Source organism: Halorubellus salinus (assembly GCF_020567525.1).
GTDB lineage: Archaea > Halobacteriota > Halobacteria > Halobacteriales > Natrialbaceae > Halorubellus > Halorubellus salinus.
The window spans coordinates 1-57671 of the sequence record NZ_JAJCVI010000005.1 but is presented as its reverse complement, the minus strand read 5'-3'; the positions used below and the strand labels follow the sequence as shown (position 1 = coordinate 57671).

The following is a 57671-nucleotide window of genomic DNA, read 5'->3' as shown; positions in this document are numbered from 1 at the left end:
CAGGGGAAGGCGAGCGCGGTGATCGACGACGAGCGCGGCATCGACGAGTGGGTCGTCGGCGGGCACTCGCTCGGTGGGGCGATGGCGTGCCGGTACGCGAACGCGAACCCGGGGCGCGTCGACGGCCTCCTGCTCGTCGGCGCGTACTGCGACCGCCCCGTCGAGCGCATCCCGGCACTGTCGGTGGTCGGGACGCGCGACGTGGTTCTGGACCGCGAGCGCTTCCAGGAGACCATGGGGAACCTCCCGGCGAACGCGAGCGTCGTCCGCATCGACGGCATGAATCACTCGCAGGCCGGCTGGTACTACGGGCAGGCGCGCGGTCAGCGCGCGACCGTCTCGTACCCGACCGCGCACGACCGGCTCGCCGTCGCGGTCGCGGACTGGCTCTGCGAGGCGTTCGACCGCTGTCCGACTCCCGCGAACGCGTCCTCGACTCGCCCGCACCCAACCCTTATTTCACGGTCCGGAGAACCCACAGGCATGACGGACCCGAGCATCGACGTGAACGCCGGCCCGCGCGCACCGAACCAGACGTACCACTACTTCCGCGACGACGACACCGAAGAACTCCTCGAGACGCGCTTTGCGTCCCAGCTCCCCGTCCCGGAGGTCGGCGAAGTCGTCGAGTTCGGGTCGCTCCCCATCGACCGGAGCGACGGCGACGCTCGCGCGGAAGGCGACCTCGACGTCGACGACCAGGCGTACGTCGTCCGCGAGCGCTCCTACCAGTACGTGCAGCCGGAGTTCCCCGCAGACGACCCCGCGAGCGACCAGGAGATAACCATCCTCGGCGTCAACCTCTACGTCGACCCCTACGACGACGACGCACACGCCGCCGACGATTGACATCCTCCCCGCCCTGAAGGGCGAGGATTCCCGCGTTGGGATATTGTGGTCTACGACGTGGCCTGTTCTCGCGGTGCGAAGCAGCCGCTCTCCGAATCGAACAGGTACGTCGATGGCTGTGCCAACCAGCCGTTACTCCTATCTCCCCCATCCCAGGCGAGACTCGGAGATACTTGCTGTCGGATGTTCTCAGCGCCGTTCACGTCCGCGTTCGCCACCGTCCCACAGTCGTCACACACGTACAACCCGCGTTCCACACGGTTCGCATCACGCTTGCGACCACACCACGAACACGTCTTGCTCGTGTCTCGCTCGGACACTTCCTCAACCGAGATACCCTCCATCTCGGCCTTGTACTCAAGCATCGAGGTGAAGCGGTCGAACGCCCACAAGTGCAGGTCGAGATTGCCGTGCGTGCCCCAGTTCGTCGACTCATCGCTCTCGGCGTCCTTGCGGATGCCCGAAAGGTCGCCCACCACAATCGTTCCAACCCCTTCTTCCACACACCGTTGGACAATGTGTTTCGAGAGCGTGTGGAAGTAGTGGGTGCGGCGAGCCGACTTCTTCTGGTTCAATCGGTTTGCTTGCTCGGAATCCGAGTTGTCGCACCTTGCGAGACGTTTGCTGAAGTAGTAGTCGTCCTGTTTTAGACAGTTCAAGGGGTACAGCTCGCTGTGGCCGTCCTCGTAGGCGAGTGCGGCGAAGTTGTTGATCCCGAGGTCAACACCCACCGTCTTCTCACCGGGAGAGTCAGCAACCTCGATCTCGACCTTGCACACGAAGTGCAGTTCCCACTCCTCACCAGTCCACACCGCCCGAACCTGTTGAACGCTCTCCACGGTCGAGAGATCAACGTCGGGGCGGGTTTGGTACTCGCACAGGATGAAGTCCGACCAGTAGTCTTTCGAGTTCGAGCCTTTGCTGAGTCGGACGCGGTTGTACTGGGTGTCGAGTTTGAAGCCGGCGGCTTTGAACGTGACCGTGCTTCGCGGGTGGTCGTCACCGTGTTTGCGGTACTTCGGCGGGTTCGCTCGTGTGTCTCCGTTGCGTCGTTTGCCGTACCAGCCGTTGAACGCCTCAGCGAGTTCTTGGAGGACTCGCTGACTTGACTGCGAATGCAGGTCATCGTAGCGTTCGTGGCTCTTGAGGTACGCGGTGAGTTCGTTGTGGCCGGGGATGTGGCCTATCTCTGACCAGACTCGGTCGCAGACCCATCGTCCGACGTTCCAGAGCTTCGAGGCTGCGAACCCGAGCGAGTCAAGGTCGTCAGACACCCGTGACTGGTTCCGTATGGACGCAGTGTAGGTGCGGGTGACGACCTGTTTCGCTATACGTAACCTATGTCGATATCGTTACTTGAACGTATGGGTTCGAGCGAGGAATATCCTGCCGAGCGTTGAACTGGTGGTCGGCGTCAACGTTGTCGGATTCATCCCCGCCCTGAAGAGCGGGGCTTTCTCCTTGACTTTCCGTAATAACTTGTCGACGCATCTATACGCCTCCAGGCTCCTACGACTCTAGTCAATGGTACCGTCCGGGTCGTTCGACGTCCTTCTCGACCACGCCCAGGACAAGATCGTCGTGGTCGACGAGCACGGCGACGTCACGTACGCCAACGAGGCGATCCGGCGCACCCTCGGGTACGACCCCGAGGACGTCCTCGGTACGAACGCGTTCGATTACATCCACCCCGAGGACGTCGACGCCATCAGGACCGCGTTCGAACGCCTCGTCCACGCGGACGGGTACGCCGAGGACACCGCCACGTACCGGTTCCGGCACGCGGACGGCTCGTGGGTGACGTTCGAATCCCGGCTGTCGAACTGCACGGACGACGACCTCGACGGGTACGTCGTCAGCTCGCGCGACATCACGGACCGCGTCACCGCGGAACGCGACCGACAGGAGACGACCTCGCGCCTCCAGGAGCTCGCCGCGACCACGGGCGACGTCCTCTGGATGTTCAGCGCCGACTGGACGGAACTCCTCTTCGTCAACCCCGCGTACGAGGACGTCTACGGCGGGGACGTCGAGGAACTCTACGCGGACCCGACGTCGTTCCTCGACACCGTCCACCCCGAGGACGTACCGCGCGTCGAGGAGGCGATGGCCGCGCTCGCCACTGGTGACTCCCAGAGCATCGAGTACCGCGCCGACTCGACGGACGGCTACGGGACGTGGGTGTGGGTGCAGGCCGAACCGATAATCGAGGACGGCGAGGTCGTCCGCATCACCGGGTTCACGCGCGACGTCACCGACCGTCGGCGTCGCGAACGCCAACTCTACGTCATCGATACGCTCCTCCGGCACAACCTCCGGAACGACCTCACGGTCGTCCTCGGCGAAGCCCGACGCATCGCGGACGCGTACCCGGACGCCGCCCCGCACACCGACGTCATCTGCGACACCGCCGAAGCGCTCCTCGAAAGCGCCGAGAAAGGCCGGGCGCTCATCGAACGCCTGGACGCCGACGCGTCCAGGCACCGCGTCGACGTCGCCGCCACCGTCGAAGAGTGCGTCGCACGCATCGACGACCGATACCCGAACAGCACCGTCGACGTGGCGTGTCCGGACGCCGCTCGTGCACGCTGTATCGACGGCCTCGACGCCGCCATCACCGAACTGCTCGAGAACGCCATCCACCACAACGACGACCCCGAGCCAGCCGTTCACGTCACCGTCACCGAGGGCACCGACGAGGTCACGGTCACGGTCACCGACAACGCAACTCCCATCCCCGGCATCGAAGCGAACGTCCTCACCGGCGACCACGACATGACCGACGTCTACCACTCTAGCGGCCTCGGCCTCTGGCTCGTCTACTGGCTCGTCGAACGCTCGAACGGCGAGATAACGGTCGAGTCGAGCGACGACGGGAACCGCATCCAGGTGACGTTCGACCGCGTCACCGACTGACGGACCGCGTCGCCGACAGACGGGGCGCGTCACCGACTGACGGACCGCGTCATCGATCGGACGATCGGGACAGCGTGGCTCACCACGCGTGACGCTCGCGCAGGCACTACGTCTCGCGCTGGCCCGAGGTCGTACGCTCCCGTCGCGCTTCCTCTCCCGTCGCGCTTCCGTGACCTGTGCAGCGGTTCGAAGTCGAGACGCTCGGCGACCTTCCCGGGGCGACCACGGACGCGAACGGCCCTCAGGCCGACACAGGTCGCCGCGGACGCGAAGGATTGCCTTGGTATGTGGCTCTTTACCATTGGGTGTCGAACTGGGTCGTATGAGAGGCTGGAACCGGACGATAGCTGTCCTCGCAGTGGCCCTCTTCGTGGTCTCGGCAGGGTGTTTGAGTGCGGCGCCAGCGATGGAGACCGAACCCAGTGGGACCGCCGACGATGCCCCAGACTCGACGATAGCATCGACCGACCCGGCCAGTGGCGGGCAGAACGGGTCGCTGGAGGTGCACTACATCAACGTCGGGCAGTCGGCGAGCGTGTTGATCGTCGGGCCGACGGGAGAGACGATGCTCTACGATACCGGGCACTATCGGGACGACGGCGAGCACGTCCTCGCGTACCTGCGGGCGCACGACGTCGACCGCATCGACCACCTGGTCGTGTCGCACAACGACGCCGACCACATCGGTGGGAACGCCGCGATCATCGAGTACTACGAGACGGACGCGGACGGCATCGGCGCGGTCTACGACCCGGGGGTCGCAGCGAGCACGCAGACGTACAGCCAGTACCTCGACGCGATAGAAGCACACGGCGTGACGCTGTACGAGACGCGAGCGGGCGATTCCATCCGGTTCGAGGGCGTCGACGTCGGCGTGTTCGGGCCGCCCGAGCCGTACCTGGAGAACGAAGCACGGAACGAGAACAGTATCGTCCTGAAGCTCTCCTTCGGGCGGACGAGCGTCCTCCTGACGGGAGACGCGGAGGACGACCAGGAGGCGTACCTGGTCGAGGAGTACGGCGAGCGACTGAACGCGACGGTCCTGAAAGCGGGGCATCACGGCTCGTCGTCGTCGACGAGCGGCGGGCTTCTGGATACCGTCAAGCCACAGTTCGTGGTCATCTCGAGCGCGTACGATTCGCAGTACGGCCATCCGACCGAGGCCGTGCTCGAGCGACTGAGTTCGCGGTTGATCCCGACGTACTGGACGGCAACCCACGGGAACGTCGTGCTCGTGAGTGACGGCGAGCGCGTGTCGGTGCGGACGCAAGCGGCTGCGCCCACGGCCCCCAGCAAGCTCAGGGAGGCCGACCCAGTGGCCCCTGGAGACGGTGGCGAGGTCGTCGAACGCAGCGTGCTCGACGGGCGGAGTCTGCAGACCGAGACGACAGAGACCGCCGCGACGGACGGCGGCACCACGAGGACTGCAGGTGACAGCGAACTCGCCCTCCAGCGCGTGCACGCAGACGCCGACGGCGACGACCGAGAGAACCTGAACGACGAGTACCTCGTCTTCGAGAACACCGGGAGCAGCACCCTCGACCTCTCCGGGTGGACGATCACCGACGAAGCGGGTCACACGTACACCGTCCCGGACGGAACCACGCTCGCCCCGGGCGACACCATCACGCTGCATACCGGCAGCGGCTCGGATACGGCAGCGGACCTGTACTGGGGGAGCGAGTCACCCATCTGGAACAACGCCGGCGACACCGTGACCGTGCGGAATAACCAAGGCGACGTCGTCCTAGAGGAGACGTACCAATGATCGACCTTGACGATGGCACCTACACGGCCGTGGTGGACTCGATCGAGGACGGCCTCGCCACCATCTTCTACGAACGAACGGGCGAGGACGTCGCGAGCGAACTCCGAGACGCGACCGACCTCCCGGAGACGGGACGGCACGCGGACGCACTCTTCACCGTCGACGTTAGTGACGGCGAGGTCGTCGAGTGGACGTACCAGCCAGCGGACACCGAAGAACGCCAGGAAGCCGCGCAAGACAGGTTCGACCAGCTCTCGAGTCGACCACCGAGCGACGACGACGCAGAGTAACTACCGGAAAACGGGTCGGATGGAGTGGGCTGGGCCAGATTTGAACTGGCGTCACAGGCTCCCAGGGCCCGAAGTATACCAGGCTAACCCACCAGCCCTCGTTCGTTCCTTCGGTGGGTTTGGTGGTAAGGGTTTCGTTCCGCGTATTCACGCGGGTGGTTGGAGGCCCCAGAGGAAGTAGATGCCGAGGGTGGTGACGACGGCGAAGATGGCTTGGAGTGGGGTGCCGACGCGGAGGTAGTCGGTGAACTTGTAGCCGCCGGGGCCGTACACGAAGAGGTTCGTCTGGTAGCCGACGGGCGTCATGAACGCGGTGCTGGCGGCGAACGTGACGGCGAGGATGAACGGGTACGCCCAGGCGTCGAGGGTGACGGCGGCTTCGGCGGCGACGGGTATCATGAGGACGACGCTGGCGTTGTTACTGATGACGTTCGTGAGGGCGGCGGTGAGGACGTAGAAGAGCCCGAGGATGACGATGGCGGGGAGGACGTTCGCGGCGTTGACGAGGGCGTCGGCGACGAGGGCGGCGGCGCCACTGGTCTCCATGGCGATGCCGAGGGGGATGACGCCGGCGAGGAGGACGATGACGTCCCATTGGACGGCGTCGTAGAGTTCACCGGGTTTGATGCAGCCGGTGAGGACCATCGCGAGCGCGCCGGCGAGTGCGCTGACGACGATGGGGAGGATGCCGGCGGCGGCGACGCCGACGACGGCGGCGACGATACCGAGTGCGACCGGGATCTTGCTTTCGCGCCAGTCGTGGCGTTCGATCTCCTGGGCGACGATGAAGTCACGGTTCGCGTCCATGCGTTCGATGCTGTCGGCGGTGCCCTGGACGAGGAGGGTGTCGCCGACGCGGAGCTGGACGTCGTCCATGCGCTTCCGGAAGAGTTCGTCGCCGCGGCGGAGCGCGAGGACGGTGGCGTCGTACCGCTGGCGGAACGCGCTCGTCCGGAGGCTCTGGGAGACGAGCGCGCTCCCGGGGGCGACGACGACTTCGACGAGGTTCTCGGCGCGTTCGGCGGCTTCGAGTTCGTCTTCGTCGACGGTGACGTCGGCGAGGAGGTCGAGGCCTTCGGCGTCCATGAGTTCGACGAGGGTGTCGCGGTCGGTGCGGACGGCGAAGACGTCGCCGACCTGGATGGTCTTCGGGCCGAGTGGTTCGAGGAACGTCTCGTCGCCGCGGATGAGTTGGACGAGGTCGACGTCGAAGTCCGTCTGGACGAGTGCGTCCCTGACGGTCTGGCCGACGATCGGGGAGTCTTCGCGGACTTCGACTTCGGTGAGGTAGTCCGCCATCTGGAACTCTTCGGTGAGGTCCGCGCGTGGTTTGATGCGTTCGGGGAGGAGGAGGCGGCCGACGCTGAAGAGGTAGACGAACCCGACGACGGTGACGATCGCGCCGAGTGCAGTGAACTCGAACATACTGAATCCGCCTTCGAGTCCGACGAAGCGCGCGTCCGTGGGGTCGTAGAGGCCGGCGGCGAGTTCGCTCGCGAGGATGTTCGTGCTGGTGCCGATGAGGGTGAGGGTGCCGCCGAACATCGACGCGTAGCTGAGGGGGATGAGGAGCTTGGAGGGGGAGGTCTTGCCGTCGTGGGCGAGGTCGGTGACCATCGGGAGGAGGATGGCGACGGCGGCGGTGTTGTTGATGAAGCCGCTGATGGGGGCGACCAGGCCCATGGTGGCGCCGAGCTGGCGGTTCTCGTCGTCTTTCGTGAACGACGCCATCTTCTGGCCGAGGATGCCGACGATGCCGGTTCGCTGGACGCCGTCGGAGAGGATGAACATCGCGAGGACGGTGATGGTGGCGGTGCTCGCGAACCCACTGATGCCTTCCTGTGGGGTGACGAGGACGACGCTGTCGGCGATGATGCCGACCGATTGGAGGTACTGGCTGCCTTCGGAGACGACGAGGAGGGTGACGACGACGCCGAGCGCGGTGACGTCGACGGGAACGACTTCGGTTGCGAACAGCGCGAGTGCGCCCGCGATGACGAGGAAGACGACGAGTATCTCGGGCGTGAGTGCGACCACGGCAGTGTCGACGGGAGTCGCTCCCTAAAACCTAGGGAAGTCGGCGGGGCTGGCGGCTGCTGTGCGCGCGACTCGTTGTCGGTGGTGGCCGTGCGCGACTCGCTGTCGGTGGTGGGTGGAGGTGGCTGGTCGTCGGTGGTGGCTGTAGCGTCTGCGACGGGTCAGTCGGGGAGGGCGTCTGCGATGTCGTCGTCGCTCGCTTCGCCCGTGGAGCCGTGCGTGCTGGACCCGCGGTCGTCGCCGATGGCGTTGGCGACGTCGTCGTCGCTCGCGCGGCCGGTGTTCGTCGGGATGAGCGCGTCGAGTTCGACCTCTTCGTGGACGGTCTCGTCGAACAGCTGTTCGAACGTGAGGCGCGTGCGTTCGGGGACGCGGTCGGGGTCGACGTGGACGTGCGTGGTGGCGCCGACGGTCTCGAGGCGGTTCGTGAGGACGTGGAAGAACTGGAAGACGGCTTCCGGTTCGTTCGCGTCGAGGAGGTCGCCGAGGCCGTCGAAACAGACGCCGATCTCGTGGCCGCGGTCGCGCCATTCTTGACAGAAGCGACTGATGGACTGGCCGAGCTCGCGGAGGTCGTCGGCGCTGGCGACGTGCGCTTCGGCGATGGGGTCGTCGTAGTCGGGTTCGTCGGCGCCCACGCCGACGACCTCGCCGACGACGACGATACCGCGCTTGTGGGGTTGTCGCCCCATGCCCACGGTCCCGAATCCGACGCGGTCGGTGGCGTCCGCTGGGAACGTGACGAACAGTTCGGCGCGGTCGCTGGCGTCGGCGACGTTCATGAGTTCGTCGCAGTGTTCGCCGTCCTCGTCGTCGAGGGTCTCGTCGACGAGGAGGACGGCTTTCTCGGGTTCGGTTCGGTCCGTCATGGGATGCCCCCGGTTGAGTGCCGGTTCGTACCGGTTCACGTGGACCGTAAGTAAATGGCTTCCGGCCCGAGAGCCCCGCTACGGTGATATCTGTTGGTTATCCGCCCGCGGTGACGTTGGGTACGCATGCCGGTGTCGTTCGCTCGTTCGAACGGACGCATTCCGAGTGCGCGAGCGAACGAGACCAGCGGTTCCCGAGCGTCGAAGCGACCGGGAGAATCAGGCGAGACACCGCGAGACGTGCTGGGGTGCTCAGAGGCGCTCTGCGAGCATCTGCTCGATGTCGTCGTCCGTCGCCTCCGTGACCTCGTCCGGTCGGTCGTGCGTCCCGCCGACGATCGAGTACGACGCGTCCTCGCTCCAGTCCTCGGCGAGCGCCGCGATGTCGTCGTCGCTCGCCTCCTCGTAGTCGACGTCCATCGTCGACGCCTCCGTCTCCTCGCCGACGACCTGGTCGAAGATGGACTGGAACGTCGCCACCGTCTCGTCCGCGTGCGCGTCCGGGTCCAGGTGGAAGTGCGCGGTCGCGTCCACGGACTCCAGTCGCTTCGTGAGGACGTGGGAGAACTGGAAGACGACCTCGGGCGACGTGTACTCGAGGAGCGCCGAGAGCGAGTCGAAGCAGACGTAGATGTCGTAGCCCTTGTCGTCCCAGCGCTGACAGAACTCGCTGATGGACGTCCCGAGCCGCTGGAGGTTCGTCGGGTCGGCGATGGCGTCCTGCGCGACCGCACCAGTGAAGTCCGGGCCGCTCCCGCTGGCCGCCGTCGCCGACCGCATCATGTCCCCGATGGAGATGAGGCCCTTCTTCGCGGGCTGCATCCGACCGTGGTCGCCGAACCCGCTCTGCTCCGCGGACTCGCTCGGGTACGTCACGGTCAACTCCGCCCGACGGTCCGGGTTCCCGTCGTCCAGGCACGCCGTGCAGGTCTCCACGTCGTCCGTCGTCACCAGCACGTTGTGCGCGCCATCGTCGATGTGTATCCCTTCCATGATGAACCCCAGCCTGCGTTGGTTAGAAAATTGAGAGGCTTTTACTTGATACTTCTGGCCTCTTTGGTTACCAGGAACGACTACTTCTAGGTCGAATCGCGAACTGATTTTCACTCCGCAGTGTCGAACCGTTCTGCGGCTAGAGGTCGGCGTCCTTGAGTTCGATATCGGCGACGATCTCGTACGGATGTGCGTCCTTCCGGATGCCGTCGAGTATCGTGAACGCGTCCCCTGGCGTGAGGAAGTGCGTGCAGACGACGCGCCCGATCGGCGTCGGCGCGAACCCGTCGATGAACTCGAACTCGAGCAGCTTCCCGAGCGCGTGCTTCGTCGGAATCTCGCCGAGCATCCGGTCGTTCAACCGCTTCGCGTCCGTGCCGCCGACGGCGACGTTCGCGAGCGTCTCCTCGACCGCGCCGTCCTCGTCGTACTTCGTGAGGACGTCCTCCATCTCGCCCTTGAGGAGCTTGAACGCGACCTCGTCCTCCGTCATCTCCATGGAGTTGTGGTACGCGCAATCCGGTTCGACGAGCACGTACACCTTCCCGCGGTCGTGGTAGTCCGGGCGACCGGCGCGCCCGAGCATCTGCTCGAACTCCTGTACCGAGAGCCACTCGATACCCATCGCGAGCGTGTCGAAGATGACCTGGTTCGCGGGGAAGTCGACGCCGGCGGCGAGCGCCGCGGTCGTGACGACGGCGGCGAGGTCCTGGTTCCCGAACTTCCGTTCGACGGTCTTCCGTCGCCCGTAGTCCAGCCCGGCGTGATACGGCGCCGAGGAGTACTCGAGCTTCCGGCTTATCTCGTGACAGCGCCGCCGCGAGTTCGTGAAGATGATCGTCTGCCCGCGATACCCCTTCGAGGACTCCCGGTCGAACTCGCGCTTCACCAGGCGGTTCTCTATCTGGGGTTTCTCCTTCCCGCTCGCGAACGTCACGTGACGCTCGATGGGGACCGGTCGCTCCTCGAACTCGACGAGGTTCGCCTCCAGACCCGCGGCGAGCTCGCGGGGGTTCCCGACGGTCGCCGAGAGGTACACCCACTGCGCGCCCCCGTAACTCGACCGCGCCGCAGCGCGGTTCTCGCAGTAGTACTTGAGTCGCGAGATGAGGCCGTCGAGGCGGTGCCCGCGCTCGGGTTCCTTGAGCGTGTGGACCTCGTCGATGACGACCGTCCCGACGTCGCCGAGGTCCTTCCCCGTCCGGAGCGCGTGGTCGATGCCCTCGTACGTGCCGACGATGACGTCGGCACCGGGGTCGAACTGGTTCCCGTCGTCGTTGATGCGGCTCGCGCCGACGCGGATGGTGACGTCGACCATGTCGCCGTAGCGGTCCTGGAAGTCCTCGTGCTTCTGGTTCGCGAGCGCGACCAGCGGAACGAGGAACAGCATCTTCCCTTGCCCGTTCAGCACGCGGTCCAGGCCCGTGAGCTCGCCGACGAGCGTCTTCCCGGTCGCGGTCGCACTCACCACGAGCTGGTCCTTCCCCTCGAAGAGACCGTTCTCGACGGCGAGACTCTGCACGGGCAGGAGCGTGTCGAACCGCCCTTCGAGGTGGTTCTGGATGCCCGGGTGGAGGTCGAGGGTGTCGACGCCGACGAGGTCGATGTCGTCGGTGGTCGCCGATATCTCGTCGAACTTCGTCAGGTCCGGGTCGAGCTGTCCCTCGAGGAGGTTCTTGATGCGGCCGAGGTCGCGGACGTCGACCATGAGCTCCTCGAGGCGGTCCTTGGCGTCCGCGGTGAACTCGCCGTGGAACGCGAGCTCCTGTTCGAGCTCCGCGCGAGCGCAGTCCGGACAGATCTCGTCCCGTCCGGCCTTGATGGCGGTGTCGCTCGTGATCGGGGAGTACCGGCCGTCGGTCGCGCAGTACCGGCACGTGCGGACGACCTTCGCGGACAGCTGGTAGCCGTCGAGGAGCTCGCGGAGCTCGTCGCGCGCCGGCTGGCTGGTCTGTTCGCTGATGCGGATGCGGTCGGCGCGACGCGCCAGGTCCACGAACTCGTCGGGCGACCGCGGCTCCTCGCTGGACCCGTCGACGACGCGGAACTTCCCGGGCCGGGGCCCTGCCGAGGTCTCCTTCGGTTCGAGCTTCCCGCGGAGCGCACGCTCCCCACCCGATTGGACGACGACGTCGTAGCGGTCGCCGCGCTCGTGGAGGAACAGCGTGTCGACGCGCTGGACCTGCTGTGACACGCGAGACTCTACTTGACCCGGGTATTTCAGGCTCTCGGAGTCACGGTACCGCGCGGCACGCTCCCGTGGCGCGCCCGGGTCCAGGCGAACACAAGACGTTTACCCGCCTGTCCGGACTGTCAGTCACGATACATGCCCTCCTCTCGACGCGCGTTCCTCCGCGCGACGTGCGCCCTCGGCGGCGTCGGCACGTCCGCCGTCGCGGGCTGCCTGAGCTTCGGCGGCTCCGGCAACTACGTCCTCCACACCAGCGACGTCGACGGGTCGCTCGCCAGCACGTTCCTCGTGGCCGACCCGACGGTGGTCCGCGCGGACACGCGCATCGACTACGACGCGGCGACGAAACGCGAGTGGGTGGACGCCCTGTTCGAGACCGGTCGCGTCACCGCGGTCCAGTGGCCGCTCGTCGAGCCCGACGAGTGGGGCGAGGCCGTCCGGCCGCGGCCGACGTTCCTCCAGCGCGAAGGCGAGTTCTACGCGGTGACGACCGAGCGGACGCGGCAGGTCGAACGCGACCGCTGGCTGTTCGCGACCACGCGCACCGACGACGAGCCGCCGAGCGACGCGACCGTCCGAAGCGAGCCCTTCGACTCGCTCTCCGACCGCGACCGCGAGGTACTCCAGGCGGCGCTCGACGCCGTCTACGCCGGCAACGACGGGTTCCTCGGCGAGCCAGCGGTCGACGGGCTCCGCCCGGTCCACTACCACCGGGACCTGTCCGTCGAGGAGAGCGCGCTCGTCCCCGACCCGCCGTTCGACTACGTCGACTACTACGACGAGACGTTCCGCGTCGTCGCCGAACGCCGGACGGTGACGGTCCCGGAGCGGACGTTCGCGGTCGAGCGCGTCGCGTCGACGCGGGCCGAACTCGAAACGTACGTCGAGGAGACCGTTCCCGACGCGCGGTTCGAGGCTCCGTCGGACGCCGTTCGCGAAGTTCTCGACGCGGCCGTCGACGAGGAACCCGGAGAGCGCTACGAGGAGGCCCCGCCGCTCTCGGACGCGCTCTCGACGGTCGTCGACGCACTCGGGATGGGCGACGACCTCCGTCCCGCCGACGAGTACGAGGACCGCGTCGACTTCCGGCACGCGGTCGCGTCCTACGACGGCGACTGGTACCTGTTCAACCTCTACATCGACGTCTGACGGCGGCGGTCGCTGGCGGTCGTCGGCGGGGGGCGTCGACGGCGGTCGTGGCCGTCAGTCTTCCTCGCCGCCGTCGGCGCGCACGCCGTCGTCGTCGACGACTTCGCCGTCTGCTCGATGCGCCTCCGGTGGACCGTTGCGGTCGCCGAACCCGAAGATGGCACCGAAGAGTGCGAGGCCGGTGCGTGCCCGGGTCGTGCGGGGTACGTCTCGTTCGCCCATGCGATTTAGGTCGGCCTAAAGAATCAAAAGTGTGCCGGTCGCGAACGTAGTCCGCGCCAGTCAGCCGCCAAGCGACCCTATTCGACGAGTTCGATGGTGTCGTCGCCGTTGGGAACCACGCAGATGAACGCGCCCGGCTCGTCGCTCTCGTTCCGGTACCAGTGCACGGTGCCCGCCGGGATGAGGAGCGAATCGCCCGCTTCGACCGCGTACTCCTCGTCGTCGATACCCACCACGTACTCGCCTTCGAGGACGTACTGCTCGTGCTCGACCGCGTTCGTATGCTCGGGGACCTCGGCCCCGGCCGCGAGCGTGAACCGTCGCATCGCGAAGTTCGGCGCGCCGTCGCTCTCGTCGACGAGCACGCCCTTCTCCAGTCCATCGGCCGCGTCCACGGCCTCGTACTCGACGGCCTCGGCGCGTCGAACCACCGGCGTCGCGTCTCCCGTCTCGGTCATGATCGACCGTTCGCCACGACCGTACTTCAAACCGCGTCGTCGAAGACAGTGCTCGTGTGCCAGCCGCGCCAGCGTGGCCGGCGATTTAAGCCCCTTCCACTGCTACGTACGAGTATGCGAAGCTACCGCATCGGGTCGCTGTTCGGCATCCCGATCAAGTTGGACGTGACCTTCCTCCTCGTCCTCCCGCTGTTCGCGTACCTCATCGCGGGCCAGGTCGCGAGCACCGTCGAGCTCGTCAACCAGCTCCCGCAGGTCGCCATCGACGCCGGCGCGCTGGAGGGCCAGAACGTCCGCTGGCTCGTCGGGAGCGCCGCAGCCATCGGCCTGTTCGCGAGCGTCGTCCTCCACGAACTCGGGCACTCGCTGACCGCGATGCGGTACGGGTACACCATCGACTCCATCACGCTCTGGATCTTCGGCGGTATCGCGTCGCTCTCGGAGATGCCAGAGGACTGGAAGCAAGAGCTCGCGGTCGCCATCGCCGGCCCAGCGGTCTCGGTCGCGCTCGGCGGCCTCGCGTACGCCGCCGTCGCGTTCCTCGTCCCGCAGAGCCTCGCCGCCATCGCGTTCGTCGTCGCGTACCTCGCCGTCATGAACGTCGCGCTCGCCGTGTTCAACATGCTACCGGGATTCCCGATGGACGGCGGGCGCGTCCTCCGCGCACTCCTCGCGCGGAACCGCCCGTACGCGAAAGCGACCCAGATCGCCGCGAGCGTCGGCAAAGGGTTCGCCGTCCTCCTGGGCCTGTTCGGACTGCTCAGCGGCCAACTCCTGATGATCGGGATCGCGTTCTTCATCTACATCGGCGCGAGCGGCGAGAGCCAGCAGGTCGTGATGAAGGCGGTGTTCAACGGCGTCACCGTCGGGGACGTGATGACCACGCGCGAACACCTCCACACCGTCACGCCGGAGACGAGCATCGCGGAACTCGTCGACCGCATGTTCCGCGAACGCCACACCGGTTACCCGGTGCTCGACGACGGCACGCTCGTCGGCGTCGTCACGCTCGCGGACGCGAAGGACGTCAAACCCGTCGAACGCGACGCGTACACCGTCGGCGACGTCATGACGACCGAACTGAAGACCATCGAACCGAACGCCGCGGCGATGGACGCCCTCCAGACGATCCAGGGCAGCAACGTCGGCCGACTCCTCGTCATCGAGGACGACGACCTCGTCGGCCTGGTCTCCCGTACCGACCTCGTCACCGCGTTCAACGTCATCCAGGAGAGCGGCCGGCTCACCGGGTCGACCGCCGAACCCGCGAACGACCCCGACAGTCGAGTGGCCTGAGTATCGGTTCGACGGACAGGTCGTCCGACTACCGGTTCGATAGCCAGGTCGTCCGACTACCGGTTCGACAGCCGAGTGGCCTGACTATCGGCTCGCTCTCACTCGCGGCACTCCGGTGGCGGGCCGTCGACGTGCCGACCCGTCGTTCGCCCGTAGTAGTGCGCAGCCGTCACCGCGACCGCCGCGAGCACCGCGAGCGCCCAGGCGACGACCCCCTCGACGACGCCGGCCGCTGCGAGCACGAGCACGCCGACCGCGCCCGCGCCCGCACCGACCACGTACGCCGTCCACGGGACCGCGTCGTCGCCGCCCGCGACCGCGTGGTACGCGTCCACGACGACGGGGTCGCGAAGCGATATCTCGTCCATGTCGGCGTCGTACGCGACGATCCCGGCCTCGTCGAGCTTCGGGAGATGGAACTGGTGCAGCGAGTTCCGGACGCTCTTTCGCTCCCGGTAGTCGAGGTCCGCCGCGTCGACGCCGTGCTCCCAGCCCGCGACGGCCTCCGAGAGCGTCGACAGCGACACGCACTCGTCGGGCCGTCGCCGCAGGTAGTGCAGGACGAACCGTCGACGCTGGTTCGCCAGTAACTCGAAGACCTCGTCGTCGCTCGGTTCCCCCGTAGCGTCAGTCGGTGGTTCGTCCACGATCGTCCCGTCGTCGTCGGACGACGTGGGCGTCTCAACTCCCCCAGTCTCTGTTGCTTTGCTCATCGAATGTCCCCCCGGACGGAAGTACAACGTACCCGGGCCGGCTTAGTTGTATGACTTTACCACACAAGTTCCGGCCCGATATGGTGGAATACTATCTAGATAGTGACGCTTGAAAACCGGTTTTCGACGATTATGGACGACTTACGTTCGAACGAGGGTCGACATGGCGTTCCACGTGCTCGCGAGAACCGGCGCGTCGAGGCGCGTTCAACCCGTCAACGACCGGGCGACCGGGGTCGTCACCGACGCGCACCGTCGACGCGCGCCGGTGGCTCGCGCGACGCCGAGGAGCGCCCGGGTACGGACCGCGATGACCGATTGCTCGACCGCAAGCACACCCGACGGGCTAGTTTGCACTGTCTAACAATGTGGTTCGATGTGTTTTGGTTACACATACCTACCGACTACGGACGCTGACGCGCCCTCCCGGTGAGAGAGGGCATCGACTCGACCACGGGGGTACACGTACGCATGAGTACAACCACGAAGGACACGACGACCGCATCGACACTCGGCCCACGCGGGGAGTCCACCGAGCCGACGCGCGACGAACTCTTCCACGTCCTCCGGAACCAGCGCCGTCGGTTCGCCATCCACTACCTCAAGCGCGCCGACGCGCCAGTGGACGTCGGCGACCTCGCCACGCAGATCGCGGCCTGGGAGAACGACGTGTCGACGAACGCGGTGACGTCCAAGCAACGCCGCCGCGTCTACAACGCGCTCCAGCAGACGCACGTCCCGGAGCTCGACGACGTCGGGCTCGTCGAGACCGAACGCAGGGACGTCTGGCTGACCGACCGCGCGGCGGACCTCGACGTCTACCTCGAACTCGTCGACGGCCGCGACGTCCCCTGGAGCGAGTACTACCTCGGCATCGGCGCGCTCGGCGCGGCCGTCACCGCGATCACGGCCCTGAACGTCGGCCCGTTCGCGAGCGTCCCGGACGTCGCGGCGGCCGTGTTCCTCTCCATCGTGGTTCTCGTGTCCGCGTGCGCGAACCACTACTATCAGGGCGCCAACCGCCTCGGCGAACGAGAGAAACCACCGGAAATCAGGGGTGAGTGACCGTGCGACGATGGATCCTCGCGCTCGTGGTCGCAGTCGGGGTGGTCGTGATGCTCGCACCGACTGGCTCGGTGAGCGTGGCGTCGATCGACCGGTCGATAGCGTTCGACGTCGCGACCAACGAGGACGCACACGTCAGCGTCTGGGACCCCGGTGGGGCCTCGCCGGAACCACCGAAGTACGCCGGCGAGAAACCGGTCGTGGGCGGACAGGACGCTGTTCGGCTGCTCGTCGTCCGGAACGGTTTCACGTCCGGGCCGGTCGACGTCAGCGTCGCTCACCGGGCGGGGAGCCGGGTGGCAGTCGACGGTGGTACCACCGGCGTCGCTCACGGTGACGTCGTACCGGTGCGGGCCGCCGTCGACTGCCGCGGTCGAACCGGCCGCGTGTCCGTTCCGGTCGTCCTTCAGGTGTCCGCCGTGCACGGCGACGTCGAGACCACCATCCGCATGGACGTCGACGTGGTCTGCGGGAGCGTAACGGACCATACCGACGGTGAACGCGATGCGGAGACCGCCTCGACGACGACCGGCGGGAACGACTCGACGACCGACGGGAACGACTCGACGACCGATACGGACGACTCGACGACCGATGCGGACGAATCGACGACCGCCGCGACCGGATTGACCGCACCCACCGTCGCCGTGTCGCGGCTCGAGACGAGGCCCCGACGTCAGCTCGGCCGTGGCGCCGAACCAGCGATAGATCACCCGAATACCGCGATTACGGTCGTGCAACGGCTGCCATAGCACCCACAATGCCCGCCTTTGTTCCCCACAGTCACCTCATGTAATTGTGGGTATGGAACCGAGTGGCAATTGCCCCACGAAGGGGGGACAACTATGGAACGACGCAAGTTCATCATCGGCGCAGGCGCACTGTTCGCAGGAGGAACGGCCGCGGTCGGCACGGGCGCGGTCACCACGATGGAAGGCGAGCGCGGACTCACCGGCCGGGTCGCCTCCGACAAGAACGCGTACGTCGCGATCAAGCCGAACGACGGTGGTGCCGGACATCACGCGCAGTTCGTCACCTACGACGACGGTGAAGTCGAGCTCGACTTCGGGAACATCGGCGACGGGAACGGCCTGAATCCCGACTCCGTGACGACGTTCCGGAGCGCGTTCACGATAGAGAACCAGAACAACTCGGGGAACAACCTTCAGGTCTACAAGATCTGGATCGAATCGCCGAGCAACCGGCTCAGCTTCTTCACGAACACGGGCAGCATCAACAACGAAGGAGAAGCAGTCCTCATCGACGGCGACAACCCGAACTACCCGTCGTCGGTGCCCGTCGGCGTGGAGGTCGACCTCCGCAACAGCAACCTCGGTCCCGGCGACGACCTGTCGTCGCTGTTCGACGAGGACGACGAGTTCATCGTCCACGTCAAGCGGACGGTCGTCTGACGGACCACCCCACCACCACTGCCGTCCACACTCCCAACACCACCTCTCTCGATGACGACCACTGTCACCGGTCGACTCCGTTCGACACTCTGGTTCGGGTCGCTCCTCCTGGTCGCGGTGGTCGTCCTCGGGAGTGCGTTCGGACAGCCGATAGGGCTCGCGTTCGTCGAGACCGGAAGCATGGAACCGACGCTCGAACCCGGTGACGGATTCGTCGCGGTTCCGGCGCCGGTCGCCGGCGACGTCGAACCTGGAGACGTCGTGACGTTCCGGGAGCCGAACGGACGGCTGACGACGCATCGGGTCGTGGACGAGACCGACGACGGGTTCGTGACTCGTGGAGACGCGAACGCGTTCACGGACCAACAGGGAGGTGCGCCGCTGGTCGCCCGCGACCGCGTGGTCGCCGTCGCGGCCGCGCCCGGAGGCTCGGTTCTGGTCGTCCCGGGATTCGGTGGTATCGTGGCCGCGATGCGCGGCGTCTTCGACGCGTTCGCGTCGCTGCTCGGGATGGACGACCCCGGGCAACTGGCCGCGATACTCGTCGTCGTCGCGGGAACCGTTCTCGTGCTCGACGAACTGCTCGCGGAGTCCAGCGGAACGCGATCGGAGAGGCGTTCGGATCGCCGCGACGACGGATACCGCGTGAGCGTGCTCGTCGCGGGCATCGTCTTCGTCGTCGTCGGCGTCGCCACGGCGACGATGCTGCTGTCCAGCGGAGCGACCGCCGTTCCCTACGACAGCGTTGCGCCCGACGAGCGCGTCCGCGGTGGAATCGAGGCCGGCGAGTCGCGGACAGTCTCGCTCTCGCTCTCGAACCCGGGTTTCGTCCCGAGCGTCGCCGTCCTCTCGGCGCCCGGTGGGGCGACGACGGTCGTGGACGGGACAGTCGTGCTCGGACCACGGTCGAACGCGACGGTGAACGCGACGGTGAACGCGCCCTCGACGACGGGCCGGTACGAGGCGCGCGTGGTCCAGCACCGGTACGTCGGCGTGCTACCCGCGTCGACGATACGGCGCCTCCACGCGGTCGACCCGTGGGTGGCCCGGGGCGCGGTCGACGCGGTACTCGGACTCGTGGCGTTCGTGCTCGCTCGCTCCGTGTTTGGTCGCGTCCGCGGTCGCCTGCGGCTGGCGCCCGCGCGGACGCTCCCCGTCGATCTGTCGCTCAAACGCCGACTGCGGCGGTTGTATCGATAATCAGGCACCACACATACCATGAAAAACGACAACGTACAACCATGATCGAGGGGGTTCGGACGCGCGCGGTGCTCGACGAGTACGCGACGGTGCTGCTCGTCGCAGCGCTCGCGGTCGCCGCCGTCGGCGGCGTCGTCGCGTACGACGCACACGCCTCGACGGACGAGCGGCAGGTCGAGCGGACCGTCGAAGAGTTCCGCGTCGACGGGTCGTTCGCGCACCGGGCGACCGTCCACGAGGGCGCGAACACGACGACGTTCGAGCCGGGAGCGACGGTCCACAACCGGAGCGTCTACTTCTCTCGCGTGATGCCGACCCTGCGGGGTCGTCTCTCGCTCCGGTACGCGGGCGCGGACGCACCGGCGACCGTGCACGTCTCGCGTCGACTCGTCGTCGAGAGCGTCTCGAGCGAGCGCGAGACCGAAGACCGGACGGTGTACTGGCGCGACGTCCGGTCGCTCGGGTCGAACGCGACGACGCTCGTACCCGGAGACCGAACGACCGTGCCGTTCGCCGTGAACGTCTCGCGGACCCTCGCGGAGGCACGCAACGAGAGCGCGCGCCTCGGCGCACCCGGGTCCGTCCAGACGCGGGTCGTGTTCGACGTCACCGTCGACCGCGAGAGCGCGAACGGGACCGAGACGCTGTCGTTCGTCCTCCCGGTGACGACCGAAGGGAGCGTCTACCGCGTCGACGACGACCCGCGGTCGGTCGCGTTCAACCACACGGCAACGACGACGGTCGCGGACCCGCCGAGCGCGGCACGCGCTGTCGGCGGCCCGCTCGCGCTCGTTCTTGGACTCTTCGGCGCGCTCACCGTCCACGTCCTCCGACGCAGCGGCGCTCTCGCGGTCGACGGTGCGGAACTCGAGTATCTCGCGTACCACGAGGACCGCGCGGACTACGCCGACTGGATAACGGACGGGCGACTGCCGGCAGCCGCGTTGGAGCGCCCCAGCGTCGTCGTCGATTCGCTCGCGGGGCTCGCGGACGTCGCCATCGACGCGGGCGAACGCGTCGTCCACGACCGCGACCGCGACGAGTACGCGGTCGTCCACGGCGACCTACTGTACGTCTACGAGCCACCAGTGGACCCCTACGGCGAGACGGACGACGCACTCGCGAGGACGAACCCGTCAGACGCGGCGGCGCCGACCGCCGAAGCGGCCGACGCCGAGGACCTCCCGTTCGGCGACGCCGACGCCCACGACCCCGACGCCGTCCTCGACCAGACCGACGACGGGCGTGACCTCCTCGACGACCCCGCGAGCTTCGACGACCCCGGTGACGACGCCGGAACCGTCGCCAACACGGTCGACGCACGACCCAGCGACGACGCGGACGCGTCCGAGGCGACCGGGTCACGGTCCGACGACGATCCGACACCGAACCTGGACGTGCAGGACTGACTCCCAGCGCTCCCGCAAGCGGGTGTGCACGCCGTTCAGTAACCCCTTTAGGCGACGGCGGGGAACCGGAGGGTATGTTCCTGACACTGCGGTCGGCGGTCGAGGAGGCGCTCGCGGACGCGCTCGCGACCCTCGACTATCCGACCGACGACCTCGGAATCGAGGAACCGCCGGAAGACGTCGACGCCGTTCTCGCCTCGAGCGTCGCGTTCCGACTGGCGAGCGAGGCCGGTGCACCGCCGCCGCAGGTCGCCGCGGAGGTCGCGGACGCGCTCGACGCCGACGACATCGAGTACGTCGCCGCCATCACGACCCAGGGCCCGTACGTGAACTTCCTGCCGAGCGACGCGTACTACGCCGGGACGCTCGACGCCGGCCAGGCCGACGATTACGGACGACTCGAGGACACCGGCGAGTCCGCCGTCGTCGAACACACGAGCGCGAACCCGACCGGCCCCGTTCACGTCGGGCGTGCCCGCAACCCCATCGTCGGGGACGCGGTCGCGAACGTCCTCGACTTCGCGGGGTACGACGTCGACCGCCACTACTACGTGAACGACGCCGGCCGCCAGATGGCCGTGTTCACGTGGGCGTACGAGCACTTCGACGAGGAGGACCTCGAGGGCGAGCCCGAGCGCGACCGCATCGAGTACGACCTCGTCCGGTACTACCGCAAGGGGAACGCGTTCCTCGAGGACGGCCCGGCCGACGAGGTCGAGGCAGCCGAAGCCGAGATTCAAGCGATCATGCAGGGCCTGGAGGCGGGCGACGAGGACGTCCACGACCGCGTCACCGAGGTCGTCGACCAGGTGCTGTCGGGGATGCGCGAGTGCCTCGCGCGCCTACCCGCGGAGTTCGACGAGTTCGTCAAGGAGTCGCGGTTCATGTTCGACGGCTCGACCGACGACCTCGTCGCCCGTCTGAAGGAACTCGACGAAGCGGTGTACGAGGAGGACGCCTGGCAGCTCGACCTCACCCCGCACGGCATCGAGAAGAACATGGTGTTCCTGCGGTCGGACGACACGAGCCTGTACACGACCCGGGACCTCGCGCACCACGAGTGGAAGTTCGAGAACTACGACCGCGCGGTCACCGTCCTCGGCGAGGACCACAAGCTCCAGGCCGAGCAACTGCAGACGACCCTCGACCTGCTGGGGAACGACACGAGCCAGCTGGAGAACGTCATCTTCTCGTGGGTGAACCTCCCCGGCGGCCTCGGGATGTCGACGCGCGAAGGCACCGGCGTCGACCTCGACGACCTGCTCGACGAAGCCGTCGACCGTGCGCGCCAGGAGGTCGAGGACCGCATGGAGGATCGCATCCGCGACGACGACCTCACCGACGAGGACGTCGACCACATCGCGCACCAGGTCGGTATCGGCGCGGTCCGCTACGACATCATCTCGAAGCAACTGACGAAGACGATCACGTTCGAGTGGGATCGCGCACTCGACTTCGAAGCCCAGAGCGCGCCGTACGTCCAGTACGTCCACGCCCGCACCTGTGGGATCCTCGACGAGGTCGACGAGGTTCCCGCGTTCGACGCGAGCGCGCTCGAACGCGAGGAAGCGCACGACCTCCTGCGGACGATCGCGCGATTCCCCGCGGTCGTCGAAGCCTCGGCGGACGCACTGGAACCGCACAACGTCGCGACGTACACGCGCGAGTTCGCGGAGACGTTCAACGCGTTCTACCGCGAGTGCCCCGTCCTCAGCGAGGACGACCCCGAGGTGCGCGCGGCACGGGTCGCGCTCGTCGCCGCCGCACGGAACACCATCGCGAACGCACTCGGGCTCCTCGGCGTCGCCGCACCCGACTCGATGTAACCAGCAGGCGACGCGACCACCTCACCTCTCTCCGGCTTCTTCTAGCTCTCCGTGCTTCGTTCGACTCCGGCAGTGCGAGCGTTCCCGAGCTAGCAGTGCGGGCGCTCCCGAGCTGGTAGCGCAGCCGCTCCCGAATGTCGACACGACGCACTCTCGACGCCCCACCTGCGCCTGCCGACGCCGGGTCGACGACGCGCAGCCGACCTCAGCCGAGTAGCGGGAGTGCGATGACGCCGCTGGCCATGATGCTACCGCCGACGAAGATGACGGCGCCGACGCCGACGCCGATAACGAGCACCAGGAAGAGCAGTATCCACGAGAGCGGAATCGAGTTGTCGTCAGCCATGTACGGTCGTTGGAACGTCGGACGGGAAAGCCGTTTCCGTTCGAGAGCGCCGCGGAACCACCCGGTCCGGTCGCCGGTCGGCCGCGTGCGGTCTGCCGTGCGGTCGGGCGCGACGGACGTCAGCGGTCGTGGTCGTGGCCACCGTCGGTCGCGGGTTCGCCCGTGCGCTCGGCGTCACCGTCGCTGTCGGCGAGCGCGCGCTCGACGTGCTCGTCGTCCGCGCTCCGCGTACCGTTGTCCGCGTCCGCGTCCGGGATGTCGACGCGGTCGCCGTCGCCGTCCTCCGCGTCCACCTCGCTGATCGCGCTCGACACGTCGTCCGCCGACGCCACGTCGCCGTCGTCGCCCGCGTCCTCGGCCGCGCCTTCGCGCGCCGGGGACTCGCTCGCGGCCGAGGCCTCCTCGTTCTCCGCGCCGAACCGCGGCCGGTCGTCGTCGTCGGCCTGCCCGAGCAGGCGCGCGGCGAGGTACCGGTACGCTTGCGCCGCCGGCGATTTCGGCTCGTGGACGACGAGGGGCGTGCCCGCGTGCACGCTCTCGCGGACCTTCGGGTCCTCGGGCACCGCAACCAGGAGGTCGGTCCCGACCTTCTCCGCGACGTCCTCGGGCGACACGGGCTCGTTCGGGCGCGTTCGCGTCACCACCATCCCGCCGACGGTCCCGCCGGCGCGCCCGACGAGGTCGACGGTCTTCGTCGCGTCCTGTATCGCCGCGGGCTCCGTCGTCGACACCAGCAGCGTCGCGTCCGCGAGCCCGAGCGGGAGCACCGTCTCGTGACTCACGCCCGCGCCGACGTCGAGGAGGACGAAGTCGAAGCGCTCGCGGAGGTCCGCGATGACGCCCGTCAGTTCCTCCGTCGCGACGTCCGCGTACCCGTCGAGGTCGACGCCGCTCGGGATCGCCCAGATGCCGTTCGCGAGCTCGTACGTCGCCTGGTCGACGGTCGCGGACCCGCCGAGGACGTCGTGCAGCGACGTCCCGCCTGTGTCGAGACTCACGAACCCGGCGAGGTTCGCCATGCCGAGGTCCACGTCGACGATGACGACGCGATTGCCGACGCCAGCCAGTGCCGTGCCCAGGTTCACCGTCGTCGTCGTCTTCCCGACGCCACCCTTCCCACTCGCGATGGCGTACACCGTCTCCTGCGTACTCATTACGATTCGATACAGTGCTGGTGGAGTAATAAATGGTGGTTCGCGCGACATCGTCTCGCACGGACGCCACCGGTCGACTCGCACGGTCGTCGTCGTTCACTCGCTTCAGGCGCGTTCACGACGCCCGGTTCCCGCGCCGTTCACGCCCGTTCACGCCGTTCAGGACGCCCGAAAACCGGTTCAGAGCGCCTGAAACGCTCGAACTGTCCCGAACGGCGTTCCCCCTTCAAGTGACTCCGAGCACTGGCTTCGAGTGCAACGAACCATGAAATCGACGCAACTCGTCGCGGCCGTCCTCGCCGTGCTCGTCGTGGGCGCGGGAGCGGTCGCGGCCACGCCGGCAGCATCGACGTCTGGACAGACCGCGACCGACGCCCTCCCGGGCGACGACCACGCCGCGAACGAATCCGACGGCGCGAGCGACGACGCGCCCGCCGCGACCGACGAGGCCGACGCCGAGCCGGGCGCGAACGCGCCGGTCGACGTCCCGGCCAGCGGCGCGAGCGACCGGTCGCTCCCCGAGCAGGCCAGCGACACCGCCAAGACCGTCCAGTCGACGATCGCCGACTGGTTCGGTGCGAACGAGAGCGAGCGCGAGCACGACTCGCTCGGTGACGCCATCTCCAGCGTCGTCGGCGGCGACGACGCGGACGCGAACGAGAGCGCGGACGACGATGCGGACGAGAGCGCGGACGACGATGCTGATGCGTCCGTCGACGTCGGTGCGAGCGCGTCCGAGAACGCTGGCGCGAACGCGAACGCCACCGGCCAGAGCGAGGCGAACGCGAACGCCGAAGGCATCGTGAACGCCGTCGTCTCGTTCTTCACGGACGACGACGCGGACGCGTGACGCCCTCGACTCCCGACCCGACTACCCGGTCCCCGCTGACGCCCGGGTTGCCGTCGACGTCCGACCGTTCCGTCCCGTAACCGACCTCGTTTCTTCGCACCGGACGACCGCCACCCGATAGCGGCACCTGTCGCCCCCAACGCCGACCGCCCGCCGCCGACCGCCCGCCGCCGACCACCCACCGCGACAGAACCACGCATACGCCCGCGAGCGGGGTCGTGCGACCGTCTCACGGACAAGGAACAGTTACTTACGCGCACGTCGGTGACTTATATCCAATGAGTCAGCAAAGCGAGGAGGAACAGTCCGACCGGAAGAAGTACGAGTTCCAGAAGGTCATCGAGGACCTGCAGGCCCACGAAGGATCAGGAACGCAACTCGTCACCATCTACGTGCCGGAGGACCGCCGGATCTCGGACGTCGTCGCACACATCACGCAGGAACACAGCGAAGCGTCGAACATCAAGTCCAAGCAGACCCGGACCGCCGTCCAGGACGCGTTGTCGTCGCTGAAAGCGCGATTGAAGTACTACAAGGACCCGCCGGAGAACGGGATGGTGTTGTTCTCGGGCGCCATCGACTCCGGTGGCGGCCAGACCGACATGAAGACCGAGGTGCTTGAGTCGCCGCCCCAGCCCGTCGAGTCGTTCCGCTATCACTGCGACAGCGAGTTCCTCACCGAACCGCTCGAGCACATGCTCGCGGACAAGGGCCTGTACGGGCTCGTCGTGCTCGACCGCCGCGAGGCGAACGTCGGGTGGCTCCGCGGGAAGCGCGTCGAACCCGTCAAGTCAGCGAGTTCGCTCGTCCCCGGGAAACAGCGCAAAGGTGGCCAGTCCGCCCAGCGGTTCGCTCGCCTGCGCCTGGAAGCCATCGACAACTTCTACCAGGAGGTCGCGGAGATGGCCAACGAGCTGTTCGTCCCCGAACGTCACGAGCTCGACGGCGTGCTCGTCGGCGGTCCCAGTCCGACGAAGGACGAGTTCCTCGACGGCGACTACCTCCATCACGAACTCCAGGACTCAGTGCTCGGGAAGTTCGACGTCGCGTACACCGACGAGTCCGGGCTCTACGACCTCGTCGACGCCGCACAGGACGTGCTCGCGGACGCGGAGATCATGGAGGACAAGGAGCTGATGGAGCGGTTCTTCAAGCAACTCCACGACGGGAATCAGGCGACGTACGGGTTCGAGCCGACGCGCCAGAACCTCGTCATGGGGTCCGTCGAGCACCTCCTCATCAGCGAGGACCTCCGGCAGGACGTCGCCGTCTTCGATTGCGGGAACACCGAGGAGTACGAGGTGTTCGACGCGCGGAAGGCGACGCCGAGTCACGAGTGCGAGGACGGGAGCGACGCCGAACTCGAGGAGCGCGAGGACGTCATCGAGTTCCTGATGGCGATCGCCGACCAGCGCGGGACGGAGACGAAGTTCATCTCCACCGACTTCGAGAAAGGCGAACAACTCCTCAACGCGTTCGGTGGTATCGCTGGCTTGCTGCGGTACGAGACCGGCGTCTGATCGCCTTCGAACCTCGACCGGACGGTCGTCTGACTCCTCGTTCTCGTTGTCTTCGTCGTCGAACGCCAGCCTGAGAGGTGGTTGCCTCTCCGGGACCTGGCGATGCGTTCGACGCTGACGACGGGCCCGTGTCAAATCAAGACCGCCGATTCCCCCCGTGGTGAGTGTGTCCCCCGTTGGCGGGCGGATTCCGTCGACGCGCCGAACGACACGGGGCCATAGGCCGAGCACGGCTAAATCGTCACGCACCGACCGGATGCACGCACCGCGAAAACCAGTACTTATGTCTGCCGGCGCGGTCGGGGTGTGCGGGCGATAGCGACCCGCGGTCGCGGTCGCCGAACTACTCCATGAGCTGCTCGAGTTGCTTCCGGCGACGCCCGATAGCGACCCGCGGCTGGAGCGACCCCTCGCCCTCGAGGTCCTCGAGTATCAGCATCGCGTCCACGCCGTCAGCGGCGAGGTCCTCGACGAGCGTCTCGATGTTCGAGCGATTCAACGCCAGCGACGACAGCATCCCGACGACGAGCGCCATCCGCACGCCCGCCGTTTCGGGCGGGAACGACTCCACGATGTCCTCGAAGCGCACCTCGCCGGCGGGCTGCGCGTTCGCCGGATCCGCCGCCGTCACCGTCAGGCACTGCGTGCAGATGGACGCCGCGTCACCCGGCGCGAACTCGCGCAGGTCCGCAGGCACCTCGAACACAGTCACGTCACCACGACACTCGGAGCATTGCATAATCACCCCGACACGCCCGACCGCCTAAAAACTAGTCTGCGTGACGCCCACCAGCCGGGTCGAACGTGAGAAGAGACACCCGCCCGACCGAATCGATGCAGTTCGAGGGTCCCGGTACGCAGTCAATCCGCGTCGACGGCCCACGGACGCCCTGTTCAATCCGCGTCGACGGTCTCCGCCGCTTCCGCTTCCGCTTCGCGCGCGGCTTCCTCCTCGGCTTTCTCCTCGGCTTCCTTCTTGTCCTTGATCTTCTTCAGGCGGAAGATCTCCTCGCGCTCTTGCTCCTCGAGCTTCTGCTCGATGTACTCCTGGTTGTTGTAGAGTTCCGGGAGGAGCTTGAACTCGAGTGCGTTGACGCGGCGCTTGGTCGTCTCGATCTCCTTCAGCATCTTCTTCATCGCCGTCTCGACCTCCGCGGCGAGGATGATGGACTCCAGGAGGTCCTCGTACGCTTCCGCGGCCTCGTCGATGCGCGCGCTCGTCCCGAGGACGCCGTACCCGCGCTCGTCGAGGCTCTTCTTGACCTTCGAGGACTCGATCTGGGGGACGACGACGCCCATGATGTTGTTCGACTCCGTCGTGATTTCGGGGTGCTCTTTGAGTGCAGCGGCGGCGCCGCGGACGGTGACGTCGCCTTCCATGGCGCGCGCCATGTTGATCTTCTTCTGGGCGGTCTGGTAGTCCTCCTCCATGCCGCCCCGGACGTCCTGGGCCTTGTCGAGGATGTCCATGAACTCCATGATGAGCCCGTCGCGCTTCTGCTCGAGCGTGTCGTGGCCGCGCTCGGAGAGCTCGATGCGGTCCTCGATCGCCATGAGGTTCTTCCGAGTCGGCTTGACGTCCTTGGCCATTACGCGCCAGTTGCGTAGCCAGCCTGTTAACCCTTTACGATTCCAGCGGGTGTGGGTGGGCGAGCGGGCCGCTCGCGGCAACGTTCGCCAGCGCCCCGGTGGCGCTCTTGCGGGGGGTTGGGGGGACTTCGGTGGTTCGCGAGCGTGCTACCAGATGCCTTGCGCTCGGTCCATGCCGGTGACGACGACGACGTGCGGGAGGGTGAGGACGGCGATGCCGACGAGGTAGACGCCGACGAGGCCGGGGAGTTCGGTGGGCGTGGCGGGGACGAGGACGGCGAGTGCGGCGAGGACGAGGAGCGCGCCCACGGTGAGGGGGGCGGCGTCGCGGGCGAACGCGGCGAGGGCCCCCGTGGTGTTCCCGCGTTCGAGTGCGGCGCTTGCGGTGTCGTCGACGGCGACGAGGCGCGCGACGTGCCTGAGCGCGTGCCACGCGGAGAAGTACGCGCCGACGGCGAGGATGGGAGGGACGAGGAGGAAGAAGGCCCAGAGGGCGAGGGTCTCGGCGACGTCGACGGTCCACGCGGTCGAGGCGCCGTCGGCGCGGTAGCCGTTCGCGAGCGCGAGGGCGGTGAGTGCGCCGACGCCGGCGGCGACGGCGAGGCGCGCGTCGGTGGTGAACAGCCACGCGATGGCGTCGGTCGACGCACCGAACGGGGCGACGAACCACCCGAGGACGCGCTCGTACTGGCCGGGGAACGCGACGAGCGGCACCGCCATCGGGAGCGCGCCGCGGACCGCGGCAGTGAGTGCGCGCTGGGCGCGTCCCCGGGGATGCTGGCCGTCGAAGAGCGCGACGAGCGGGTAGAGGTCGCCCTGGCCCCAGTGCGCCCACGTCAGGAGGACGAACGCGACCGCGGCCGCGAGCGGGGCGACGAACCACGCGACGGCGTACGCCCCACCGACGACGGCGTAGAGCGCGCCGACGCGGAGCTGGTGGGCGCGCGTCGCTGGCCGGCCGCCCGTGCGTGCGAGCGCGAGGTGGTCGACGGCGCCGTGAGGGAGCCCGAACAGGACGACGCTCGCGACGAGCGGGACGAGCTGGACGACGAGCGGCGGGCGGTCGACGCCCGCGGCGAACGCGACCGCGAGGACGCCGACGACCGCCCACGACGGGACGAGCGCGAGGGCGACGAGCCGGTCGCGGACGGCCGCTGGCTCCGACGACCGGTCGACGTACCCGCTCGTCGTCATCGTGCCACGCTTTCGCCGCGCGTCAGTTTGAGTCGGACGAACCGGCGGAGCGGTGCGGGGACGGCGGCGGCGGGCGCGGCGTACACCCACTTGAGGAGGACGAGGCTCTGGACGACGAAGACGTTCGTCACGAGGAAGAACAGGCCCTCCTCGACGGGGAGGCCGAGCACGAACACGCCGGTGGTGTACGTCTCCGAGATGATCCAGACGCCCGCCTCGATGGCGATCCGGTCGACGACGCAGAGGTACAGCGTCGGCGCGAGCACGCCGAGGAGGAACGTCTTCCGTGCGCGCACGAGGACCGGCCAGCCGAACGCCCACTGGACGCCGAGGACGGGCCCGGCCCACGCGAGGATGGCGCCGAGGTACAGCGTCTGGCCGCCCTGGAGGACCCACGCCAGGCCGAGTGCGGTGACGGCGGCCGCGGCGAGCGCGCCGACGACGCGCTGCCGACGCGAGATCCGCGCCGTGGAGACGTCGACGATGCCGAGACTCCCGACCCACAGGGCCGCGAGCATCGACTGCAGGACGAAGAACGCGTACTCCTCGATGGGTGCCAACCACACCCGCGCGAACACCGTCCCGTCGCCGTACGTCCACACGCCCCGCGAGATGAGGTAGTTGTCCCACGGGGTCGTGTACGCGACCGCGAGCAGGACCACGACCGGCGTTCCGACCTTCAACGTCCGCGTCCACTCGTCCAGACCACGCACCCGCCGGAGGACGACGACCGCGGCGAGCGCCGGCACCACGAACAGCAGGTGGAAGACGACGTACGTCAGGACGTCGGTCACGCGAACTCACCCCGCGAACGGGGGCAAGGTGAGCGACCTGGTCGACCCTGGACGCCACGAAGCGAACGTCGTCTGGACGAGTGTATCGGATACATGATTGCTTCGAGTACGAAAAAACCGCGTCGCGACGGTGTCAGTCCGCAGTGGTCGCGCCGCTCGGTGCCTCGGAGGCGGTGTCGGCCTCGTCGAGGATCGCGTGACTCGACAGGAGGATGAACCCGAACCCGACCTTCGCCACGAGGTCGAGGACCATGAACCCGGCCGTCTCGATGCCGAGTCCGACCGCGCCGACGCCTTCCGTCCCGACCAGCCACCACACGGGGTAGACCAGCCAGATGACGGTCAGCATGTTCCGTAACAGGCGGAACTTCGATTGGGCTTCGCCCGAGAGGTTCCGAGCTTGCTGGGTGAGGTTCCGGAAGAGGAACACGAGGAGGACGAGCAGGAACGCCGTGCTGACGCCCCACCAGATGAGGCGCTGCGCGCCCGTGGAGAGTGCAGCACCCTGGAGGTCGCCCGTGAGGGTTGCGACGGCGCCGGTCCCGATCATCGCGACGTCGAGGCCGACGAGCGTGTAGATGGTGTTCCGGTCAGCGCCCGCTAGCAACCCGAGGTCGTACAGGAGTAGCGGGGTCGTGAACAGCCAGTCCGTGTATCGCGCCCAGTAGATGGGGATCTCCTCCCCACCCACGACGACTGTCGTCAACCCATACCCGAGCGCCATCGCGAGATAGTTCGCGAACGCGATCGCGGTGATGAATATCGTCGCGATGTAGAACTTCTGTCGTCTCTCGTTCTTTACGCCCCAACCCCTGGCGATGAAGTAAACCATCCCCAGGAACATTCCCGCGGTGCCGAGCCACAGCCACAGTGCTTCGCCTTCTGGTGATGCCATGCTACGCTAACATGTACGCGAGGGACCGAACTAACTCCACCACCGGAAATTTCCGTCTCTCTCGGCCTGTCTTTATAACGGGCCGTCGGTCGGGGCGATGCCGTCGACGACTTCGCCCACGACCTTCCGGAGCGCCGCCCGCAGGTGCTCGTGGAACGTCGACGTCGACACGCCCATCGACGCCGCGAGCGTCTCCCCACTGACCGCTCGCGGCGTCTCGAAGAACCCCGCCGCGTGCGCCCGGACGAGCGCCGCCCGCTGTCGATCCGTGAGGTCCGCGTCGAGCGCCGCGACGAACTCGCGACGCGTCCGAACAGACCGTTCACCCGACCGGTACGCCTCCAGCGCCGCCCCCGGGAACCGCGACTGGACCGTCGACACCACGTCGCGCCCATCACAGCCCGCGGGAATCGACAGCACGAGCGACGCCCCGTCACCGTCCGCCGAGAGCGACGTGACCTCGACACCCCGCGCCGCAAGCCCCTCGACGAGCTCGCCCATCGACCCCGTCATCGACACCAGACACCCGTCCTCGCCGTCCACCACCACGGACGTCGACAGCTCCGGGAACGCCGCGGCCGTCTCCAACACCACCGCCGCGTCGACACCAGTCACGTCCCAGAGCACGGACACCTCGCCGTCCGCCACCTCCGCACCCGCGAACGAAACCTCGCACTCGCGGCCCGCCGCGAGCACGACCGGGAACAGCTCCGACCCCGAGACGTCCAACCGCGCCTCCGCGACGCCATCCGCAACCACGCGCTCGTGGGACTCCACCGCGTTGATCGCCGTCGCCACCGTCCGCCCCACGGACGCCAGCACCACGCGCTCGTGCTCGTCGAACGCACCCTCCTCGTCCGCGTACACCGCGAGCACGCCATAGGTCACCTCGCCGTACGAGAGCGGCACGACCGCGACCGACCCGTAGCGGTCCGGCCACTCCGGCCCATGCAGCCGTCCGTTCGCGCACTCGCTCGCATCCCGCAACTGGATCGTGTTCGACGCGACCGCCGCCACCACCGGGTCGTCGTCGTCGAACGACAGCGACAACTCGTCCACGCGCCGCGGCGCACCCGCCTCACCACCGAACCCGACGACGGGATCGACCGTCTCGCCCGACAGCCCGTACTCGCCGACCCACGCGAACGCGTACTCCGGCGTGCTCGCCACGCACCGACACACCTGCGCTTGCAACTCCTCGCGCGTCGACGCCTGCACGACCGTCGCCGACACGTCCGCGAGCAACCCGTCGACGCGACTCAGCACCGCCTCCAACGCCATCCGCTCGTCGCGGTACGCTCGCGCCCGCTCCCGAGCCGCTCGCTCCGCATGCTTCCGACGCGTCACGTCCAACTGGAACCCGACGTAGAACGCGACCTCGCCATCGTCGTCGAACAACGGCGCGAGCTCCACGCGATTCCAGAACAACTCGCCGTCCTTCCGGTAGTTCCGTAACGTCACCGTCACCGGCTCCGCCTCGGCGACCGCCGCCCGCATCTTCGCGACCGGCGCCTCCCGCGTCTCCGGCCCCTGCAGGAGCCGACAGTTCCGCCCGATCACCTCCTCGCGACGATACCCAGTGATGCGCTCGTACGCATCGTTCACGTACACCAGCGGGTTATCCGGGAGCGAGGGGTCGGTGAGCGTTATCCCGACCGGTGCCGCGTCCATCGCCTGCTGCTTGACCGCCTCGGTCACCGGGACCGCACGCGCCCGCTCGCCCTGCGGCGGAACCGGCTCCTCCTCGAACACGCTCGACCCACCATCCGCCAGGACAGACCGGCCCGACCGAGGGCTCTCGTGCTCTCGCATACCTCACGTACGTCACGAGCGACCAAGTTCCTACACCCCGACCAGTTACCCACCACCAACCACGAACCGACCCATTGCCGTCGCTCCTCGACGACCCGAGAACCGAAGAAATCGAGAGAGACCGTCAGTCGGCGGCGACTTCCTCGCCGACGTCCTCGACGTAGTGCTCCTCGATGAGCTCCTCGTCGACGCGGTTCAGCTCCGTCTTCGGGAGCATCGACAGCAACTCCCAGCCGATGTCGAGCGTCTCGTCGATCGACCGGTCCGTCTGGAAGCCCTGGTCGACGAACTCCGCCTCGAAGCGGTCCGCGAAGTCCAGGAACTTGTTGTCACGCTCGGACAGCGCCTCGCGACCGACGATGTTCACGAGGTCGCGGAGGTCCTCACCTTCCGCGTACGCCGCGTACATCTGGTCGGACACGTCCGCGTGGTCCGCACGCGTGAAGCCCTCGCCGATACCGTCGTCCATCAGACGCGACAGGCTCGGCAGGACGTTCACCGGCGGCTTCAATCCCTGACTGTTCAGGTCGCGGTCCATCACGATCTGGCCCTCCGTGATGTACCCCGTCAGGTCCGGGATCGGGTGCGTGTCGTCGTCGCCCGGCATCGTCAGGATCGGGATCTGCGTGATCGACCCCTCGACGCCCTTGATGCGACCCGCACGCTCGTAGATCTGCGCCAGGTCCGTGTACATGTACCCCGGGTAGCCACGACGGCCCGGGACCTCCTCGCGCGCCGCACCGATCTCGCGCAGCGCCTCACAGTAGTTCGTCATGTCCGTGAGGATGACGAGCGTGTGATAGCCGTGCTCGAACGCGAGGTACTCCGCAGTCGTCAACGCCAGCCGCGGCGTGACCGTCCGCTCGACGGCCGGGTCGTCCGCGAGGTTCATGAAGACCACCGAACGCTCGAGTGCGCCCGTGCGCTCGAAGTCCGCCATGAACTCGTTGGCCTCCTCCTGCGTGATACCCATCGCGCCGAAGATGACCGCGAACTCCGACTCCTCGTCGTCGTCGTCGCCGCCCTCGGACTCCTCCGGGACCGTCGCCTGCCGCGCGATCTGGAGCGCCAGATCGTTGTGCGGGAGCCCGGACCCCGAGAAGATCGGGAGCTTCTGGCCGCGGACGAGCGTGTTCATGCCGTCGATACCCGAGACACCCGTCTGGATGAACTCCTCGGGGTACTCGCGAGCGTACGGATTGATCGCCTCGCCGACGATGTCGCGACGCTCCTCCGGGACGATGTCGGGACCACCGTCGATCGGGTTCCCCGAACCGTCGAGCACGCGCCCGAGGAGGTCCTCGGTCACGGGCATCTTCATCGTCTCGCCCAGGAACCGAACGGACGAATCCATGTCGATACCGGACGTCCCCTCGAACACCTGGATTGCGACCAGGCCCTCGCTGGACTCCAGCACCTGCCCGCGGCGAGTACTACCGTCGGGTGCCTCGATCTCGACCATCTCGTCGTACCCGATGGCCTCGTCGACCTCCGCGAACACGAGCGGTCCGGAGATCTCCGTGATTGTTTGGTATTCCTTCATGATCAGTAGAGTTCACGCAGCTGGTTCGACAGGGACTCCTCGAGGTCGTCCACGAACTCGGGGACCTCGTCGTCCTCGGTCGACGCGATACGGTTCAGCTTCGGTGCCGCATCCACGTTCTGGATCTCCTCGACCGGCACGCCCGCCTCGAGCGCCTCGGAGGCCTCGTCGTTGAAGTGCTTGATCGCCTGGAGGATGCGGTACGTCTTCTCGGGCGGACAGTACTGGTCCACCTCGATGAACGCGTTCTGCTGGAGCCACGCCTCGCGGAGGTACTTCGCGACCTCCAGGATCAGGCGCTGGTCCTCGGGCAGGGCGTCCTTCCCGACGAGCTGCACGATCTCCTGGAGTTCACCCTCCTCGTCGAGGATGTCGACCGCCCACTGGCGGATCTCCGGGAAGTCCTCCGCGACGTTGTCGCGGTACCACGGGTCGAGCTGGTCCTTGTACAGCGAGTACGACTCGTCCCAGTTGATAGCCGGGAAGTGACGCCGTTCCGCGAGGTCGGCGTCCAGCGCCCAGAACGTCTTCACGATACGGAGCGTGTTCTGCGTGACCGGCTCGGAGAAGTCCCCACCCGGCGGCGACACCGCGCCGATGACCGAGATGGAGCCCTCCATGCCGTTGATCGTCTCGAAGTACCCTGCACGCTCGTAGAACTGGCTGAGGCGCGCCGCGAGGTAGGCCGGATAGCCCTCCTCGCCGGGCATCTCCTCGAGACGCGAGGAGATCTCGCGCATCGCCTCCGCCCACCGCGACGTCGAGTCCGCCATCAGCGCCACGTCGTACCCCATGTCGCGGTAGAACTCCGCGATGGTGATACCCGTGTACACGCAGGACTCGCGCGCCGCGACCGGCATGTTCGACGTGTTCGCGATGAGGCAGGTACGCGCCATGAGCGCGTTCCCCGTCTGCGGGTCCGGGAGCTCCGGGAAGTCGTCGATGACCTCCGTCATCTCGTTCCCACGCTCACCGCACCCGATGTACACGACGATGTCCGCGTCAGAGAACTTCGCCAGACTCTGCTGGGTGACCGTCTTCCCGGACCCGAACGGCCCCGGGATCGCCGCCGTCCCACCCTTCGCGAGCGGGAACAAGCCGTCCAGGATACGCTGCCCCGAGACGAGCGGCGTCGTCGGCGTCTGCTTGTCACCAGCCGGCCGCGCCTCACGAACCGGCCACTCCTGACGCATCTGAACCTCCTCGCCCGAGGAAAGCTCCGCAACCGGCTCCTCGACCGTGAAGTTCCCCGCCTCGATGGCGACGACCTCGCCACCCTCGTAATCCGGCGGGACCATGACCTTGTGCTCGATCGTGACCGTCTCGTCGACGACCCCGATCACGTCACCCGGCTCGACCTCGTCGCCTTCCTCGACGGTCGGCTCGAACTCCCAGGTCTTCTCCAGGTCGATACCCGGCGCGTCCACACCACGGTCGAGGAACGCCGAGTTCATCTTCTCCTCGAGCACGTCCAGCGGACGCTGCACACCGTCGTAGATGGTGTCCAGCATCCCCGGCCCGAGGTCGACGCTCAACGGCTCGCCCGTGTTCTCGACGGGCTCGCCCGGTGCGACCGCAGACGTCTCCTCGTACACCTGAATCGTGTACAGGTTCCCTTCGATCTCGATGACCTCGCCCATCAGTCCCTCGTCGCCCACGTAGACGACGTCGTTCATCCGGGCACCGAGGTCCGTGGCGGTCACGACCGGACCACTCACGCTCTCGATCTGGCCGTCCTCGCGGACGTCAGTGTCTGTTGCTTGACTCATATTAGTCCTCGTCCATCAGGTCGATACCGATCGCTCGCTTGATCTGCTCGCGCAGCCCGCCCGAGCCCGCACCACCGCCGAGCGTCACGAACGTCGGTTCGATACTCGTATCCACGATACTCCGCGGCTCCCGGGACAGCTCCGCGACGTCGTCGTCGTGCATCACGACGATACCGACGTCCTCGTCGCGAGCGACCTCGCGAACGGCGTCGTCCAACTCGTCGGCGTCCTCGGACTCCACGTTGTAGAACTTCCGGACGCCAGCGAGCCTGAAGCCAGTGGTGAAGTCCGGACTGCCGACGACCGCGATCTCCTGACTCATATCGTGACCAGCTCCTTCTCGATCTCGTCCTCGCTCAACCCGGCCTCTCGACCGCGCGCGATGGCACGGATGTTGTTGACCTCGCGCTCCTTCGCGATGATGTACGAGAGCACGGGCGTGACCGAGAGCGGGTGCACGTGACTCAGGTGGTCGGCGTACTCCTGGAGTGCCGCGTCCAGCGCACGCTCGAACCCGATGAGGCTATCCGCGTCCTCGAGTTCCGCGAGCGCCTGCCCGAGCTCGTCACCGTACTCGCTGTCCCGGATGACGGAGACGAGCTCGCTCGTACTCGACACGAGCGACGACAGCTGTCCTTCCGAGAACAGGTCACCGCCCGCGATGTAGTACTCCGCGGGGTCGAGGTCCGCGCCACTTCGCGCGAGCCGGAGCGCGTTCCGCGCGTTCCGGAAGTCGATCTCGGCCTTCAGGAACCCTGCGTACAGCGCGAGTGCACTGTCGGGCTCGTAGTCGCCGAGCTCCGCGATGAGGTTCTCGTAGAACGCGCGGTCAGCGGCGTTCTCGAGCGGCACGAGGACGTCCGTCTCCTCGTACTCGGGGAACGCCGCCTCCATCCCGCGCTCGAAGATCGTGCCGTCGAGCAACTCGACGACGCCCTCGATGGACTGCGCGTCCAGCAAGCGCTCCAGGAAGCGGTCGTCGAACTCGCCCGCTCGAATGAGGTCGGACGCGACCTCGTCGCGGGACGCACCCGAGTACACGCCACGGAGCACCGTCTTGACGTTCCACGCGTCGAACTTCCGCAGATACGACGCGATCTGCTCGTAGAGACCACCGCCAGCCCAATCGAGGATGTCCTCGAAGTTCTCCGCGAGGTTCCGGTTCAGCGAGTACTCGATGAGGTCCACGCCACTGTGACGCGACCCGAGCGCGTTCATCTCCGCCTCGTACTCGGACTCCTCCATGTACCGGGAGATCTCGCTCGGTCCCATCCGGACGAGCTTCCGGTAGTCCTCGTCGTCGAACAGCTTCGCACGGCGGGCCCGGATGCGCGCGTTCACGTACTCCGGATTGGCTCCCTGTGCGCTGCTCATTCTTCCTCGTCGAACAACCGGTTACTGATGTCTCTGAGGTTGTCCTCCCAGACGTCCGCCAGGAGGGAGTCGAACGTGTTGTTCACGCGAACCCGACTCTCGTCGGCTTCGACGACGACGCCACCGAGGCAGTCGTGGACGCCAGCGACCTCGTAGCCGTCGTAGTCCGCGACCACGTCGGCGAGCAGGTCCTGGTCGTCCTCGCGACCGTACACGCTCACGCTCTCCTCGCTCTCGAACTCGACGCTCGCAGCGTCGAGCAGCGCGGTCGTGAGCTCCTCGCGGCGGTCGCCCTCCATCGACGCGAGCGCGTCCTCGACGCGTTCGCGGACGTCCTCGAGGACGTCGCGGCGCGCTTCGAGACGCATCTGCTTCGCCTCGAGCTTCGCGCTGGAGAGCTTCTGTTCTCGCTCCTGTTCGACCGTCCGTTCCGCCGCGCGCTCTGCCTCCTCGATCGTCTCCTCGGCGTCCGCCTCGGCCTGCTCGACGATCTCGTCGGCTTCCGCTTCACCGTCGGCTCGTATCTCTTCCGCACGCGCGCGGGCTTCGTCCCGGATGTCCTCAACGACTGTATCCAGACTCATTGTGGGAAAACGAAGCGGTTAGTTACCCGACGAACAGCGGGACGAGCGCCAGGATGACGAGCGTCTCGGGCAGGACCGTCATCAGGATTGCGATACCTGTCGAGATCGAGTCCTCGGCGAGCGCGCCGATCGCGGCTGCGCCGATCCCACGCTCCGCGTATCCGGAGCCGAGCGCGGCGAGACCGATGCCGATCGCGGCAGCGGCGGGCTTTTCAATGGCGGGGCCGGATGTGGCCGTCTGCGACCCTTCGTTCTGCAGTGCAACACCGAGATTGAGTACGTGTTCTGCGAGTTCCATCATAGTTTGCGTAGTCCTCCGTGTCTACCAGACAGGTCGTACTGGCCACAGCGCACCCATAAAACTTCCCAAAGAAATCGGCCGGTACCGGACGTATAACCGTGAAACACAGGGGGGAAATATAAAGACGTTTTCGGTCTGACCTCGCTGAGGCACAAGTACGTGTCGTTCGAACCGGAAGAACGCGAGGTGAGCGGTCAGTCCTCTGTCGTGTGCTTGCGTTCGTACCCGAACGGTTCGAACACGCGACCGCCGCCCTCGTAGAACTTGTTGAAGAACTCGACGAACTCGAGACGCACGCCCTGCAGGCCCGCGCTCGTCACGCCGAGGATGAGGACGAGCAGGTGCCCGACGACGAAGATGAGGACGCCCAGGACGGCGAACGCGACGCCGCCGTGGACGAGGCCACCGAACAGGATCTCACCGTGCTCGACACCCTCGGGACCGTAGCTCGTCATGTAGTGAATCTCGCCCTCGTACTCGTAGGCCCCCCAGAACAGGAGGTTGACGACGAGCGCCATCCCGGCCTTCGCCAGGAGGACGCCCGCCATCCGGATGTACGAGAGGACGTTCACGAGCGCGTTCGGCGTCTCCAGTCCACCGATGATGAGCCCGATGAAGCCGTACTCCTGGTACTCACCGTAGAGGATGCCGGCCAGGCCGATGAACCCGAACACGAAGAGGCTCCCCCAGCCGACGACCTCCGGCAGGCCGTTGGCCGACGAGATGATGTGTGCCTCCGCCAGTGGCGCGAACAGGATGTCCCGCTTCTGGTCGAGCGCGACGTCACTGAATATCCAACCCCAGACGCCGATCATCAGGAACCACCACGCGAGGTTGTGCGTGAACGCGTCCACGAGCCCGTGACTCCGGTCGTTCCAGAACCCGAACCAGAACCCGATGGTCATGTGGACGATGCCGGCGACGAGGCTCAGCACGAGGAACGACCGTGCGTAGTAGCCGAACGCCGGCTGGAGGCCCTTGTGCAGCGGCGGCTTCCCACCGAACAGGACCTCGCCGAGGACGTGCATCCCGAATATCTCGCCGTACAGCACGCCGAACAGCATCGTGAAGCCGCCCGCGAACATCGCGATAGCGCCGATGCCCTTGATGATCTCCGCGTCGAACTTGCTGTAGATACCGTAGCCGGCAGCGGCGTAGAGGATACCGTACCCGAGGTCCCCGATCATGAACCCGTAGAAGAACGGGAACGTCAGCATGATGATCATCGTCGGGTCGATCTCGGAGTACTTCGGGATGCCGACCATCTTCGTCAGCGGCTCGAACGGCTTCGAGAGCGAGTCGTTCTCCATCACCGTCGGTGGCTGCTCGTCCATCGACACCGTACTGCCGCCGTCCGTGACGGCCTCGGTGTGCTCGGGCTCGCCGTGCTGGTTGTAGTCCGCACGTTCGAGCTCCTCGACGTCCGCGCGGTCGCCGACGGCGTCACCGACCGTCGCGCGCAGCGAGTCCACGCGGTCGGTCGGAATCCAGCCCTCGGCGATGAACGCGTTCTCCGTCGTCGCGAACTGCAGTGGCGCCTCCGAGCGCTGCACGTCGATACTCAGGCGTTCCTCGGCGGCGAGCAGGAAGCTCGCGACCTCCAGACGGAGGTCGTCGAGCTCGTCCTCGACCGTGTTCAGCTTCGACTCGAGACGCTGCTTGCGATGGCGGAGCTCCTCGATGTACTCCGAGGGGTTCCCTTCGGCGTCCTCGGGGATGTCGAGGGTGGTGAAGTCGACGCCGACGAGGAGGTCGTCGAGGAAGTCCTCGCGCGCGTTCGACTCGGGGTAGACGTAGACGGCGACGACGCCGTCGGCCTCCTCGACCTCGAACTCGCGGACGACCGCGGCACCACGGAGCGCCTCGCGGACGCCGTCGGCGTCACCTTCGCCGACGCGAACCTCGAGACTGTCGTAGCCGGAGAGGAGATGCAGGGGCGTCCCGAGCGTCGCGAACGGCGCCATCGAATCGATCCGCTCCTCGACGTCGCGGAGCTCGTCCTCGAGCTCGTCGCGGCGGTCGTCGAGACGGTTCGCCTCCTGGCGGACCTCCTCGAGTTCCTCCTCGAGCGCGTCCTCGGTGACGATGCGACTCGGGCCGGCGTCCGCGGCGTCGACCTCGAGGATGTTCTCGAGCGACCGAACCGTCACGAGCTTCTCGGAGGCCTCCTCGGCGCCCTCGACCGGGTCGCCGTTGTCGAAGCCCTCCCAGGAACCGTCGTAGTCGCTGAGGTGGACGAGGTTCAGTTCGTGTACTGCCTCGATGACGTCGTCCATCACCGCCTTGGACCCCGTCACCGAGACCTTACTCATCCGCTCAGGTCTGAGCATGTACCTCCTCCGTGAAGCGCTCGAGGACGAAGTCGACGACGTCGTCGACTCTGCCCTCGGCGCGAGACCGGAGGCGCTCGCGTTCTTCCTCGCCGTCCTCGAGGATGCGGTCGCGCTCGGTCTCTATCTCTTCGCGGGCGTCCTCGAGGCGGTCTGCCTCGAGCGCTCGCGCCTCTTCTTCGGCCTCCTGCCGGATGTCTTCGGCACGTTCGCGGGCGTCGGAGATCCGTTCCTCGCGGTCGGCCTCGGCCTCCGCGATGATGTCGTCGGCCTCTCCTTCGGCCGTCTTGATGCGTTCGAGAACCTCTGGCCTCGGCATGGTATGAACGTTCGAGAGTTACAACAGCGCCTATTTGGTAGTTGCGAAAGGCAGTCGTGGGATTCCGGCGTAGCGGTCGTCTCGCGGGGACTTCCACGGTCGCGCTGTGGCCGGAATCAGCAATACTTTGGTCGCGCCGCACGAAGCGCGAGCAATGGGAGTCCTCGAAGACAAAGCACGAGCGCGGTTGTTCTACAAGTACCTCTCGAAGGTGTACGACACGATCAACCCGTTCATCTGGAACGAGGAGATGCGGACGGAAGCGATCGGGATGCTGGACATCGAACGCGACGACCGCGTGCTGGACGTCGGGTGCGGGACGGGGTTCGCGACGGAGGGCCTGCTGGAGGTCGTCGACGAGGTCGTCGGCCTCGACCAGAGTCCGCACCAGTTGGAGAAGGCGTACGCGAAGTTCGGGAAGCACGGGGACGTGCGCTTCCATCTCGGTGACGCGGAGCGGCTGCCGTTCGAGGACGACGCGTTCGACGTGGTGTGGTCGAGTGGCTCCATCGAGTACTGGCCGAACCCCGTGGAGACGCTCCGGGAGTTCCGCCGCGTCTGCAAGCCCGGCGGGCAGGTACTCGTCGTCGGCCCGAACTACCCGAAGTCGAGCGTGTTCCAGAAGCTCGCTGACGCCATCATGCTGTTCTACGACGAGGACGAGGCCGACCGGATGTTCCACGACGCCGGCTTCGAGGACGTCACGCATCGGCTGATGGGCCCGTCGTACGACCCGGACATCGCCATCACGACGGTCGCGCGCGTCCCCGGCGACGAGGACGCTGACGTCGACGCGACGGCGACGTCCGAGGTCGAGGCGGACGCCTGACCGACGTCGGGGTCGACCGTGCTCGTTCTCTTCGTTCGCGCGACGCTGGGAGCGGTGGCGCTGGCGCGCGCGACGAGCGCGTCGTCGGCGTAGATAGCGACGACGACGCGGTCGCCGGGCGCTATCTCGGGGTCGTTCGTGCCCGCGAGCGCGACGGACGCGGTCGTGCCGGCGGTCCAGGCGCCGTCGTACCCGCGGTTGAACGGCCCGGTCGGCCCGGGCTCGAACCCGGTGGCGGCGAAGAACGGCACTGGCGGCTGGTGCGCGAGCCGTCGTCCGTCGATGGTCACGACGACGCGGAGGTCGGCGACGTGGAGCGCGTCACCGCCGCGGTGTTCGAGGACGAGTTCGTCGCTGGCGGCGTCGACGCTGAGGCTGACGCGCGCACTCGGCGCGGGCTCGTGGGGGGCGACGCCGACCGCGAACGCGACGGCGACGCCGCTCGCGAGGACGACCGTCAGCGCGACGACGAGCACGACGCCGACCGCGGGACTGACCGCGCGGTCGCTCGCGGGCGGCGGCGCGTCGCGAGCGCTGGGCGGCGGGCTAGGAGGCACGCCGACCCTCGCCGCGGCCTCCTACAAGAGTCTTCGCGGCTAGAACGGCCCGCCGACGGACACGTCGGGTTCGGCGAGGGTCTCCTGGCGGTAACGGTGGCCGGCGACGCCGAGCGCGACGACGCCGGCGAGCGCGGCGAGGTAGTTCGGGAGGTACGCGCTCGAACCGAGCGGCGGGTTCGCGGTCTGGGTCTGCATCACGTCGAGTCGCACGTCCGGGCTCCCCTCGTCGGCGGGCGGCAGCGAGGCGTTCGCCGGGCGGACGACGACGACGGTCGACGCGCGCAACGCCGCGGCGTCCTCATCGGGTAACTCGGCGTCGGTCGGGTACGCGTAGTCCGAAGCACCTTCGCCGACGGGTACCGCGTACGTCCCGTCGTTCTCGAGGGCGTTCACGTAGAGCGCCTGCCCGCGCTCGGTGAGGTTCTCGTAGTACCGGACCGTGAAGTTCTGCGCTCGTGCGTCCGCGACACCGTCGAAGTACGGCGTCGGCCCGTCGACGCCCGGCTGACCCTGCCGGACCGACGTCCGATGCACGCGCTCGTCCGCCGGCTGCACGGTCAGCGCGAACCCGAACAACGGCAAGCTCACCAGGACGAGCACAACCGCGAGACGACGACCATCCATACCCGCACACACCACTCACGCAACAAAAAACCGCCTGATACGACGCGAAAACAACCGCCTCCCGCGTCGCCCCCACACCACGAAACCGGTCAACCGCCCGAAACAGCGGCCTGGAGGCCGCCGTACGGTCGTGGAGTCAGTCAGTGCCGCAAGAAACGGCGGCTTGGAGGCCGCCGTACGCTCGTGGAGTCAGTTACTCCATGTCGACGTACGTGAACCACTCCTCGTGGTCGTCCGTACGGCCTTCGACGAGGTCGAAGTACGCCTGCTGGAGTTCCTCGGTGACGGGTCCACGGGTGCCGTTCCCGATGGTGACGTTGTCGACCTTGCGGATGGGCGTGACCTCCGCGGCGGAGCCGGTGAAGAACAGTTCGTCGGCGGTGTTGAGTTCGCCGCGAGAGATCGAGACCGTGTCGTGGACCTCGTAGCCGCGTTCCTCGGCGAGCGTGATGACGGTGTCGCGCGTGATGCCGTCGAGGATGCTCTCCGAGAGGCCGGGCGTGTATATCTCGCCGTCGTTCACCATGAAGAGGTTCTCGCCGGGGCCCTCCGCGACGTTCCCCTCCTTGTTCAGGACGATCGCTTCGGGATAGCCGTTCCGGCGGGCCTCCTCGCCGGCCAGCATCGAGTTCACGTAGAGGCCGGTGGTCTTCGCGTTCGTCGGAATCTGGCTCGACGCGTGCTTGCGCCACGACGACACCATCACTTCGATGCCGTTCTCGAGCGCGTCCTCGCCGAGGTACGTCCCCCACGGCCAGCACGCGATCGCGGTGCGCGTCGGGCAGTCGCCGGGCGACACGCCGAGGCTCTTGTAACCGTAGAACGAGATCGGGCGAACGTAACACGACCGGAGGTCCTGTTCGCGGATGAGCGTCTTCGTCGCCTCCGTGATCTCCTCGGGCTCGTGGTCGATCTCCATGTCGTACGGCTTGCAGGACTCGTAGAGCCGGTCGACGTGCTCCTCCCAGCGGAAGAGCGCCGGGCCGTTCTCGGTATCGTAACAGCGTGCGCCTTCGAAGACGCCGCTCCCGTAGTGGAGGCCGTGCGTGAGGACGTGGATCTGCGCGTCGTCCCAGTCCACGTACTCGCCGTCCATCCAGATCGTGTCGACGTCCATCTCGTCGAAGCCAGCCATAGTCGACGAATTGAGTGCCTAGGATAAGAGTGTACCCGGTTTCGGTTCGCGCAAAAGTATCCGACGCCGGCCGTCTCCGGGTCGGTCAGCGGAGCGCGGCGACGAGGTCGCTGCCTTCGACGTAGGGAATGCCTTCGCGGTCGGCGTACGCGCGAGCGTCGGTGGGGCTGGTGGCGCCGCCGGTCGCGTCGTCGAGCATCTCGCAGACGACGGCGGCGGGGGCGACGCCGGCGGCGTCGGCGAGTTCGAGCGCGAGCTCGGTGTGGCCCTCGCGTTGGGCGGTGAGGTCGGGGGCGGCGCGCAGCAGGTGGACGTGGCCGGGGGCGCGGAACTCGCCGGCGAAGTCGAACGCGGCGGCGTCGCCGGCGCGGGCGTCGCCGGCGGCATCGGCGAGGCGCGCGATGGTGAGCGCGCGGTCGTCGTCCGTGATACCGGTGAAGGTGTCGACGTGGTTCACGGTGAGGGAGAACGACGAGCGTTCGTCGTACGCGAGGTCGTGGTCGGCGGCGAGGTCGTGGTCGATGACGTCCTGCGCGAACGGGAGGTCGTACGCGGCGGCGACGTCGTCGGCGAGCGCGACGCAGACGAGACCGCCGGCGTCGTTGCGCATCCGGCGGACGGCGGCGGCGTCGACGCCGCTGGCGGGGTAGACGATGTCGGTCTCGCCCTCGCGGTCGGCGGCGTCGTGGATGCAGACCGGGTCGCCGCGCGCGAACGCGGCGATGGCAGCGTCCACCGCGTCGCGTCGACTCTCGTCGGTGGCGGCCGCGTCGTCGGCGGCACCGGTCCCGCTGCCGTCGGTCGCGGTCGCGTCGTCGCCGGCGTCGTCGGTGGCCGGTGTTGCGTGGTCGGTGTGGGTCATTGCGTGCCCTCCACGGTGACGATGACGTCGTCGTCGTCCGCCAGGTCGAGGACGTCCCGGAGCTTCTCGGGCGCGATGAGTTCGAGCTGGTCGTCGTCGTGATGGGTGCGTTCGGGCGCGATGGTGTGGACGGTCTCGTGGACGTCGCCGTCGGCGGTCTCGACGGTCGCCGGATAGCAGACCGCGGGGCCGTACGTGCGGTCGTCGTCCTCCCAGCCGTCGATGGGCACGGGGTCCATCGCGTCGAGAGCGCGGCGCCGGCGGACGCTCGCGTCGGTGAGGTCGACGTTCAGCGTCCCGGGGAACGGTTCGTAGCCGAGGCGCTCGGCGAACTGCGCCATGTATCCGGGGAGGGTGATGTAGTGGCGGCCTTCGCCCATCCCGCTGGTGACCCGCCCCTCGAGCTCGACGGTGGTGTGGCCCTCGAAGATGCTGCGGTAGTCCTCGTACTCGCCGCGGAGGCCGCGTTCGCCCGCGTCGGTGAGTGCGACCCACTGGCCGTCGTTGACGGTCTCGCGGGTCACCCAGCCCGCCGTCTCGAGGCGCTGCAGGCGTCGGGAGGCGGTCTGCGTGGAGGCGTCGAGCTGCTCGGCGAGGGTCGTGCAGGTCGTCTTGACCTCGCCGGTGAGGGCGCCGTCCATCGCGAGGCGTTTGGCGACGGCGACCTCGTCGTGCCCGACGTCGGACGTGGTCTCTTGCATACGAGTTGGTTCGAACCCACCCCGGATAAGCATAACGAATACGGTATGCGTCTCGAATCTGTTATAGCTTGTTCCGGGGGCGTGACGCGGCGGCAGGAACGAGACTCGAGTTGGAAGTTTGTTCGACGGGCGCTTAAACGCGTCGGTCCGTTCAACGACGTCAGGCAAGAGCGTTTATTGTGGTCGCCGCCTGAGTAGGCTCAACGGCGCAGGCACCGACCACGCCGCCTGAGTCGGGGGAAACAGACCGTTGCAATCGACGACAGCGACCGTCCTCCACGTGACGACGAACGAGCACGACGCGGCCCTCGAGAGCACACTGTACGACGTTCACCACGCGGTCGACGCGGCGACCGCACTCGACGTCCTCGACCGCATCGACGTGGACGGAGTCGTCCACGACGCCACCAGCGACGACTGGCGCCTCGACGTGCTCGAAACCGTCGCCGACGCCACCGACGCCGCCGTCCTCGCGCGGACGCCCGACCCAGACGGCGAGTTCGCCGCCGCCGCCAGCGCACGCGGCGCCACCGGCTACTGCACGCACGACGACGACCTCGCCTCGCGCATCGCGGCGCACCTCGACCGATACCCGACCGCCGACCAGAGCTGGTACCGGCGACTCCACGACGCCGTCACCGACCCGGTGGACGACGCCGACGAGACCGCGCGCCGCCTCCTCGAGGTCGGCTGTGACCGCCTCGACCTTCCCTACGGCTTCCTCACGAGGTTCGACGCCGACGAACAGCACATCGCCGTGGCCATCGGCGACCACGAGGCCCTCCAGACCGGAAACAGCGCCCCCATGGCCGACTCGTACTGCCAGTACACCGCCGATACCGACGGTGGCTACCTCGCGATGGACGACGCCAGGGAACAGCTCCCCGCCTCGAACCCCTACGAGGCGTTCGAACTCGGCTGTTACGTCGGGGGACTCGTCGAACCCGACGGCGAGGTCTACGGCAGCCTCTGCTTCGCCGGCGACGCCGCCCGCGACCGCGAGTTCGACGACGCCGACCGCACGTTCGTCGAGTTCGCCGTCGAACTGTTCGAACACGAACTCGAGCGCGACCAGCATCGCCGCGCCATCGAGGCCGCCAACGACCGCTACGAGGCGCTACTGGAACGCATCGACGACGGGTTCTTCGCGCTCGACGAGAACTGGCGGTTCACGTACGTCAACGAGCGCGCCGGCGAACTCCTCGGACGCGACCCGGACGCCCTCGTCGACGAACGCATCTGGAGCGAGTACCCCAGCGAGCAGGCCGACCAGTTCCGCGACCGCTACGAGCGCGCGATGACCGAACAGACTCCCGTCGTCTTCGAGGAGCACTTCGAACCGCTCGACGCCTGGCTCGAGGTGTCCGCGTACCCCTCGCCCGACGGCCTCTCCGTGCTCTTCCAGGACGTCACCGACCGGAAGCGATACGAGACGCAACTCACCGACCTCCTCGACGCCGTCCGCGACCTCTACGGCGAGACCGAGCGCGAGGACATCGCCCAGCGGGTCGTCGACGCGACCCACGACATCCTCGGCTACCAGTACGTCGTCGTCCGCCTCCACGACCCCGACGCGAACACCCTCCCACCGACCGCGACGAGCGACGCCATCGACCGCGACGCCCCGGACCGCCCGACGTACGACGTCGGCGAGAGCCGAGCCGGTCGAGCGTTCGAACGCAACGAGGTTGTCGAGGGCGAAGCGTACCTCCCCGACGTCCACGGGCCGTTGACGAGCGCGCAGTACTACCCCATCGACTCCCACGGCGTCCTCACCGTCGCGACGCGCTACGACGAGACCGACATCGCCGAGAGCGACCAGCGGCTCGCGCAGATCCTCGCCGCGAACGCCGCCGCGGCACTCGACCTCGCGACCCGCCAGCGCGCGCTCGAACGCTACGAGTCCGTCCTCGAGAACGTCCAGGACATGGTGTTCGTCCTCGACGAGACGGGCGTCATCGAGTACGCCACCGGCCCGCTCGCCGACGCCATCGGTCAACCCCGCACCGGCCTCGTCGGCGTGCACGCGAGCGAGTTCGTCGACGCGGACGTCGCAACTCTCGACGCCGCCATCGACACCCTGCTGGACGGCGAGGACGAAGACGCCACGTTCCAGTTCGAGCTCGTCGGCGTCGACGGCCCCGTCCCGATAGAGGTCGACGTCAGCGTCCTCCCCGGCATGCACGGCGGGGACATCGTCGGCGTCGTCCACGACATCAGCGACCTCACCGAGACGCGCGCTCGCCTCGAGAGCGAGAACGCGCGGTTCCGCCAGCTGTTCGAGTCGCTCCCCGACCCGGTCGTCGAGAACCGGTTCGTCGACGGCGAACCGGTCGTCGAACGCGTCAACCCCGCGTTCGAGGACGTCTTCGGGTACGACGAGCGCGAACTCGTCGGCGAGCGCATCAACGACTACATCGTCCCCGAGGACCGGCGCGCCGAAGCCCGGTCGCTCGACCGGAGCACGACCGACGCCGCCCCCGACGAACCGACCGTCGTCTCCAGCGAGGTCGTCCGCCAGACCAGTCAAGGCATGCGACACTTCCTCTTCCGCGGCATCTCCTACCTCGACGGCGACGTCCACCGCGGGTACGGCATCTACACGGACATCACGTCCCAGCACGAGCGCGAACGCCGCCTTCAGGTCCTCAACACCATCCTCCGGCACAACCTCCGCACGGAGATGACGCTCGTCTCCGGGTACGTCGACGAACTCGCCGTCGAATACGACGACCACGACCTCGCCGACCGCATCCGCGACGCCGTCGACGAGGTCGTCAGCCTCAGCGACAAGGCCCGCGAACTCGAACGCGCGCTCGAGGAGACGCCCGAGCCGGCACTCGTCGACGTCGTCACGCACGTCCAGAACGGGATCGCGGACGCGACGAACGACCACCCCGACCGCAACGTCACGTTCGACGCCGACTCGGCGACCGTGGTCGCCGACCATCGCCTCGAGATCGTCGTCAAGAACCTCGTCGAGAACGCGTTCGAGCACGGCGGCGGCGAGGTCACCGTCTCCGTCACCACCACGGACACGACCGTGGAGATACGTGTCGACGACGACGGCCCCGGCATCCCGGAGTTCGAGCGGGCACTCGTCAGTGGCGACCGCGACATCACCCAGCTCGAACACGGCAGCGGCCTCGGGCTCTGGATCGCGACGTGGCTCCTGAACGCGTTCGACGGCGACCTCCGGTTCGAGAACGACGCGAGCACCGTCGTCGCCGTCGTCCCGCGCGCCCCGACCGACGCCCAGGCCGCGCTCGCCGCGGAGTCGGACGAGTCCGCGGCAACCGAGGACTGACCGGCGGACGTCCGGTTCCCGAACGCGACTGCCCCGTCCAAGCGCGACACCGAACGACGGGAACCCACGAGAAGTTTACGAACGTCCATTTCTATACGAGAACGAACATCGCTCGCTCACTCATCCGAGATAGTATCTGGGTTGCGGTCCCGGAACGTCCGCTTTCGTACGCAAGAATTACCATTCCACGCTGGAAACGGCTTACTGATGGGGACATCCATGCTCGCAGTACCGGCCGTGGCCAGCACCTCACAGTACACCGTCCCGTTCGTCGGTCTCGAACTCGACCAGACGGGCCTCACGATCGTCGGCGGCTTCCTCATCGTCCTGCTCCTCATGGGCTCGGGGTTCTTCTCGTCGTCCGAGATCGCGCTGTTCTCCCTGCCAGCTCATCAGATCGACGCGATGGTCGAACAGGGCAAGCGCGGAGCCCGAGCCGTCCAGACTCTCAAAGAGGACCCGCACCGGTTGCTCGTCACAATCCTCGTCGGGAACAACATGGTCAACATCACGATGTCCTCGATATCGACCACCATCGTTGGCTTCTACTTCGACCCGGGCGCGGCAGTCCTCGTCTCCTCGTTCGGCATCACGTCGATGGTCCTGATATTCGGTGAAAGCGCCCCGAAGTCCTACGCCGTCGAGAACACCGAACTGCACGCACGACGCGTCGCGCGCGGACTGACGGTCGTCGAGAAGGTACTGTGGCCACTCATCACCCTGTTCTACTACCTGACGACGCTCGTGAACAAGGTCACCGGCGGGAACGCGTCCATCGAGTCGACGTACGTCACCCGCGAGGAGATACGGAACATGATCAAGACGGGCGAACGCGAGGGCATCCTCGAGGAGGAGGAACGCGAGATGCTCCAACGCACCCTCCGGTTCACCGACGCGACCGCCAAGGAGGTGATGACGCCTCGCCTCGACGTGGCGGGCATCTCCACCGACGCGTCCGTCGAGGACGCGATCGACCACTGCATCCGCTCGGGGCACGCCCGCCTGCCGGCGTACGAGGGCTCGCTCGACAACGTCGTCGGCGTCTTCGACGTCCGCGAGCTGGACGCCTCGAACGACGACTTCGCCGACCTCGACGTCGGCGCCGTCGTCGAGCCGACGCTGCACGTCCCCGAGTCCAAGAACGTCGACGACCTCCTCTCGGAGATGCGCGAGAACCGCATGCACATGGTCATCGTCATCGACGAGTTCGGCGCCACCGAGGGCATCATCACGATGGAGGACATGACCGAGGAGATCGTCGGGGAGATACTCGTCGGCGACGAGGACCACCCCATCGAGTTCGTCGACGACGACACCATCCTGGCGAACGGGTCGGTGAACATCGAAGCGGTCAACGAGGCGCTCGATATCGTCCTGCCGGAGGGCGAGGAGTTCGAGACCATCGCGGGCTTCCTGTTCAACCGCGCGGGTCGGCTCGTCGAGCAAGGCGAGGCGTTCGAGTACGAGAACGTGACGCTCCGCGCGGAAGGCGTCGAGAACACCCGCATCCAGAAGGTCCGCGTGACCGTCGACCGCGACCCGGACGACGTGGTCGACGACGTGCCGCCCGGCGACGTCGAAGGACGCGACTGACCGAACGGAGACCGCGGTCAGGCGTCCGCGAGCGGGTCCTCGGTCCAGAACTCGCTGTCCTTCCGGAGCTTCGGCACCCACGTATCCGAGTCCCGCGCGAGCAGTGCGACCCTGGACTGCGGGACGTCCGCGAGGTGCTCGTGCTCGGGCATGTGTTCCTTGACGTCCTCGGCGAACGCGAGCACGTCCTCGTGGTCCGGCATCGCATCACGGTCGAGGCGTCCTCTGGAGTGCCCGACGTGCATGTACGCCTTCAGCTCCACGAAGTCCGGCTTCGCACGCCGATAGAACGCCGCGTACCAGTCCGGGCTATGCATGTTCTCGCCGTTCACGAGCGTCGTCCGAAGCACCGTCCGCGTCTCGTCCTTCTCGGCGAGGACGTCCATCGTGTCGACGAGGCGCTCCCACGCGTCGTCGTCCACGGCCTTCACCGTCGAGTCGAACGTCGCCCGCTCGGGCGCGTCCACGCTCACGTAGAGCTGCGTCGGGTCACAGCGCTCCAGCACCTCGGGTTTCGTCCCGTTGCTCACGAGGAACGTCGTAATCGACCGCTCGTGGAACTCGTCGATGAGCTCCGGCAGATACGGGTACAGCGTCGGCTCGCCATCCAGACTGATCGCGACGTGCCGCGGCTCCATCGCCTGCTCGAACACCTCACGCGGCACGTTCTCGTTCCCGCCGTACCCCGACAGGAGCCTCCGCTGGAGCTCCACCGTCGCATCCGCGACCGCCGCCGGGTCGTCCCACTCCACGTCCCCTAACTCGTACGCGTGCCCCGCGTGATCGCGCCAACAGAACACGCAGCGCTCGTTGCACTTCACCACCGGCGTCATCTGCATGCACCGATGGGACTCTATCCCATAGAATGCGTATTTATAACAACGACCGTCGCCCTTGAGAGCATTGGCAGTCCAGCCGCACGTCTGCGCCGCTGTATGGTTCACGCTGTGGTAGTTTGGGTCATCTACCTGCATCGGCCCCCCATCAGAACCCTCCTCGTTCTGCTTGCCCGTCGAGGATTCCTCGACGGTATCCGATCCGGTCATTGGCGAGAAATGGGTGGCAAGGCTAAAACGTTCTTCCCTCTCTTTTCACCTCACCGTCGAACGAGTCCGATTCGGCAGATGACGCTCTCGGAGTCCATGCGTTGTTTAAACACTTTCAACCTGACAATCTTACTGTGCTGAATCAAGAGACTAGCTCGAAAACATCAACAGGCTCCATGTACAGACGCCGATTTGGATCTCCTGTTCAGTAGGCGTGCGAACATACCGAAGCGGCTCTGTTGAAATCCTATTCGTTAGACATCTCATCTGATGAAACTGCTGTTAGGTAGGCGTGCGAACGTATAGGTCTCAGGTTGAATCAGAGACGTGTACACCTAAGGTGCCGAATGCCGATGTTTGATTCCTTCTGGAATTGACACCCCTCGGGATTGTGGGCTATTGAATACGAGATGGTAGCAGACGTCTTAAAGGTCACACGACAGTATGATTAATTCAGACAATTATCGCCTGACGTTCATTCCATTAGTTGCAATGACCTTATGAGGTACCAAAAAGGGTTTCAGCGGATATCGATAATTTGTGGAATATGGTACGACGCCGGGATATATTATCGATTGCAACCTCTGCGTTAATTGGTCTTACCGGTTGTTTGAGCTCTTTTCAAGCAATGCCTGGAGGTAGCGGTCCACTCGAAGTCGGGGAAGACACGCGTGCGAAGGGTGCTCCAAAGGAGTTGGCAATCACCGAACTTGAAGGGGACTTTGAATATTTCCCGAGTAATGACACAATCCGCTACCCTGCAAAGCGATCCGGGGGAGAAGTCATCGAGTACGATTTTGGCCCGTATGAGCATTGGGCAGAGCAAGAAGCACACGATGCGGCTATTAATGCGGCCGGGAATGTGTTTTCACCTGCAATTTCCCAGCGAAACGATGTTTGGGTTGAAGCTGCGCCTTGGGAAACTTCTATGCGTAGAGATCTTCGGGTAGTGTATTTAGAGAAAGTTAACGATGAAGGAGATGTTGTCGAAGAGCCGTCCATCGACCTACAATCTCTCATTCAGGAAGTTCCAAGGACTGTCGAAGTAACAATCAAGTATGACGGGAACATGGATGAATATATATTCCCTGTCTATGTTTATAGAGCCGAGGGAAAGCACGTTTTTGGAACTACGAGAGAGAACTGAGAGAATTCTGTGTTCTTTACCGGAAGTATCCTGGGAGATATCGTTCAATTGCTTCGGCAGTATTGCCCCCATCACCCCGGTAAGTGAAACAATGATTGCTCACTCCCATGATGTATGCTCCATCTCCGCTAGACGTCCTGCCGAATATACCGCCACCTGAGTCGCCAGATTTCACTGCATCGTTTAGATGGACCTATGACAAGGAATAGAGACACAGGGCCCACAGATACGGAAGCTGCATAGGACTCCACTACGAAGCACACCCCCTGTATCTACCGCTTCGGACGATCGAAGCCGCGGAGATTTCTCAGGGACGATTCGCGCTGTAGATTCAGCAGAACTGCTGGAATCTATCCACGATTGAGGGGTTCAACACGGCGCAAGTCCGTTATGGTGCGTATGTAGTTCCGCAGCGGGGGCAGCATATCCAGTGTGATTCGAGTGGTTCATCGCACGAGCCACAAGAGTCGGGTGTTAGAGGCTTCGGAAGCGATTCGACAGTCGTTCTTGTTTTGGCTTCTAAGTTTCTCCAGAGAGCGTCTGTGTCAGAGTGATTGCAGACTCGATTGACGCCGTTTCCTTCTCGACGGTGCCCCAGCAAGAACTTGATTTCCTCGTCGTTTAGCCCGTAGTCCTGTTTCATGATTGTCGTCCAGTAATGGCGGAAGTTATGTGGGTTCACGGGCTTCCCGACGTTCGCTCGATCGGCTGTTACCTCGAGCATTCTACGAATTGTACCCTGACACAGCGGCTGGTCGAGATTCGTGAAGTGATGGTCAGGGTCACCAACGAACAGGAATGCGTCAGGATTGTCGCGGAGAGGATGGACGTCCAGCCACTTTTTCAGGTATGGTCTCGCGCCGAAAAGCGGACGTCGACGATCCCGGTCTGCTGCTCCCTTCAGCCCATCACGGTTCGTGTTCAATGTCAGAATACCGTCTCCGGGATTGATATCCTTGATTCGAAGACCCTGGATTGCGCTGATACGTTGTCCGGTGTTCAAGAGGAGTTCGAGCAATGCTCGATTCCGAGCACCTTCGACCTGTGTCCTGAGTGCCTGAATATCCTGACGTGAGAATAAATTCTCCTCGTCATATGCTGCGCCACTGGAGTTGCCATACACGGTAATTTCGTCGGGGTGTGCGATTCCCCAGTACCAGAAGAACGACCGCCCGGCAGATTGCGTCACGATGACGGTCGCTCTTGCTAGACCACCCTCCTTGATGTTTGGATTCAACCCGGCGTGAATCCCATCCATGGCCTGATTGAATTGTTCAGCATCCAGTTGGAGGAGATCTGGCGAGACTCGTTGTGCGACCTTTCGCATCTCACGGAGATACGATTCGACAGTCGCTATCGCAAATGTATCTGGTTCACCACTGGGTGTGATGTACTCGAACTCTGATTCGCGAGGATGAAGCGCCGACGCCCATTCGGGCAAAGCGTCAGTCGTTTCCTCAGGGAGAGTTCCGTCTTCGCCGTACTGTCTGATTCTCGTTCGTTCACTATTGAGTTTCTTCACTGGGCCTTGAGCCATCGTAATCTCAGTCCAATTGTCGCCTTTGGCTCCGGTCATCACGGGAGCCAGTTGGTTATGAAAGCGCTTCTATACCTCATTCGGTGTGTTGAGCTGTCGACGGAGAACCCCCGGTTCTGCCTGGGCGCCTCACCACTGTAGGCGCCGATAAATCTGCTCTTGATAGTACTTAAGAAGTGGCTCCTACGACAACTCGTCCGTCCTCGTGCGTTCGACGCTCCCAATTTCGAGGCGCGAACCGCCTGGGCGATTGTTGCTCATATGCACCAATCGCACGTTGCGCTCGCGGACCGGCACACAGTGTAGCAGTACGACTCACCATAGTTGGTCGTCCTCTCTCGCGAACGAGGAGCAGTGTCACCTTGCCAAACAGTCGGCCGTCCGCGTGGTCTGCTCTCCCTGGTGTTCCCCTCGTCATCTTCGAAGAGGGTCGGCAGGGGTCAGAACCTATACGACGCCGCTTCGCCCACCTGGTCACCCCCAAGCTCTACCCAGCGCATGCGTCTGGGTGCTTGAGGATGGTGTGAAATGCATTTCGAGGAAACCCTTTGTATCTTTGAACTATGGGCAGTGGATCAGTTCAGTTCGTACGCGGCATCGAGGTGCGCGATATCATACTCGCAGCTGATGATGAACCCGTAGCACTTCCCCTCGCCCTCCAGCGCGTTCTTCGTCCACCCACACGTCTGCGCGGCCGTGTGATTCACGTTATGATAGTTCGGGTCCGACACCTGCATCGGCCCGCCCTCGGCGTCCTCGCTGTCGCTCATACCACCCCCGAGCGCGTCCAGCAGTGAAAAACACGCGGTGTCCGCTCGACGCACTCGCACCGCACAGTCACCTCGGTCCAGCACGAAACCCGCCGCCCCGCAGAAACGGCGCGCTGGAGCGCGCCCTATGCGTGCTTAGGCCAGTTCCTCCACGTCCTGGAGTTCCACGAACAACTGGTCGAGGACCGCGTCCGACTCGAACCCGACGTTCATCGCCGCCACCCCCACGTCCACCATCCACTGCTGGAAATCCGCCGACAACACGTCCACGTCCGACTCGAACAACACGTACAACCGCGACGGCTCCCCCTCTATCGGCGAATCCACGTACTCCGTATCCGCTACCTCGTCCATCTCCACGACGTCGTGCAGGACCGCGTGATTGTTATCGTCAAGCGCCATACACGACACATCGGAGGGGACACACAAACCTCTATGGGAAAGCGTGGTCCCAATCACCAGGGCGTGCATCGATTCGAGCCACAATCTCGCCGGTGTACTCGCCCGAATCTGTCGACGCACTCCTTACCAGGCATACCTGTCGGACCTGACACTAGAACCAGCAACCCCACCCGACGACGTGAAGTCATGCATTCGTCTCTGTCACGCCGTTCCTGACCGACCTTGAGGCGTTCTGACAGGCACTGCAGCATCCATGGCGTCGCCCACCTGTGTTCGTCGCCCTCCGAGAGTAGGACAACACAGAAGCGAGTGGGATGCAACGTGGGGCGTATGCCCTCCAGACGAGATGCGGTCATCAGCTTGCTCGTCGGACTTGTTCACGCCGTCGCGATGCTCGCCGTCGCACTCCAACTCGGGTATTCGGTCGGACCCTCCGAGTACTCGCTGCTCGGTCTGAGCTGGCGTTATGGTGGCCTCGTCTTCGTCGCAGCACTCCCAGCGTGGGTGGCCTTGCGGTATCGCATCCTCACACCACTTCTCGCGCTCGTGCTCACGAGCGGCTACGTCCTGGGGATGGAACTTACCCCGCCGGGACCGACGTTCCGGGACGTCGCCGAACTCGAACGACTCGACGAACCGACCGGAATCATCGTCGTCGAGAATGGCCTGTACATCGTCCGATACATGCTCAACGCGTCGGTCTGGACGGTCGGGTTCCTCTTCCTTGGACTCGTCGAATACACGGCCCGATGGGCGTGGGGGTGGCTGCCTACGACACCCTCCGACCGGACCAGGATACCGGTTCCGGCCTCACGACGGACGGCGGTCATGGTCGCCACCGCTGCCGGCGTGCTTCACGCCATCGTCATGGTGTGGTTCGCCGCGCGGCTTGGAGTGACCGCGTCCGGAGGCGTCGAATGGCTCCTGTACACGGTCAGCGCGCTCGGGATGTGGGTGCTCGCTGCGGTCCCGATGTACCTGCTCGTCCGGCATCAGTTCGTCGCACCCGCAGCCCTGTTGTCGGTCTTCGTCCTGAATGACGTCCGAGCCGAGTTCACGGCCAGTGTCGACGACCCGCATGCCTTCTACTTCGGGGCCTGGTTCGTCTTCCTCGGCATTCTCCTCGCCGTGGCCGTCGTCGAGTACGCACTCCGTCGTGCATCTCTACGGCGACGTGTGCGGTCGCTCGTGTGACGCGGCGAACGCAGCCACTGACTACCCGAACGAGTGCCCGCCTGCGATGGCCGCCAATCGGGGACCCGCTAGCTGCATGCAGCGGCTGGATCGGACCCGACGGAACTGCCGCTGATCGAGTCGTCGTCGAACCGGCCGCGGTAGAGCGGCCCCGTCTCTGTCGCAGCAATTCGCCGAGGCTTCGACACCCGTTTCTGCGTACTGGACGAGGAATCGCTGGAAACCGGTTCAGTCTCACTCCTCTTCCGACCATTCGGCCTAGTTTGTCCACAATCGAATTCACCCGTCAAGAAGCGTCTATGGCCAACATACTCCGATCTCCACTCGCCTCAGAAAGTCATAACCGCCCGGAACGTCCGCAAGAGAGGATCGGTACGTCGGTCGGCGGGGAACTAGGGTGGGTTCGATTCGGGTGGTCTCTCGGGGGTGGTGTTTGAGATTTCGGGGGTGAAGGGGTCTTCTGTGGGGGTTCGGTATGTGCGTGCGCGTTGGGGGATTTTGATTGTTGTCTTCGGTTGCGTCTTCATAATCGGTTCTCGTCTAGTGGTTTCGGGTCGCTGGATTCTGGATTCGTTGTTGTCCGTCGCCGTGGTCGAACTCCGAGATGGTGCCTTGGAGGTTCCTGCCTGGAGTTTCAGACGACCGCCCACGGGATCGATCCCACTCCGATTCGTTCCTAGTTCCCATCCAGACTGCTGATAGAGGTCTCCTTGCGGACGATACGGGCGATTATGAACGCTGGACGAGCGTCTCTGGACTCGCGAGAGCCTCGCTCTTTCCCAGCGCGACCGTCCTGCCGGTTATGGAAGTTACAAGGCTAAAACCCCGCCCTTCAGGGCGGGGATACAGCCGACAGCTCCTCCACTAACCATATTCGATGGCAATTCCGGATATTCCACGCCTCAGTCGTTGCGTTTAAAACTCGG

Annotated in this window: 50 protein-coding genes, 1 tRNA gene and 2 pseudogenes (1 of these 53 running past the window's edge); 19 read left to right on the top strand and 34 right to left on the bottom strand. The window is 66.2% G+C overall.

What is annotated here, in order from left to right; genetic code table 11:
* Nucleotides 1–849 carry the 3' portion of an alpha/beta fold hydrolase gene (locus LI336_RS14475; protein WP_227133850.1) on the top strand. Its footprint begins 330 nt before the window's first position, so the window shows 849 of its 1179 coding nt (coding positions 331–1179); its start codon lies beyond the left edge, outside the window; its stop codon occupies nucleotides 847–849.
* A gap of 50 nt (nucleotides 850–899) precedes the next feature.
* Here the strand turns inward: LI336_RS14475 and LI336_RS14470 are convergent, their stop codons facing one another.
* Nucleotides 900–2180: an RNA-guided endonuclease InsQ/TnpB family protein gene (locus LI336_RS14470; RefSeq protein WP_227134257.1), complete on the bottom strand. Its 1281-nt coding sequence runs from the start codon at nucleotides 2178–2180 to the stop codon at nucleotides 900–902.
* 193 nt (nucleotides 2181–2373) lie between these two features.
* Here LI336_RS14470 and LI336_RS14465 point away from each other — a divergent pair, with 193 nt between their 5' ends.
* The 3 genes from LI336_RS14465 to LI336_RS14455 all read left to right on the top strand — a co-directional run bounded on the left by LI336_RS14465 (nucleotide 2374) and on the right by LI336_RS14455 (nucleotide 5823).
* On the top strand, nucleotides 2374–3765 hold the full coding sequence (locus LI336_RS14465) for a PAS domain-containing sensor histidine kinase (RefSeq protein WP_227133849.1): 1392 nt from the start codon (nucleotides 2374–2376) through the stop codon (nucleotides 3763–3765).
* 322 nt (nucleotides 3766–4087) lie between these two features.
* Nucleotides 4088–5533: a lamin tail domain-containing protein gene (locus tag LI336_RS14460; RefSeq protein ID WP_227133848.1), complete on the top strand. Its 1446-nt coding sequence runs from the start codon at nucleotides 4088–4090 to the stop codon at nucleotides 5531–5533.
* Nucleotides 5530–5823, top strand: a complete 294-nt coding sequence (locus LI336_RS14455) for a DUF3006 family protein (RefSeq protein WP_227133847.1) — start codon at nucleotides 5530–5532, stop codon at nucleotides 5821–5823. Before LI336_RS14460 ends, LI336_RS14455 begins: the two co-directional genes overlap by 4 nt.
* A gap of 25 nt (nucleotides 5824–5848) precedes the next feature.
* On the opposite strand, the gene LI336_RS14450 is transcribed toward LI336_RS14455, so the two are convergent.
* The 5 genes from LI336_RS14450 to LI336_RS14430 all read right to left on the bottom strand — a co-directional run bounded on the left by LI336_RS14450 (nucleotide 5849) and on the right by LI336_RS14430 (nucleotide 11916).
* Nucleotides 5849–5921: transfer RNA gene (locus tag LI336_RS14450), tRNA-Pro, on the bottom strand.
* 49 nt (nucleotides 5922–5970) lie between these two features.
* Nucleotides 5971–7860, bottom strand: a complete 1890-nt coding sequence (locus LI336_RS14445) for an SLC13 family permease (protein ID WP_368408388.1) — start codon at nucleotides 7858–7860, stop codon at nucleotides 5971–5973.
* Nucleotides 7861–8021: 161 nt separating this feature from the next.
* Entirely contained in the window at nucleotides 8022–8729 is a 708-nt protein-coding gene (locus LI336_RS14440) for a DUF7504 family protein (RefSeq protein WP_227133846.1), read from the bottom strand.
* Nucleotides 8730–8981: 252 nt separating this feature from the next.
* Nucleotides 8982–9722, bottom strand: a complete 741-nt coding sequence (locus LI336_RS14435) for a DUF7504 family protein (protein WP_227133845.1) — start codon at nucleotides 9720–9722, stop codon at nucleotides 8982–8984.
* 139 nt (nucleotides 9723–9861) lie between these two features.
* Complete coding sequence (locus tag LI336_RS14430; RefSeq protein ID WP_227133844.1) at nucleotides 9862–11916, bottom strand: DEAD/DEAH box helicase; 2055 nt, start codon at nucleotides 11914–11916, stop codon at nucleotides 9862–9864.
* Nucleotides 11917–12048: 132 nt separating this feature from the next.
* Here LI336_RS14430 and LI336_RS14425 point away from each other — a divergent pair, with 132 nt between their 5' ends.
* Nucleotides 12049–13062 (top strand): hypothetical protein, encoded by a 1014-nt coding sequence (locus tag LI336_RS14425; protein WP_227133843.1) that lies wholly within the window; start codon nucleotides 12049–12051, stop codon nucleotides 13060–13062.
* A 54-nt stretch (nucleotides 13063–13116) separates the two neighbouring features.
* Here the strand turns inward: LI336_RS14425 and LI336_RS14420 are convergent, their stop codons facing one another.
* Both LI336_RS14420 and LI336_RS14415 read right to left on the bottom strand, forming a co-directional pair.
* Nucleotides 13117–13284, bottom strand: coding sequence for a hypothetical protein (locus LI336_RS14420; protein WP_227133842.1), 168 nt, complete (start codon nucleotides 13282–13284; stop codon nucleotides 13117–13119).
* Between the two features lie 77 nt (nucleotides 13285–13361).
* On the bottom strand, nucleotides 13362–13742 hold the full coding sequence (locus tag LI336_RS14415; RefSeq protein WP_227133841.1) for a cupin domain-containing protein: 381 nt from the start codon (nucleotides 13740–13742) through the stop codon (nucleotides 13362–13364).
* Between the two features lie 114 nt (nucleotides 13743–13856).
* On the opposite strand from LI336_RS14415, the gene LI336_RS14410 reads away from it, so the two are divergent.
* On the top strand, nucleotides 13857–15038 hold the full coding sequence (locus LI336_RS14410) for a CBS domain-containing protein (RefSeq protein WP_227133840.1): 1182 nt from the start codon (nucleotides 13857–13859) through the stop codon (nucleotides 15036–15038).
* Nucleotides 15039–15136: 98 nt separating this feature from the next.
* Here LI336_RS14410 and LI336_RS14405 read toward each other — a convergent pair whose 3' ends face one another.
* Nucleotides 15137–15751, bottom strand: coding sequence for a DUF7344 domain-containing protein (locus LI336_RS14405; RefSeq protein ID WP_227133839.1), 615 nt, complete (start codon nucleotides 15749–15751; stop codon nucleotides 15137–15139).
* Between the two features lie 471 nt (nucleotides 15752–16222).
* Here LI336_RS14405 and LI336_RS14400 point away from each other — a divergent pair, with 471 nt between their 5' ends.
* The 6 genes from LI336_RS14400 to argS all read left to right on the top strand — a co-directional run bounded on the left by LI336_RS14400 (nucleotide 16223) and on the right by argS (nucleotide 22663).
* Nucleotides 16223–16816, top strand: a complete 594-nt coding sequence (locus LI336_RS14400; RefSeq protein WP_227133838.1) for a DUF7344 domain-containing protein — start codon at nucleotides 16223–16225, stop codon at nucleotides 16814–16816.
* A gap of 2 nt (nucleotides 16817–16818) precedes the next feature.
* Nucleotides 16819–17568 (top strand): hypothetical protein, encoded by a 750-nt coding sequence (locus LI336_RS14395; RefSeq protein ID WP_227133837.1) that lies wholly within the window; start codon nucleotides 16819–16821, stop codon nucleotides 17566–17568.
* 93 nt (nucleotides 17569–17661) lie between these two features.
* Nucleotides 17662–18228: a hypothetical protein gene (locus LI336_RS14390; protein ID WP_227133836.1), complete on the top strand. Its 567-nt coding sequence runs from the start codon at nucleotides 17662–17664 to the stop codon at nucleotides 18226–18228.
* Nucleotides 18229–18279: 51 nt separating this feature from the next.
* Nucleotides 18280–19428 (top strand): signal peptidase I, encoded by a 1149-nt coding sequence (locus LI336_RS14385; protein WP_227133835.1) that lies wholly within the window; start codon nucleotides 18280–18282, stop codon nucleotides 19426–19428.
* 41 nt (nucleotides 19429–19469) lie between these two features.
* Nucleotides 19470–20837 carry a DUF5305 domain-containing protein gene (locus tag LI336_RS14380; RefSeq protein ID WP_227133834.1) on the top strand — a complete coding sequence of 456 codons (1368 nt, stop codon included), beginning with the start codon at nucleotides 19470–19472 and terminating at the stop codon, nucleotides 20835–20837.
* Nucleotides 20838–20911: 74 nt separating this feature from the next.
* Nucleotides 20912–22663 (top strand): arginine--tRNA ligase, encoded by a 1752-nt coding sequence (gene argS, locus LI336_RS14375; RefSeq protein WP_227133833.1) that lies wholly within the window; start codon nucleotides 20912–20914, stop codon nucleotides 22661–22663.
* Between the two features lie 205 nt (nucleotides 22664–22868).
* On the opposite strand, the gene LI336_RS14370 is transcribed toward argS, so the two are convergent.
* Nucleotides 22869–23009: a hypothetical protein gene (locus tag LI336_RS14370; protein WP_227133832.1), complete on the bottom strand. Its 141-nt coding sequence runs from the start codon at nucleotides 23007–23009 to the stop codon at nucleotides 22869–22871.
* A gap of 119 nt (nucleotides 23010–23128) precedes the next feature.
* Nucleotides 23129–24163, bottom strand: a complete 1035-nt coding sequence (gene minD, locus LI336_RS14365) for a MinD/ParA family ATP-binding protein (RefSeq protein WP_227133831.1) — start codon at nucleotides 24161–24163, stop codon at nucleotides 23129–23131.
* Between the two features lie 265 nt (nucleotides 24164–24428).
* Between minD and LI336_RS14360 the strand changes: the two genes are divergently transcribed.
* Together LI336_RS14360 and prf1 are read left to right on the top strand one after the other, a co-directional pair.
* Nucleotides 24429–25013, top strand: coding sequence for a hypothetical protein (locus tag LI336_RS14360; RefSeq protein ID WP_227133830.1), 585 nt, complete (start codon nucleotides 24429–24431; stop codon nucleotides 25011–25013).
* A gap of 278 nt (nucleotides 25014–25291) precedes the next feature.
* On the top strand, nucleotides 25292–26533 hold the full coding sequence (gene prf1 / locus LI336_RS14355; RefSeq protein WP_227133829.1) for a peptide chain release factor aRF-1: 1242 nt from the start codon (nucleotides 25292–25294) through the stop codon (nucleotides 26531–26533).
* A 343-nt stretch (nucleotides 26534–26876) separates the two neighbouring features.
* On the opposite strand, the gene LI336_RS14350 is transcribed toward prf1, so the two are convergent.
* The 14 genes from LI336_RS14350 to ahaH form a co-directional block, all read right to left on the bottom strand.
* On the bottom strand, nucleotides 26877–27272 hold the full coding sequence (locus tag LI336_RS14350) for a DUF6276 family protein (protein ID WP_227133828.1): 396 nt from the start codon (nucleotides 27270–27272) through the stop codon (nucleotides 26877–26879).
* 155 nt (nucleotides 27273–27427) lie between these two features.
* Nucleotides 27428–28123, bottom strand: coding sequence for a V-type ATP synthase subunit D (locus LI336_RS14345; RefSeq protein ID WP_227133827.1), 696 nt, complete (start codon nucleotides 28121–28123; stop codon nucleotides 27428–27430).
* Nucleotides 28124–28270: 147 nt separating this feature from the next.
* On the bottom strand, nucleotides 28271–29317 hold the full coding sequence (locus LI336_RS14340; protein ID WP_227133826.1) for a Brp/Blh family beta-carotene 15,15'-dioxygenase: 1047 nt from the start codon (nucleotides 29315–29317) through the stop codon (nucleotides 28271–28273).
* Entirely contained in the window at nucleotides 29314–30111 is a 798-nt protein-coding gene (locus LI336_RS14335) for a lycopene cyclase domain-containing protein (protein WP_227133825.1), read from the bottom strand. The genes LI336_RS14340 and LI336_RS14335 overlap by 4 nt, the downstream gene beginning before the upstream one ends.
* Before the next feature lie 133 nt (nucleotides 30112–30244).
* Nucleotides 30245–31006 carry a bacteriorhodopsin gene (locus LI336_RS14330; protein ID WP_227133824.1) on the bottom strand — a complete coding sequence of 254 codons (762 nt, stop codon included), beginning with the start codon at nucleotides 31004–31006 and terminating at the stop codon, nucleotides 30245–30247.
* 72 nt (nucleotides 31007–31078) lie between these two features.
* A complete protein-coding gene (locus LI336_RS14325) occupies nucleotides 31079–32758 on the bottom strand; it encodes a bacterio-opsin activator domain-containing protein (RefSeq protein ID WP_227133823.1) in 1680 nt (559 codons plus the stop codon).
* Nucleotides 32759–32942: 184 nt separating this feature from the next.
* Complete coding sequence (locus tag LI336_RS14320) at nucleotides 32943–34361, bottom strand: ATP synthase subunit B (protein ID WP_227133822.1); 1419 nt, start codon at nucleotides 34359–34361, stop codon at nucleotides 32943–32945.
* 2 nt (nucleotides 34362–34363) lie between these two features.
* A complete protein-coding gene (locus LI336_RS14315) occupies nucleotides 34364–36130 on the bottom strand; it encodes an ATP synthase subunit A (RefSeq protein WP_227133821.1) in 1767 nt (588 codons plus the stop codon).
* A gap of 1 nt (nucleotide 36131) precedes the next feature.
* Entirely contained in the window at nucleotides 36132–36452 is a 321-nt protein-coding gene (locus LI336_RS14310; RefSeq protein WP_227133820.1) for a V-type ATP synthase subunit F, read from the bottom strand.
* The gene (locus LI336_RS14305) at nucleotides 36449–37504 is read right to left on the bottom strand and encodes a V-type ATP synthase subunit C (protein WP_227133819.1); all 1056 of its coding nucleotides are present in this window, start codon (nucleotides 37502–37504) and stop codon (nucleotides 36449–36451) included. Before LI336_RS14305 ends, LI336_RS14310 begins: the two co-directional genes overlap by 4 nt.
* Nucleotides 37501–38088 (bottom strand): V-type ATP synthase subunit E, encoded by a 588-nt coding sequence (locus tag LI336_RS14300; RefSeq protein ID WP_227133818.1) that lies wholly within the window; start codon nucleotides 38086–38088, stop codon nucleotides 37501–37503. The genes LI336_RS14305 and LI336_RS14300 overlap by 4 nt, the downstream gene beginning before the upstream one ends.
* 22 nt (nucleotides 38089–38110) lie before the next feature.
* Entirely contained in the window at nucleotides 38111–38389 is a 279-nt protein-coding gene (locus LI336_RS14295; RefSeq protein WP_227133817.1) for an ATP synthase subunit C-like protein, read from the bottom strand.
* A 194-nt stretch (nucleotides 38390–38583) separates the two neighbouring features.
* Nucleotides 38584–40719 carry a V-type ATP synthase subunit I gene (locus tag LI336_RS14290; RefSeq protein WP_227133816.1) on the bottom strand — a complete coding sequence of 712 codons (2136 nt, stop codon included), beginning with the start codon at nucleotides 40717–40719 and terminating at the stop codon, nucleotides 38584–38586.
* Nucleotides 40706–41038 (bottom strand): ATP synthase archaeal subunit H, encoded by a 333-nt coding sequence (ahaH, locus tag LI336_RS14285; RefSeq protein WP_227133815.1) that lies wholly within the window; start codon nucleotides 41036–41038, stop codon nucleotides 40706–40708. The genes LI336_RS14290 and ahaH overlap by 14 nt, the downstream gene beginning before the upstream one ends.
* Before the next feature lie 154 nt (nucleotides 41039–41192).
* Between ahaH and LI336_RS14280 the strand changes: the two genes are divergently transcribed.
* Nucleotides 41193–41867 carry a methyltransferase domain-containing protein gene (locus tag LI336_RS14280; RefSeq protein WP_227133814.1) on the top strand — a complete coding sequence of 225 codons (675 nt, stop codon included), beginning with the start codon at nucleotides 41193–41195 and terminating at the stop codon, nucleotides 41865–41867.
* A 434-nt stretch (nucleotides 41868–42301) separates the two neighbouring features.
* On the opposite strand, the pseudogene LI336_RS20560 reads toward LI336_RS14280, so the two are convergent.
* The 5 genes and pseudogenes from LI336_RS20560 to LI336_RS14255 all read right to left on the bottom strand — a co-directional run.
* Nucleotides 42302–42424: pseudogene (locus LI336_RS20560) on the bottom strand (archaellin/type IV pilin N-terminal domain-containing protein); the annotation flags it as partial.
* Between the two features lie 39 nt (nucleotides 42425–42463).
* The gene (locus LI336_RS14270; protein WP_227133813.1) at nucleotides 42464–43051 is read right to left on the bottom strand and encodes a hypothetical protein; all 588 of its coding nucleotides are present in this window, start codon (nucleotides 43049–43051) and stop codon (nucleotides 42464–42466) included.
* Between the two features lie 193 nt (nucleotides 43052–43244).
* Nucleotides 43245–44186, bottom strand: a complete 942-nt coding sequence (locus LI336_RS14265) for a branched-chain amino acid transaminase (RefSeq protein WP_227133812.1) — start codon at nucleotides 44184–44186, stop codon at nucleotides 43245–43247.
* A gap of 85 nt (nucleotides 44187–44271) precedes the next feature.
* Nucleotides 44272–45048 carry a 3,4-dihydroxy-2-butanone-4-phosphate synthase gene (gene ribB / locus LI336_RS14260; protein ID WP_227133811.1) on the bottom strand — a complete coding sequence of 259 codons (777 nt, stop codon included), beginning with the start codon at nucleotides 45046–45048 and terminating at the stop codon, nucleotides 44272–44274.
* Nucleotides 45045–45749 carry a DUF120 domain-containing protein gene (locus LI336_RS14255; protein ID WP_227133810.1) on the bottom strand — a complete coding sequence of 235 codons (705 nt, stop codon included), beginning with the start codon at nucleotides 45747–45749 and terminating at the stop codon, nucleotides 45045–45047. Before LI336_RS14255 ends, ribB begins: the two co-directional genes overlap by 4 nt.
* Before the next feature lie 250 nt (nucleotides 45750–45999).
* On the opposite strand from LI336_RS14255, the gene LI336_RS14250 reads away from it, so the two are divergent.
* On the top strand, nucleotides 46000–49056 hold the full coding sequence (locus LI336_RS14250; protein WP_227133809.1) for a PAS domain S-box protein: 3057 nt from the start codon (nucleotides 46000–46002) through the stop codon (nucleotides 49054–49056).
* Between the two features lie 207 nt (nucleotides 49057–49263).
* The gene (locus tag LI336_RS14245; protein WP_227133808.1) at nucleotides 49264–50649 is read left to right on the top strand and encodes a hemolysin family protein; all 1386 of its coding nucleotides are present in this window, start codon (nucleotides 49264–49266) and stop codon (nucleotides 50647–50649) included.
* 17 nt (nucleotides 50650–50666) lie between these two features.
* On the opposite strand, the gene twy1 is transcribed toward LI336_RS14245, so the two are convergent.
* Nucleotides 50667–51695 (bottom strand): 4-demethylwyosine synthase TYW1, encoded by a 1029-nt coding sequence (twy1, locus tag LI336_RS14240; protein ID WP_368408387.1) that lies wholly within the window; start codon nucleotides 51693–51695, stop codon nucleotides 50667–50669.
* Nucleotides 51696–52323: 628 nt separating this feature from the next.
* Between twy1 and LI336_RS14235 the strand changes: the two genes are divergently transcribed.
* A complete protein-coding gene (locus LI336_RS14235) occupies nucleotides 52324–52842 on the top strand; it encodes a hypothetical protein (RefSeq protein ID WP_227133807.1) in 519 nt (172 codons plus the stop codon).
* A gap of 388 nt (nucleotides 52843–53230) precedes the next feature.
* Here the strand turns inward: LI336_RS14235 and LI336_RS14230 are convergent, their stop codons facing one another.
* The 3 genes and pseudogenes from LI336_RS14230 to LI336_RS14220 form a co-directional block, all read right to left on the bottom strand.
* Nucleotides 53231–54418 (bottom strand): tyrosine-type recombinase/integrase, encoded by a 1188-nt coding sequence (locus LI336_RS14230; RefSeq protein ID WP_227133806.1) that lies wholly within the window; start codon nucleotides 54416–54418, stop codon nucleotides 53231–53233.
* A gap of 590 nt (nucleotides 54419–55008) precedes the next feature.
* Nucleotides 55009–55149, bottom strand: a pseudogene (locus LI336_RS14225) (4-demethylwyosine synthase TYW1); the annotation flags it as partial.
* 135 nt (nucleotides 55150–55284) lie between these two features.
* Nucleotides 55285–55551 (bottom strand): hypothetical protein, encoded by a 267-nt coding sequence (locus LI336_RS14220; RefSeq protein WP_227133805.1) that lies wholly within the window; start codon nucleotides 55549–55551, stop codon nucleotides 55285–55287.
* 390 nt (nucleotides 55552–55941) lie between these two features.
* Here LI336_RS14220 and LI336_RS14215 point away from each other — a divergent pair, with 390 nt between their 5' ends.
* Nucleotides 55942–56745, top strand: a complete 804-nt coding sequence (locus LI336_RS14215) for a hypothetical protein (RefSeq protein ID WP_227133804.1) — start codon at nucleotides 55942–55944, stop codon at nucleotides 56743–56745.
* Nucleotides 56746–57671: the final 926 nt, after the last annotated feature.

Bases quoted from the DNA above. Each gene is read 5' to 3' on its own strand.
- LI336_RS14465 (WP_227133849.1), top strand. From the start codon at position 2,374: ATGGTACCGTCCGGGTCGTTCGACGTCCTTCTCGACCACGCCCAGGAC.
- LI336_RS14460 (WP_227133848.1), top strand. From the start codon at position 4,088: ATGAGAGGCTGGAACCGGACGATAGCTGTCCTCGCAGTGGCCCTCTTC.
- LI336_RS14455 (WP_227133847.1), top strand. From the start codon at position 5,530: ATGATCGACCTTGACGATGGCACCTACACGGCCGTGGTGGACTCGATC.
- LI336_RS14440 (WP_227133846.1), bottom strand. From the start codon at position 8,729: ATGACGGACCGAACCGAACCCGAGAAAGCCGTCCTCCTCGTCGACGAG.
- LI336_RS14435 (WP_227133845.1), bottom strand. From the start codon at position 9,722: ATGGAAGGGATACACATCGACGATGGCGCGCACAACGTGCTGGTGACG.
- LI336_RS14425 (WP_227133843.1), top strand. From the start codon at position 12,049: ATGCCCTCCTCTCGACGCGCGTTCCTCCGCGCGACGTGCGCCCTCGGC.
- LI336_RS14420 (WP_227133842.1), bottom strand. From the start codon at position 13,284: ATGGGCGAACGAGACGTACCCCGCACGACCCGGGCACGCACCGGCCTC.
- LI336_RS14415 (WP_227133841.1), bottom strand. From the start codon at position 13,742: ATGACCGAGACGGGAGACGCGACGCCGGTGGTTCGACGCGCCGAGGCC.
- LI336_RS14410 (WP_227133840.1), top strand. From the start codon at position 13,857: ATGCGAAGCTACCGCATCGGGTCGCTGTTCGGCATCCCGATCAAGTTG.
- LI336_RS14405 (WP_227133839.1), bottom strand. From the start codon at position 15,751: ATGAGCAAAGCAACAGAGACTGGGGGAGTTGAGACGCCCACGTCGTCC.
- LI336_RS14400 (WP_227133838.1), top strand. From the start codon at position 16,223: ATGAGTACAACCACGAAGGACACGACGACCGCATCGACACTCGGCCCA.
- LI336_RS14390 (WP_227133836.1), top strand. From the start codon at position 17,662: ATGGAACGACGCAAGTTCATCATCGGCGCAGGCGCACTGTTCGCAGGA.
- LI336_RS14385 (WP_227133835.1), top strand. From the start codon at position 18,280: ATGACGACCACTGTCACCGGTCGACTCCGTTCGACACTCTGGTTCGGG.
- LI336_RS14380 (WP_227133834.1), top strand. From the start codon at position 19,470: ATGATCGAGGGGGTTCGGACGCGCGCGGTGCTCGACGAGTACGCGACG.
- argS (WP_227133833.1), top strand. From the start codon at position 20,912: ATGTTCCTGACACTGCGGTCGGCGGTCGAGGAGGCGCTCGCGGACGCG.
- LI336_RS14370 (WP_227133832.1), bottom strand. From the start codon at position 23,009: ATGGCTGACGACAACTCGATTCCGCTCTCGTGGATACTGCTCTTCCTG.
- minD (WP_227133831.1), bottom strand. From the start codon at position 24,163: ATGAGTACGCAGGAGACGGTGTACGCCATCGCGAGTGGGAAGGGTGGC.
- LI336_RS14360 (WP_227133830.1), top strand. From the start codon at position 24,429: ATGAAATCGACGCAACTCGTCGCGGCCGTCCTCGCCGTGCTCGTCGTG.
- prf1 (WP_227133829.1), top strand. From the start codon at position 25,292: ATGAGTCAGCAAAGCGAGGAGGAACAGTCCGACCGGAAGAAGTACGAG.
- LI336_RS14350 (WP_227133828.1), bottom strand. From the start codon at position 27,272: ATGCAATGCTCCGAGTGTCGTGGTGACGTGACTGTGTTCGAGGTGCCT.
- LI336_RS14345 (WP_227133827.1), bottom strand. From the start codon at position 28,123: ATGGCCAAGGACGTCAAGCCGACTCGGAAGAACCTCATGGCGATCGAG.
- LI336_RS14340 (WP_227133826.1), bottom strand. From the start codon at position 29,317: ATGACGACGAGCGGGTACGTCGACCGGTCGTCGGAGCCAGCGGCCGTC.
- LI336_RS14330 (WP_227133824.1), bottom strand. From the start codon at position 31,006: ATGGCATCACCAGAAGGCGAAGCACTGTGGCTGTGGCTCGGCACCGCG.
- LI336_RS14320 (WP_227133822.1), bottom strand. From the start codon at position 34,361: ATGAAGGAATACCAAACAATCACGGAGATCTCCGGACCGCTCGTGTTC.
- LI336_RS14315 (WP_227133821.1), bottom strand. From the start codon at position 36,130: ATGAGTCAAGCAACAGACACTGACGTCCGCGAGGACGGCCAGATCGAG.
- LI336_RS14310 (WP_227133820.1), bottom strand. From the start codon at position 36,452: ATGAGTCAGGAGATCGCGGTCGTCGGCAGTCCGGACTTCACCACTGGC.
- LI336_RS14305 (WP_227133819.1), bottom strand. From the start codon at position 37,504: ATGAGCAGCGCACAGGGAGCCAATCCGGAGTACGTGAACGCGCGCATC.
- LI336_RS14300 (WP_227133818.1), bottom strand. From the start codon at position 38,088: ATGAGTCTGGATACAGTCGTTGAGGACATCCGGGACGAAGCCCGCGCG.
- LI336_RS14295 (WP_227133817.1), bottom strand. From the start codon at position 38,389: ATGATGGAACTCGCAGAACACGTACTCAATCTCGGTGTTGCACTGCAG.
- LI336_RS14290 (WP_227133816.1), bottom strand. From the start codon at position 40,719: ATGCTCAGACCTGAGCGGATGAGTAAGGTCTCGGTGACGGGGTCCAAG.
- ahaH (WP_227133815.1), bottom strand. From the start codon at position 41,038: ATGCCGAGGCCAGAGGTTCTCGAACGCATCAAGACGGCCGAAGGAGAG.
- LI336_RS14280 (WP_227133814.1), top strand. From the start codon at position 41,193: ATGGGAGTCCTCGAAGACAAAGCACGAGCGCGGTTGTTCTACAAGTAC.
- LI336_RS14270 (WP_227133813.1), bottom strand. From the start codon at position 43,051: ATGGATGGTCGTCGTCTCGCGGTTGTGCTCGTCCTGGTGAGCTTGCCG.
- LI336_RS14265 (WP_227133812.1), bottom strand. From the start codon at position 44,186: ATGGCTGGCTTCGACGAGATGGACGTCGACACGATCTGGATGGACGGC.
- ribB (WP_227133811.1), bottom strand. From the start codon at position 45,048: ATGACCCACACCGACCACGCAACACCGGCCACCGACGACGCCGGCGAC.
- LI336_RS14255 (WP_227133810.1), bottom strand. From the start codon at position 45,749: ATGCAAGAGACCACGTCCGACGTCGGGCACGACGAGGTCGCCGTCGCC.
- LI336_RS14245 (WP_227133808.1), top strand. From the start codon at position 49,264: ATGGGGACATCCATGCTCGCAGTACCGGCCGTGGCCAGCACCTCACAG.
- twy1 (WP_368408387.1), bottom strand. From the start codon at position 51,695: ATGACCGGATCGGATACCGTCGAGGAATCCTCGACGGGCAAGCAGAAC.
- LI336_RS14235 (WP_227133807.1), top strand. From the start codon at position 52,324: ATGCCTGGAGGTAGCGGTCCACTCGAAGTCGGGGAAGACACGCGTGCG.
- LI336_RS14230 (WP_227133806.1), bottom strand. From the start codon at position 54,418: ATGACCGGAGCCAAAGGCGACAATTGGACTGAGATTACGATGGCTCAA.
- LI336_RS14220 (WP_227133805.1), bottom strand. From the start codon at position 55,551: ATGGCGCTTGACGATAACAATCACGCGGTCCTGCACGACGTCGTGGAG.
- LI336_RS14215 (WP_227133804.1), top strand. From the start codon at position 55,942: ATGCTCGCCGTCGCACTCCAACTCGGGTATTCGGTCGGACCCTCCGAG.